At 66.4% G+C, this 56034-nt stretch carries 53 protein-coding genes, 1 tRNA gene and 1 other annotated feature (1 of these 55 running past the window's edge); of the genes, 33 read left to right on the plus strand and 21 right to left on the minus strand.

The window, feature by feature from the left end:
• Positions 1-32: 32 nt before the first annotated feature.
• Positions 33-1148, minus strand: coding sequence for a TDT family transporter (locus ACZ46S_RS05990; RefSeq protein ID WP_464063734.1), 1116 nt, complete (start codon positions 1146-1148; stop codon positions 33-35).
• Positions 1149-1246: 98 nt separating this feature from the next.
• Here ACZ46S_RS05990 and ACZ46S_RS05995 point away from each other — a divergent pair, with 98 nt between their 5' ends.
• Positions 1247-2143, plus strand: coding sequence for a LysR family transcriptional regulator (locus tag ACZ46S_RS05995; RefSeq protein WP_464063735.1), 897 nt, complete (start codon positions 1247-1249; stop codon positions 2141-2143).
• Here the strand turns inward: ACZ46S_RS05995 and ACZ46S_RS06000 are convergent.
• Both ACZ46S_RS06000 and ACZ46S_RS06005 read right to left on the minus strand, forming a co-directional pair.
• Complete coding sequence (locus ACZ46S_RS06000) at positions 2133-2465, minus strand: rhodanese-like domain-containing protein (protein ID WP_464063736.1); 333 nt, start codon at positions 2463-2465, stop codon at positions 2133-2135. The genes ACZ46S_RS05995 and ACZ46S_RS06000 overlap by 11 nt on opposite strands.
• Before the next feature lie 97 nt (positions 2466-2562).
• Positions 2563-2991, minus strand: a complete 429-nt coding sequence (locus ACZ46S_RS06005) for a cupin domain-containing protein (RefSeq protein WP_464063737.1) — start codon at positions 2989-2991, stop codon at positions 2563-2565.
• Positions 2992-3057: 66 nt separating this feature from the next.
• On the opposite strand from ACZ46S_RS06005, the gene ACZ46S_RS06010 reads away from it, so the two are divergent.
• The 5 genes from ACZ46S_RS06010 to ACZ46S_RS06030 all read left to right on the plus strand — a co-directional run bounded on the left by ACZ46S_RS06010 (position 3058) and on the right by ACZ46S_RS06030 (position 7906).
• Positions 3058-3615, plus strand: a complete 558-nt coding sequence (locus ACZ46S_RS06010) for a chromate transporter (protein ID WP_464063738.1) — start codon at positions 3058-3060, stop codon at positions 3613-3615.
• Complete coding sequence (locus ACZ46S_RS06015; RefSeq protein ID WP_464063739.1) at positions 3612-4133, plus strand: chromate transporter; 522 nt, start codon at positions 3612-3614, stop codon at positions 4131-4133. Before ACZ46S_RS06010 ends, ACZ46S_RS06015 begins: the two co-directional genes overlap by 4 nt.
• A 234-nt stretch (positions 4134-4367) precedes the next feature.
• Complete coding sequence (locus ACZ46S_RS06020) at positions 4368-5111, plus strand: FCD domain-containing protein (protein ID WP_464063740.1); 744 nt, start codon at positions 4368-4370, stop codon at positions 5109-5111.
• Positions 5108-6244 carry an FMN-dependent L-lactate dehydrogenase LldD gene (gene lldD, locus ACZ46S_RS06025; RefSeq protein ID WP_295742813.1) on the plus strand — a complete coding sequence of 379 codons (1137 nt, stop codon included), beginning with the start codon at positions 5108-5110 and terminating at the stop codon, positions 6242-6244. The genes ACZ46S_RS06020 and lldD overlap by 4 nt, the downstream gene beginning before the upstream one ends.
• 74 nt (positions 6245-6318) lie before the next feature.
• Positions 6319-6374, plus strand: a sequence feature (sul1 is cis-regulatory element that is thought to sense ions involved in sulfur or methionine metabolism; They are found in Alphaproteobacteria).
• 50 nt (positions 6375-6424) lie between these two features.
• Positions 6425-7906, plus strand: a complete 1482-nt coding sequence (locus tag ACZ46S_RS06030; RefSeq protein WP_464063741.1) for a SulP family inorganic anion transporter — start codon at positions 6425-6427, stop codon at positions 7904-7906.
• Between the two features lie 31 nt (positions 7907-7937).
• Here ACZ46S_RS06030 and ACZ46S_RS06035 read toward each other — a convergent pair whose 3' ends face one another.
• The 5 genes from ACZ46S_RS06035 to tsaD are packed head-to-tail and all read right to left on the minus strand — an operon-like array spanning position 7938 to position 14068.
• Positions 7938-9287: a glycosyltransferase family 39 protein gene (locus tag ACZ46S_RS06035; RefSeq protein WP_464063742.1), complete on the minus strand. Its 1350-nt coding sequence runs from the start codon at positions 9285-9287 to the stop codon at positions 7938-7940.
• A 51-nt stretch (positions 9288-9338) separates the two neighbouring features.
• Positions 9339-11273, minus strand: coding sequence for a tetratricopeptide repeat protein (locus ACZ46S_RS06040; protein WP_464063743.1), 1935 nt, complete (start codon positions 11271-11273; stop codon positions 9339-9341).
• On the minus strand, positions 11270-12223 hold the full coding sequence (locus ACZ46S_RS06045; protein WP_464063744.1) for an NAD(P)H-dependent glycerol-3-phosphate dehydrogenase: 954 nt from the start codon (positions 12221-12223) through the stop codon (positions 11270-11272). Before ACZ46S_RS06045 ends, ACZ46S_RS06040 begins: the two co-directional genes overlap by 4 nt.
• Positions 12216-13028 carry a 23S rRNA (adenine(2030)-N(6))-methyltransferase RlmJ gene (locus tag ACZ46S_RS06050; protein ID WP_464063745.1) on the minus strand — a complete coding sequence of 271 codons (813 nt, stop codon included), beginning with the start codon at positions 13026-13028 and terminating at the stop codon, positions 12216-12218. Before ACZ46S_RS06050 ends, ACZ46S_RS06045 begins: the two co-directional genes overlap by 8 nt.
• Entirely contained in the window at positions 13025-14068 is a 1044-nt protein-coding gene (gene tsaD / locus ACZ46S_RS06055; RefSeq protein WP_464063747.1) for a tRNA (adenosine(37)-N6)-threonylcarbamoyltransferase complex transferase subunit TsaD, read from the minus strand. The genes ACZ46S_RS06050 and tsaD overlap by 4 nt, the downstream gene beginning before the upstream one ends.
• Positions 14069-14091: 23 nt before the next feature.
• On the opposite strand from tsaD, the gene hemC reads away from it, so the two are divergent.
• The 4 genes from hemC to ACZ46S_RS06075 are packed head-to-tail and all read left to right on the plus strand — an operon-like array spanning position 14092 to position 17866.
• Positions 14092-15084, plus strand: a complete 993-nt coding sequence (hemC, locus tag ACZ46S_RS06060; protein ID WP_464063748.1) for a hydroxymethylbilane synthase — start codon at positions 14092-14094, stop codon at positions 15082-15084.
• On the plus strand, positions 15081-15749 hold the full coding sequence (locus ACZ46S_RS06065; protein WP_464063749.1) for a uroporphyrinogen-III synthase: 669 nt from the start codon (positions 15081-15083) through the stop codon (positions 15747-15749). The genes hemC and ACZ46S_RS06065 overlap by 4 nt, the downstream gene beginning before the upstream one ends.
• Positions 15746-16651 carry a hypothetical protein gene (locus ACZ46S_RS06070; RefSeq protein ID WP_464063750.1) on the plus strand — a complete coding sequence of 302 codons (906 nt, stop codon included), beginning with the start codon at positions 15746-15748 and terminating at the stop codon, positions 16649-16651. The genes ACZ46S_RS06065 and ACZ46S_RS06070 overlap by 4 nt, the downstream gene beginning before the upstream one ends.
• 3 nt (positions 16652-16654) lie before the next feature.
• Positions 16655-17866 carry a heme biosynthesis HemY N-terminal domain-containing protein gene (locus ACZ46S_RS06075; RefSeq protein WP_464063751.1) on the plus strand — a complete coding sequence of 404 codons (1212 nt, stop codon included), beginning with the start codon at positions 16655-16657 and terminating at the stop codon, positions 17864-17866.
• 203 nt (positions 17867-18069) lie between these two features.
• Here the strand turns inward: ACZ46S_RS06075 and ACZ46S_RS06080 are convergent, their stop codons facing one another.
• Both ACZ46S_RS06080 and ACZ46S_RS06085 read right to left on the minus strand, forming a co-directional pair.
• The gene (locus tag ACZ46S_RS06080) at positions 18070-19254 is read right to left on the minus strand and encodes a CaiB/BaiF CoA transferase family protein (protein ID WP_464063752.1); all 1185 of its coding nucleotides are present in this window, start codon (positions 19252-19254) and stop codon (positions 18070-18072) included.
• A complete protein-coding gene (locus ACZ46S_RS06085) occupies positions 19254-20432 on the minus strand; it encodes an acyl-CoA dehydrogenase (protein ID WP_464063753.1) in 1179 nt (392 codons plus the stop codon). Before ACZ46S_RS06085 ends, ACZ46S_RS06080 begins: the two co-directional genes overlap by 1 nt.
• A 102-nt stretch (positions 20433-20534) precedes the next feature.
• Between ACZ46S_RS06085 and ACZ46S_RS06090 the strand changes: the two genes are divergently transcribed.
• The 3 genes from ACZ46S_RS06090 to ACZ46S_RS06100 all read left to right on the plus strand — a co-directional run bounded on the left by ACZ46S_RS06090 (position 20535) and on the right by ACZ46S_RS06100 (position 23555).
• Positions 20535-21443 carry a LysR family transcriptional regulator gene (locus ACZ46S_RS06090; protein ID WP_464063755.1) on the plus strand — a complete coding sequence of 303 codons (909 nt, stop codon included), beginning with the start codon at positions 20535-20537 and terminating at the stop codon, positions 21441-21443.
• A gap of 92 nt (positions 21444-21535) precedes the next feature.
• Positions 21536-22717, plus strand: coding sequence for a BaiN/RdsA family NAD(P)/FAD-dependent oxidoreductase (locus ACZ46S_RS06095; RefSeq protein ID WP_464063756.1), 1182 nt, complete (start codon positions 21536-21538; stop codon positions 22715-22717).
• Entirely contained in the window at positions 22707-23555 is an 849-nt protein-coding gene (locus ACZ46S_RS06100) for a class I SAM-dependent methyltransferase (protein ID WP_464063757.1), read from the plus strand. Before ACZ46S_RS06095 ends, ACZ46S_RS06100 begins: the two co-directional genes overlap by 11 nt.
• 64 nt (positions 23556-23619) lie before the next feature.
• Here ACZ46S_RS06100 and ACZ46S_RS06105 read toward each other — a convergent pair whose 3' ends face one another.
• Positions 23620-23751, minus strand: coding sequence for a hypothetical protein (locus ACZ46S_RS06105; RefSeq protein WP_464063758.1), 132 nt, complete (start codon positions 23749-23751; stop codon positions 23620-23622).
• A gap of 20 nt (positions 23752-23771) precedes the next feature.
• Complete coding sequence (locus tag ACZ46S_RS06110; RefSeq protein ID WP_464063759.1) at positions 23772-24416, minus strand: glycosyltransferase family 2 protein; 645 nt, start codon at positions 24414-24416, stop codon at positions 23772-23774.
• Positions 24417-24563: 147 nt separating this feature from the next.
• On the opposite strand from ACZ46S_RS06110, the gene ettA reads away from it, so the two are divergent.
• From ettA to ACZ46S_RS06135, 5 genes are all read left to right on the plus strand, one after another.
• The gene (ettA, locus tag ACZ46S_RS06115) at positions 24564-26243 is read left to right on the plus strand and encodes an energy-dependent translational throttle protein EttA (RefSeq protein WP_295742865.1); all 1680 of its coding nucleotides are present in this window, start codon (positions 24564-24566) and stop codon (positions 26241-26243) included.
• A gap of 299 nt (positions 26244-26542) precedes the next feature.
• Entirely contained in the window at positions 26543-27067 is a 525-nt protein-coding gene (locus tag ACZ46S_RS06120; protein ID WP_295742868.1) for a GNAT family N-acetyltransferase, read from the plus strand.
• Between the two features lie 63 nt (positions 27068-27130).
• Positions 27131-27361 carry a hypothetical protein gene (locus tag ACZ46S_RS06125; protein WP_464063761.1) on the plus strand — a complete coding sequence of 77 codons (231 nt, stop codon included), beginning with the start codon at positions 27131-27133 and terminating at the stop codon, positions 27359-27361.
• Between the two features lie 50 nt (positions 27362-27411).
• Positions 27412-28614: a pyridoxal phosphate-dependent aminotransferase gene (locus tag ACZ46S_RS06130; RefSeq protein WP_464063762.1), complete on the plus strand. Its 1203-nt coding sequence runs from the start codon at positions 27412-27414 to the stop codon at positions 28612-28614.
• A 64-nt stretch (positions 28615-28678) separates the two neighbouring features.
• Positions 28679-29110, plus strand: a complete 432-nt coding sequence (locus ACZ46S_RS06135) for an organic hydroperoxide resistance protein (protein ID WP_008492028.1) — start codon at positions 28679-28681, stop codon at positions 29108-29110.
• 180 nt (positions 29111-29290) lie between these two features.
• Here ACZ46S_RS06135 and ACZ46S_RS06140 read toward each other — a convergent pair.
• Positions 29291-29366, minus strand: a tRNA-Ala gene (locus tag ACZ46S_RS06140).
• A 160-nt stretch (positions 29367-29526) separates the two neighbouring features.
• Between ACZ46S_RS06140 and gltX the strand changes: the two genes are divergently transcribed.
• The 6 genes from gltX to ACZ46S_RS06170 are packed head-to-tail and all read left to right on the plus strand — an operon-like array spanning position 29527 to position 35407.
• Positions 29527-30876 (plus strand): glutamate--tRNA ligase, encoded by a 1350-nt coding sequence (gene gltX, locus ACZ46S_RS06145; RefSeq protein ID WP_464063764.1) that lies wholly within the window; start codon positions 29527-29529, stop codon positions 30874-30876.
• A 28-nt stretch (positions 30877-30904) separates the two neighbouring features.
• Positions 30905-31570: a tetratricopeptide repeat protein gene (locus tag ACZ46S_RS06150; RefSeq protein ID WP_464063765.1), complete on the plus strand. Its 666-nt coding sequence runs from the start codon at positions 30905-30907 to the stop codon at positions 31568-31570.
• Entirely contained in the window at positions 31567-32886 is a 1320-nt protein-coding gene (locus ACZ46S_RS06155) for an outer membrane protein assembly factor BamB family protein (protein WP_464063767.1), read from the plus strand. The genes ACZ46S_RS06150 and ACZ46S_RS06155 overlap by 4 nt, the downstream gene beginning before the upstream one ends.
• The gene (der, locus tag ACZ46S_RS06160; RefSeq protein WP_295740699.1) at positions 32879-34225 is read left to right on the plus strand and encodes a ribosome biogenesis GTPase Der; all 1347 of its coding nucleotides are present in this window, start codon (positions 32879-32881) and stop codon (positions 34223-34225) included. Before ACZ46S_RS06155 ends, der begins: the two co-directional genes overlap by 8 nt.
• A 19-nt stretch (positions 34226-34244) precedes the next feature.
• The gene (locus tag ACZ46S_RS06165) at positions 34245-35126 is read left to right on the plus strand and encodes a glycosyltransferase family 2 protein (protein ID WP_464063769.1); all 882 of its coding nucleotides are present in this window, start codon (positions 34245-34247) and stop codon (positions 35124-35126) included.
• Positions 35117-35407, plus strand: a complete 291-nt coding sequence (locus tag ACZ46S_RS06170) for a hypothetical protein (protein WP_464063770.1) — start codon at positions 35117-35119, stop codon at positions 35405-35407. The genes ACZ46S_RS06165 and ACZ46S_RS06170 overlap by 10 nt, the downstream gene beginning before the upstream one ends.
• An 82-nt stretch (positions 35408-35489) precedes the next feature.
• Here ACZ46S_RS06170 and ACZ46S_RS06175 read toward each other — a convergent pair whose 3' ends face one another.
• The gene (locus ACZ46S_RS06175; RefSeq protein WP_464063771.1) at positions 35490-37286 is read right to left on the minus strand and encodes an ATP-binding cassette domain-containing protein; all 1797 of its coding nucleotides are present in this window, start codon (positions 37284-37286) and stop codon (positions 35490-35492) included.
• 233 nt (positions 37287-37519) lie between these two features.
• Here ACZ46S_RS06175 and ACZ46S_RS06180 point away from each other — a divergent pair, with 233 nt between their 5' ends.
• From ACZ46S_RS06180 to ACZ46S_RS06215, 8 genes are all read left to right on the plus strand, one after another.
• Positions 37520-37777 (plus strand): hypothetical protein, encoded by a 258-nt coding sequence (locus ACZ46S_RS06180; protein WP_464063772.1) that lies wholly within the window; start codon positions 37520-37522, stop codon positions 37775-37777.
• Positions 37778-38238: 461 nt separating this feature from the next.
• Positions 38239-38445, plus strand: coding sequence for a peptidylprolyl isomerase (locus tag ACZ46S_RS06185; RefSeq protein ID WP_295740691.1), 207 nt, complete (start codon positions 38239-38241; stop codon positions 38443-38445).
• Entirely contained in the window at positions 38442-39551 is a 1110-nt protein-coding gene (locus ACZ46S_RS06190; RefSeq protein ID WP_464063773.1) for an ABC transporter ATP-binding protein, read from the plus strand. The genes ACZ46S_RS06185 and ACZ46S_RS06190 overlap by 4 nt, the downstream gene beginning before the upstream one ends.
• A 22-nt stretch (positions 39552-39573) precedes the next feature.
• Positions 39574-40800, plus strand: coding sequence for a polyamine ABC transporter substrate-binding protein (locus ACZ46S_RS06195; RefSeq protein ID WP_295740687.1), 1227 nt, complete (start codon positions 39574-39576; stop codon positions 40798-40800).
• A gap of 12 nt (positions 40801-40812) precedes the next feature.
• Entirely contained in the window at positions 40813-41673 is an 861-nt protein-coding gene (locus ACZ46S_RS06200) for an ABC transporter permease (protein ID WP_464063774.1), read from the plus strand.
• Positions 41670-42497, plus strand: coding sequence for an ABC transporter permease (locus ACZ46S_RS06205; RefSeq protein WP_464063775.1), 828 nt, complete (start codon positions 41670-41672; stop codon positions 42495-42497). The genes ACZ46S_RS06200 and ACZ46S_RS06205 overlap by 4 nt, the downstream gene beginning before the upstream one ends.
• A gap of 262 nt (positions 42498-42759) precedes the next feature.
• Entirely contained in the window at positions 42760-44619 is a 1860-nt protein-coding gene (locus tag ACZ46S_RS06210; protein ID WP_464063776.1) for a sigma-54-dependent Fis family transcriptional regulator, read from the plus strand.
• 142 nt (positions 44620-44761) lie between these two features.
• Positions 44762-45463 (plus strand): CBS domain-containing protein, encoded by a 702-nt coding sequence (locus ACZ46S_RS06215; protein WP_464063777.1) that lies wholly within the window; start codon positions 44762-44764, stop codon positions 45461-45463.
• 176 nt (positions 45464-45639) lie between these two features.
• On the opposite strand, the gene ACZ46S_RS06220 is transcribed toward ACZ46S_RS06215, so the two are convergent.
• The 5 genes from ACZ46S_RS06220 to ACZ46S_RS06240 all read right to left on the minus strand — a co-directional run bounded on the left by ACZ46S_RS06220 (position 45640) and on the right by ACZ46S_RS06240 (position 50971).
• Positions 45640-46146 carry a ferritin-like domain-containing protein gene (locus ACZ46S_RS06220; protein WP_464063778.1) on the minus strand — a complete coding sequence of 169 codons (507 nt, stop codon included), beginning with the start codon at positions 46144-46146 and terminating at the stop codon, positions 45640-45642.
• Positions 46136-47503, minus strand: a complete 1368-nt coding sequence (gene hemN, locus ACZ46S_RS06225; protein WP_464063779.1) for an oxygen-independent coproporphyrinogen III oxidase — start codon at positions 47501-47503, stop codon at positions 46136-46138. The genes ACZ46S_RS06220 and hemN overlap by 11 nt, the downstream gene beginning before the upstream one ends.
• Positions 47504-47548: 45 nt before the next feature.
• On the minus strand, positions 47549-48463 hold the full coding sequence (gene cysK / locus ACZ46S_RS06230) for a cysteine synthase A (protein WP_464063780.1): 915 nt from the start codon (positions 48461-48463) through the stop codon (positions 47549-47551).
• 95 nt (positions 48464-48558) lie between these two features.
• Entirely contained in the window at positions 48559-48990 is a 432-nt protein-coding gene (locus ACZ46S_RS06235) for a DUF934 domain-containing protein (protein WP_464063781.1), read from the minus strand.
• The gene (locus tag ACZ46S_RS06240) at positions 48977-50971 is read right to left on the minus strand and encodes a DUF2849 domain-containing protein (protein ID WP_464063782.1); all 1995 of its coding nucleotides are present in this window, start codon (positions 50969-50971) and stop codon (positions 48977-48979) included. The genes ACZ46S_RS06235 and ACZ46S_RS06240 overlap by 14 nt, the downstream gene beginning before the upstream one ends.
• 289 nt (positions 50972-51260) lie before the next feature.
• Here ACZ46S_RS06240 and epsC point away from each other — a divergent pair, with 289 nt between their 5' ends.
• Positions 51261-52202 carry a serine O-acetyltransferase EpsC gene (gene epsC / locus ACZ46S_RS06245; RefSeq protein WP_295740667.1) on the plus strand — a complete coding sequence of 314 codons (942 nt, stop codon included), beginning with the start codon at positions 51261-51263 and terminating at the stop codon, positions 52200-52202.
• Between the two features lie 7 nt (positions 52203-52209).
• Here epsC and ACZ46S_RS06250 read toward each other — a convergent pair whose 3' ends face one another.
• On the minus strand, positions 52210-54426 hold the full coding sequence (locus ACZ46S_RS06250) for a GAF domain-containing hybrid sensor histidine kinase/response regulator (protein WP_464063783.1): 2217 nt from the start codon (positions 54424-54426) through the stop codon (positions 52210-52212).
• Positions 54427-54625: 199 nt separating this feature from the next.
• On the minus strand, positions 54626-56034 hold the 3' portion of the coding sequence (gene ilvD, locus ACZ46S_RS06255) for a dihydroxy-acid dehydratase (protein WP_464063784.1). It continues 436 nt past the right edge of the window; the window shows 1409 of its 1845 coding nt (coding positions 437-1845); its start codon lies off the right edge, out of view; the stop codon is at positions 54626-54628.

Below are 56034 nucleotides of genomic sequence, written 5' to 3' on the forward strand. Positions count from 1 at the left end.
CGTGGGGCCGGCATGCTGAAAACTTGGCGCGTTCAGGCCATGGGTTTGGGCGCGGCGGGGGGCATGTAGGGCGCGGCGAAGAGGGAGCCGTGATAGGCGCCGCGGGCGGTGCGCAGGGCGACGATGCTCCAGAGTGCGGTGAACATGCCGGTCAGCACATGCCCGGCCAGAACAAAGGCTGCCAGCCCCGTCTGCGCCCCCAGCGCGTTGGTCGCCAGAATGAACACGCCGAGCGGGAAGGTGAAGCCCCACCAGCCCATATTGAAGGGCAGACGATGCGGGCGCTGAACCAGCACCATCGCCACCGCCAGCGCCAGCCACCAGGCGCCATAGGCCCAGATCACCAGCCCGCCGATCACCCCCAGCCCCTGCGCCACCGGGCCGATAAAGGCCAGATGCCCGCCCGCGAATGCCCCCGGCGCCGCCTGGCCCAGCAACAGCAAGCCCAGCGCCCCCGTCCCCAGCGGCCCCAAAGCCAGCCAGGAAGAGACCGCCAGCTCCGGTGCCGGCAGCGAATGCAGCACCAGCCGCAGGAACAGGATGGTGAGAATGCCCAGCGCCAAAGGCACCGAAAGCGCCCACAACCCATATCCCGCCAGCACCAGATTGGCCGCCACGTCCTGCGGCAGATGCGGCGCCAGCAGCGCCCCGCTGGCCGCCGCCACCTCGCACGCCACGATCGGCAGCAGCCAGACGCCGGTCATCGATTCCAGCATATGTTTCTGCGTCACCACCATGGCGAGCGGCACGCCGAGCCCGGTGAGCACCGAGAGCACGGCATCCACCTCCCACAGCCGCAACGCCAGCTGCGGGTCATGCCCGAAAGCCAGCGTGCCGTTGGTGATGGTCGCCAACCCCATCGGGATCGCGCCCAGAAACATCGGCATCACCGGATGGCTGAAAATCTTCACCGCCTGGCGCGGATACAGCGCCCAATGCGCCAGATAGGCCAGGGAAAACACCGAAAACAGCACGATATTCGCCCGCCAGAGTTCGGCCGCCAGCCCCGGCAGCCAGGCCGGGCCGGGCAGCTGGTTCAGCAGCAGCGCGAACACGCCGGTGCCCATGGTGACGGTGAACCAGTTGGGCGTGAAATGGCGCACCAGCTCCAGCGGATGCGCGTGATGGGTGAAGGGTCGAGCGAACATTTATGACCTGCCTTTCGCCCGCTGATCTAGGCCGCGCGGAACAATCTTAAAAACTGATAGTTTTTGTTCGATTGACAAATTTGGTTTATGTATTTCGCATGACCCTCGAACAGCTCCGCATTTTCGCCGCCGTGGCCGAGCGCCAGCATATCACCCGCGCCGCCGCCGCCCTGAACCTCACCCAGGCGGCGGTCTCCGCCTCCATCGCCGCGCTGGAGACGCAGCATGATGTGAAATTGTTCGACCGGGTGGGGCGCAATATCGCGCTTACTGAAACCGGGCGGCTGTTTCTGGAGGAAGCCCGGGGTGTGCTGGCGCGGGCGGCGGCGGCGGAGACGGCGCTGCGCGACTATGCCGGACTGCGCCACGGCCAGCTTGCCGTGCATGCCAGCCAGACCATCGCCAGCTATTATCTGCCGCGGCTGATCACCGCCTTCAAAGCCCAGCATCCGGGCTTCACCATCAATCTCGCCATCGGCAACACCGCCCAGGTGGCGCGCGCGGTGACGCTGGGCACGGCGGAGCTGGGCTTCGTGGAGGGCCCGCTGGACGATCCGGGGCTGCTGGTGGAGCCGGTGGCGGCGGAGCGCATGGCCATCGTCACCCCGCCCGGCCATGACTGGGCCCGGGGCGGCGAACTCACCAACGCGGATCTGCGCCGCGCCGCCTGGGTGTTCCGGGAAGAGGGCTCGGGCACGCGGGAGGCGTTTCTGGCGCATCTGGCCGAACGCGGCATCGCGCTGGAGGCGCTGAACATCACCCTCACGCTGCCTTCCAACGAGGCGGTGCGCGAGGCGGTGGCGGAGGGGGCGGGGGTGGCCTGCCTCTCGCCTTTGGTCTGTGCCCGGGCGCTCAGCGCCGGGGCGCTGCGGCGGGCCAATCTGCTGTTGCCGCCCCGGCCCTTCCAGGCGGTGCGGCACCGGCAGCGTTACGTGCCGAAAGCCGCCGGCGCCTTTCTGGCGCTGGCGGCGAAAATGCCGCCTTTTATCCCCTGAGGACGGGCAAGCCCGCCTGCATCCAGGCGGAGAGGCCGCCTTCCAGATGCCCCGCCACCGGCATGCCGGCCTGCGCGCACAGATTCGCCGCCATGCGCGAGCGCTTGCCGACCCCGCACAACAGCACGACCTCGCCGGAGGGCAGCGCCGAGGGGTCGAAGCTCGAAAGCGGCAGGTTCATCGCCCCTTCGATTCGCGCCGCCTCGCATTCCTGCGGCTCACGCACATCGACGAGGATGATGCTGTTGGCCGCCAGCGCGTCTTTCAGCGCGAAGGGGTCATACAGGATGAAGGGGCGGGAGGCGGAGCCGGTGCTGGTCATAGGGGACGTGTCCTGTCACGGGATCGAGATTGCGGCGGGTTTAGGCGCGCTGGCGGGGGCCGCAAGCGCGGGCCGGTTACAACGCCTTAAGCCGCGGTCAGGGCGCCCAGCCGGGCGGCGCCATCTCGAACCCCGCGAACGCGAAGGCCGGGGCGACGACGCAGGAGACCAGGCTCCAGGCGCCCAGAGATTTTGCCGCCTGCCAGGCCTCCTTCGGCACCACCGCCTGCAACGCCTCGCCGGCGGCAAGGTCGGGGCCAAGCCGCAGCGTTTCCGTGCCGATGCCAAGTTCCAGCGCCGCGCCGCCCTGCCAGAGCCAGATCTCGGCGGCATCGACCCGGTGCCAGTGCGAGCGCTCGCCCGCTTCCAGCAAAAACAGGATGGAGCTCGCCGCCCCGCGCCCGCCATCGGCCGGGCTGTCGCGCCAGAGTTCGCGGTAATGCCCGCCTTCGGGGTGCGGGCGCAGGGCCAGGGCTGCTTTCACCGCGGCGACGGCAAGGGTGGGGTCACGCAGATCGATGCTCATCGCTCTGACCTACATTGCGCCGGCCCGCGTTGCCAGCGCGCGAGGGGGCTGGCTAAGCTGAGAAAAATGCCCCCTGCCCCGCCCGCGCCGCGTCCGCGCCTGACCCATGCCCAGCTGTTCAGCGGATTTTTCATGGCCGGGATCATGGGGTTCGGCGGCGTGCTGCCGATCATCCGGCGGATGATCGTCGATGAGCGCGGCTGGCTGAGCCAGCAGGAATTCAGCGAGCTGTTCTCGCTCTGCCAATCCCTCCCCGGCGCCAATGTGGTCAATCTCAGCTTCGCCTTCGGGGCGCGGGAGGCCGGGATGAGCGGCGCGGCGGCGGCGATGTGCGGGTTGCTGAGCGCGCCGGTTGCCATCGTGCTCGGGCTGGGCGGGCTTTATACGCGCTATGGCGGGCTGGCGCCGGTGCGCCACGCGCTGCTCGGGCTGGCGGCGACGGCGGCGGGGCTGGTGCTGGGAACGTCGCTGCGCATCGCGGTGCCGATCGTGAAAAGCCGGCGCAATGCGGCGCTGGCGCTGGCGGTGTTCGGGCTGGCGGTGGGGCTGCATCTCTCGCTGCCTTATATCGTGCTGATCGTGCTGCCGCTTTCGGTCTATCTCTCCTGGCGGGCGGTGACATGAACCTGCTCGGGCAGATCGCGCTGCTCTTCGGCAAGCTCTCGCTGCTGGCGGTGGGCGGGGCGAATTCCACCGTGCCGGAGCTGGCGCAGGTCGTCGTGAACCAGAAACATTGGCTCACCGCCTCGCAATTCGCGCAGCTTTACGCGATCGCCAACACCGCGCCGGGGCCGAATGTGATCCTGGTCACCGTCATCGGCGCGCATGTGGCCGGGGTGGTGGGCGGGCTGCTGGCGACGGCCTGCATGGTGCTGCCGGCGGGGATTGTCGCGGCGATGATCGCGGCCTTGTTCAACAAGCATCGCGCGGCGCGCTGGCGGCGGGTGGCGCAGGCCGCGCTGCTGCCGCTCACCGCCGGGCTGGTCCTCGCCACCTCCTACGTGCTGGTGCGCCAGTCCGACACGGGCTGGCTCACCGCCTTGCTCACCGCCGCCACCACGCTGCTGGCCTGGCGGACCAGGCTGCATCCGCTCTGGATGTTCGGGGCGGGGGCGCTGCTCGGGCTGATCTTCCTAAATTAGAGGCTGTTTCAAAAGTCGCTATGGTGAGTCGTCAAGTGGTGATTTGCGAGCACCGGAGCGCAGCGTACTTGAGGTACGTGAGCACCGGCGCGCAGCAAATCGCCGCTTGGCGGCCGCCAGAGTGGCTTTTCAAACAGTCTCTTAGATTTTTGGTCCGACCAATCGCCGCTTGCCTGGGCCGCCGCGCGGCGGCAAAGCTGGCGCCAGGTTGAAAACAGGAAACCGGTCCGGCCAATGGCAAATAGCGCGCTCTCCACCCGGCTTGAGGGGCTGATCCGCGAGGCCGGCCTGCGCCCTGGCGACAGGCTGCCGGCGGAGCGGGTGCTGGCGGCGCGGCTTGGCGTCTCGCGCGCCAGCCTGCGCGAGGCGCTGCAGGGGCTGGCGCAGGCCGGGCGGGTGCAGGCGCGGCCGGGCAGCGGGCATTATCTCTGCGCCCCGAAGCTGGACGAGATCGTCGCCCCGCTGGCCGGGCTGATGCGCCAGAACCCATCCTATTGGCGCGATGTGATGGAAATCCGCCGGGTGCTGGAGGCGCAGGCGGCCGAGCTGGCGGCGATGCGCGCCACCGAGGCGGACAAGGCCCGGCTGGCCGCGCAGATCGAGCGGCTGGAACAGATCCATGAGGCGGGCAGCGCGCATGAGGATGCGCAGGGCGATGCGGCCTTGCATCTGCTGATCGCCGAGGCCTCGCACAACCTCGTGCTGCTGCACATGATGCGCGGGCTGTTCGAGCTGCTGGCCGCCAGCATCTCCCACAGCCTGGAAAAACTCTATACCCGCCCGCAGACCTTCCGCATGCTGGCGCGCCAGCATCGCGCGCTGGCCAGCGCCATCACCGCCGGCCAGCCGGAGCAGGCGCGCCGGGCGGCATTGCTGCATCTCGATTTCGTCGCCGCGACGCTGCGGCGGATCGAGGATGACGAGGCCAGAAGGCTGCGCCTCTCCCCTTCCCTGCAACCAGCGAGCGATAGTGCATGATCATCTCCTCGACCACCGATTTCCGCGAAGCCGCCCGCCGGCGCCTGCCCCCCTTCCTGTTTCATTACGCCGATGGCGGCGCCTATGCGGAGCAGACGCTGCGGCGCAATGTCTCGGATCTGGCCGAGCTGGCGCTGCGCCAGCGTGTGTTGAAGAATGTCGCGGATGTCTCGCTCGCCACCACTGTGCTCGGGCAGGAGATGGCGATGCCGGTGGCCATCGCCCCGGTCGGGCTGGCGGGCATGTATGCCAGGCGCGGCGAGGTGCAGGCGGCGCGGGCCGCGGAGAAAGCCGGGATTCCCTTCACCCTGTCCACGGTCTCGGTCTGCCCGATCGAGGAGGTGCAGAACGCGCTCGCCAAGCCGATCTGGTTTCAGCTTTATGTGCTGAAGGATCGCGGCTTCATGCGCAATGCGCTGGAGCGGGCCTGGGCGGCGGGGATCACCACGCTGATCTTCACCGTGGATATGCCGGTGCCAGGGGCGCGCTACCGGGATCTGCATGCCGGCATGTCCGGCCCCAGCGGCCCCTGGCGGCGGGTGCTGCAGGCGATGACGCATCCCGGCTGGGCCTTCGATGTCGGGCTGAACGGGCGCCCGCATGATCTGGGCAATATCTCCGCCTATCGCGGCAAGCCGACCAAGCTGGAGGATTATATCGCCTGGCTGGGCAATAATTTCGACCCGGCGATCGCCTGGGACGATCTGCAATGGCTGCGGGAGTTCTGGAAGGGCAAGATCGTCATCAAGGGCATTCTCGACCCCGAGGATGCGCGCGAGGCGGTGAAATTCGGCGCGGATGGCATCATCGTCTCCAACCATGGCGGCCGCCAGCTCGATGGCGTGCTCTCAAGCGCCCGGGCGCTGCCGCGCATCGTCGAGGCGGTTAAGGGCGAGCTGACCATCTTCGCCGATGGCGGGGTGCGCTCGGGGCTGGATGTGGTGCGGATGCTGGCGCTGGGCGCGGATGCGGTGCTGCTGGGCCGGGCCTATGTGTATGCGCTGGCCACCGGCGGCGAGGCCGGGGTGAGCAAGCTGCTGGAGCTGATCGCCAAGGAGATGCGCGTGGCGATGGCGCTGACCGGGGTGACGCGGATTGCGCAGATCAACGGGGAGATACTGGACCGGGGGTGAGCGCCCGGACAGGGCAGCTTTCCATCCGTAACTGTTGCACCGCAACAGAAGCCTGACTATGTTGGGGTCATTCGTCAGGACCCGGTGAAAATCCGGGTGGCTCTTCCGGCCGCCGATCCGCCGGACAACGCGGGCACCGGGCTTCGCCCCGCCCCTCGCTGAAATCATTTTACAGATCCCATGACCAAACAATCCTCCTTTTACCGGGACTGGCTTGCCCAGCCTCGCGTCGATTTTCTGTCCGGCCTCGTTGTCGGGCTGGCGCTGATCCCCGAAGCGATAGGGTTTTCCGTGGTGGCCGGGGTGCCGCCGGAAGTCGGGCTTTATGCCTCTGTGGTCATCGCCACCATCATCGCCTTCACCGGCGGGCGGGTGGCGATGGTCTCCGCCGCCACCGCCTCCACCGCCGTGCTGATGGGGCCGATCGTGCATCGCCACGGGCTTGGCTATCTGCTCGCCGCCACCATTCTGATGGGGGTGTTTCAGATCCTCGCCGGCATCTTCAAGCTGGGGCGGCTGATGCGCTTCGTCTCGCAATCGGTGATGACCGGCTTCGTCAACGCGCTGGCGATTTTGATTTTCATGGCGCAGCTGCCGCAGCTGATCGGCGTGCCCTACGCGGTGTACGGGCTGATCGCGCTCGGGCTCTTGGTGATTTACGGCTTTCCTTACATCACCAAGGCCTTTCCCGCGCCTTTGGTGGCGATCATCGTCGTCACCTGTGTCAGCTATGTGCTGCATCTGCCGGTGAAGCATGTGGCGGAGCTGGGGGCGCTGCCCACCGGCCTGCCGCATTTCGGCATTCCGGACGTGCCGCTCACTCTCGGCACCTTCCAGCTGCTGGCGCCGCTGGCCCTGGCGCTGGCCGCGGTCGGGCTGCTGGAGACGATGCTGACCGCGCAGATCCTCGACGACATGACCGACACGCCCAGCAATAAAAGCCGGGAATGTATCGGCCAGGGCATCGCCAATATCGGCTCGGCTTTGTTCGGCGGGATGGGCGGCTGCGCGATGATCGGGCAGTCGGTCATCAATGTCACCTCCGGCGGGCGGGGGCGGCTCTCCACGCTGGTGGCGGGGATTTTCCTGCTGATCCTGCTGGTGCTGCTGCACGGGCTGCTGGCGATCGTGCCGGTGGCGGCGTTGACGGCGGTGATGATCATGGTGTCGATCAACACCTTCTCCTGGCGCTCGATCCCGCAGCTGCGCACCAATCCCTGGCCCTCCTCGATCGTGATGGTGGCGACGGTGCTGAGCGTGGTGTTCACCGGCGATCTCTCCAAGGGCGTTGCCGTCGGCGTGCTGCTCTCGGGCATTTTCTTCGCCGGCAAGGTCTCGCGGCTGGTGCGGGTGACCTCGCGCCTGTCCGAGGATGGCACGACCCGGCGCTATCTGGTCGAGGGGCAGGTGTTCTTCGCCTCCGCCGGGCTGCTGGGCGAGGCGGTGGATGTGCAGGAGACAGCGGTGAAGCGGCTGGAGATCGACGTCTCCCGGGCGCATTTCTGGGACATCTCGGCCGTCGGCGCGCTGGACCGGATCGTGATGAAGGCCAGGCGGCACGGGCTGGAGGTGGAGATCACCGGGCTCAACCAGGCGAGCGAGACGATGGTGGAGCGCTTCGCCGCGCACCGCAATGGCGAGGCGCTGCCCTCGGCGCATTGACCGAAAAACCCCGGGCTGGCCCCGGGGTTTTTTATGGGCCGCAGACCAGCGCCGCGCAGCCCAAGCCAGCGCTGACGGCGCGGCTGGCGTCATCGGCGCGGATGGCGACGCGCACGGCGCCGGGCGGTGCTACCTCACCGGGGCGCAGCAGGAGCAGCCGCATCGCATCCGGGGCGGCGGCGATGAAGGGGCCGGGCACGCCCACGCCGTCATTGCCAAAGGGCAGCGCGACAATCGCCCCCGGCCAGGCGGCGGCGAGATGCGCGGCGCGGCCCTGGGGCTGCATGGTCATCGGCGAGACCATCAGCCCAAAACTGGCCAGCGCCCCCGCCCCCAGCCACAGCGCCAGCAGCGCGCGCGGCAAGGCGGGCGCGACGGCGAGCGCCACCCAGGGCAGGGCAAAGGCCAGATAGCGGATCTCGATCGGGCTGTTATCGAAGACCAGCCCCAGCCCCAGCAAGCCGAGCGGGGCGGCGGCGGCGAAGGCCAGGAACAGCCGGCCATCGGGGCGCCGCGCGGCCAGGACGCAGCCGGCCAAAGCGAGCGCCGCCAGCAGCAGCGTGACCGCCAGCCGCAGCCCGCCGGCATAAAGCGGCAAGCCGCCGAACAAGGCGGCACCGCCATCGCGCGCCAGCGCCGCCAGGGCGGGCGACCAGGCGAAGGCCGCGAACTGCCCGCCGCGCGATCCGTGCTGGGCGAGGAAAAACCAGACACAGCCGGCGAGGAAGGGCAGCATCGCGGCAGCCAGCAAGGCGGCGCGGCGCGGCGCGCGGGCGGCCAGCCAGAGCAGCGCCGGGCCAGCCGTGAACACCGCCAGATAATCGCTGAAGGCGGCGGCGCCGAAACAAAGACCGGCCAGGATCGCCCCGCGCGCCCCGCCTTGCAGCAGCGCATAGACGGCCCAGATATCCAGCGCCTGCGCCAGCGCGAACGGCCGCGCCAGGATGCCGGTATAGAGAAACCCGTAGGAGAGCAGCGCCAGCATCAGCACCGGCGCCACCGCCGCGGCGCGCCGCCGGGCGAGGCGCGCCAGCCCCGCCAGCCCCGCCAGGGTGAAGCCGACGGAGAGCAACCGGGCGGTGAACCACCCCGCCCCGGCGACGCGGCGCCAGAGTTCCAGCAGCCAGAAATAAAGCGGCGGATGCACATCGCCCTGGCGCAGATCATGCGCGATCTGCGCCAAATTGCCGTGCGGGGCGTAGAGCCAGCGCACGCTGCCGGCGGTGAACACGCCTTGCGGCCAGGGCGGCCGGGCATGGCCGGCGGTCAGGAAGATCGAATAGGCCTCGTCATATTCCGGGCCGCGCAGCCAGGCCGCCAGGACGAGCAGGAGGCCCGCCAGCGGAAGAAGGATCAGCTCAGCGCGGCGGCAGCGTCGCACCGTTCAACCCGTGGCGCGGCTGGGTGCAAGGCGCGCCGGTCATGCCCGCCATCAGCTTCCGAACTCCTGCTCGATCTGCGGATCATATTGCCGCGCCAGCGCGAGATCCGCCTTGCTGGCCTCCTGATCGCCCTCTTCCTGCTCGGCCAGGCCGCGGCCATAGAGGGAGCTGGCCAGATGCGGGTCGAGTTTCAGCGCCTGGTCGTAGGCGGCGATGGCCCTCTTGGCGTCCTTCAGCTTCAGATAGACATAGCCGGTGGAATCCTGCGTCGCCGCGTCACTGGCATTCAGGCTCAGCGCCTGCTGGCAATCGCTCAGCGCCTCGCTGAGCTTGCCATCCAGCGCCAGGAACCAGCAGCGATTATTCAGATCCGGCGCGGAGTTCGGGCGCAGTTTCAGAAGCTGCCCCTCATCGGCGGCGGCCTCGGCATATTTATGCGCGTTGCCATAGGCGATGGCGCGGTCCTCATAAGCGGGCTGATAGCGGGGATCGAGGCTGATCGCCTTGCTGTCATCGGCGATCTCGGCACTGGTCTGGCCGCCCGCCTGCTCCAGCAGCGCCCGGGCGGCGTAGGCTTGCGGGGCCTTGGCGTCGAGGGCGATGGCGCGGGTGACGTCCTGCAAGGCCAGATCGGGCTTGTGCATCTGGCTATAGGTGCCGGCGCGCAGCAGCAGCACATGGTAGAGCAGCTTCGGGTCGCCGTCGGCCTTCTCCACCGCCTGGGAGAGATCCTTGATCTCGGCGTCCGGCTGCTTGAGCTGCTCCTCCACCCCGGCGCGCTGGAGGTAGAGCAGCGCATCACCCGGCGCGAAGGCGATGGCGCTGCCAAGATCCGCCAGCGCCGGTTGCGGCTGATGCGCGGCCAGCTCGATCAGCGCGCGTTTTTCATAGAATCTGGGATTAGAGGGGGAGAGGCTGATCGCATGGCTCTCATCCGCCAAGGCCGCCGTCAGCTCGTTCTTCTGCAAGGCGGCGCTGGCCCGCGCATCGAAGCCGACGGCGTTGCCAGGGTCCAGCGTCACCGCCTGGTTGGCGTCCGCCAGGGCGGCGTCCGGCCGTTCGAGCGCGGCTTCAGCCAGGGATTTGTCGGTGAAGGCGGCGGCGTCGCGCGGGTTGAGTTGCGCGGCCTTTTGCGCATCCGCCAGGGCGGCGGGGAAATCGCGCATCTGCAGCTCGGTGAAGGCGCGGTCCACATAGGGGCCGGACGCGGACGGGGTCAGGGCGATGGCGCGGCTGGCATCGGCCAGGGCGGCGGGGAACTGGCCCAGCCGCGCCTCCACCTCGGAGCGCGCCGCCAGCCCCAGCGCATCGTCGGGGCGGGCCTGCAGCAGCGCGTTATCCTCGCGCAGCGCCTCCTCGCTATGGCCGGCGGCGGCGGCGGCGATGCCGCGGATCAGATGCACGCGCGGATCGGCACTACCCAGGGACGCGGCCTGGTTGGCATCCGCCAGGGCGCTTGCCATGTCGCCGGTCGCCAGCTCGGCCATGGCGCGGTCGATCAGCGCGGCATCGTCATCGGGGGCGAGGGCGAGGGCGGCGTTCTGGTCGGCCAGGGCAGCGCGCCAATCATTGCCGGAGAGTTCGATCTCGCCGCGCAGCACCAGCGGCCCCGGGCTGTTGGGGATCAAGGCCCGCGCCTGGTTCACCGCCGCCAGCGCCGCGGGCAGCTGGTGCAAAGCCAGATAGGCGCGCGCCAGCGTGACATGGATGCCGCCATTCTCGGGGTTGAGGGCGATGCCGGCCAAGGCGTCCGCCAGCGCCGGCTGCGGCTGGCGCAGCGCCATCTCGGCCAGAGCGCGGTTATTATAGGCCTCGAAATCATAGGCCTCCATATCCTGCCCGGCATCGAGGACGGCGCCGCAGCCTTGCAGGGCGGCGGCGGGGTCATGGCTCTCGCAGGCCGCCAGGGCGGGCGGCGCATCGGCGAATGCCGGCGCGGCGGCAAGGAAGGCGAGGCTGGACAGGAGGCAGAGACGCCGCATCATTCATCCTTCAAGGCGCGGCCCATCAGCGCCGCCATGGTCTGCGTCACATTCATTTCACCGGACAGCAGATTTGTCACGGCCTGGGTGATCGGCATCTCAACCTTGGCGCGCGCGGCGCGGGCGAGCAAGGCCGGGGCGGTGAGCACGCCTTCCGTCACCGCCGCGCGCGCGCCCAAAATCTCCGCCAGGGCGCGCCCCTGCCCGAGCCCGAAGCCCAGCGAATAATTGCGGCTGCTGGCGCCGGTGCAGGTGAGCAGCAGATCGCCCAGCCCGGAGAGGCCGGCGATGGTCTCGGGCTTGCCGCCCAGCGCCTCGGCCAGCCGGGCGATTTCGGCCAGCCCCCTGGTGATCAGGGCGGCGCGGGCATTCTCGCCCAGCCCCGCCCCCATCACCACCCCGGCGGCGATGGCGATGACATTTTTCGCCGCCCCGCCCAGGGCCGCGCCGATCATGTCGGCCGCGCCATAGAGGCGAAAGCTCGGCGTGTGCAGGGACGCGATGAGATCGGCCCGCAAGCTCGCATCCGGAGTCGCCAAAACGGCGGCGGCGGGCAGTCGGGCGGCGATTTCATGGGCGAAATTCGGGCCGGTGAGGATGGCGCAGGGGCGCGGCGCGACGATCTCCGGCGGCAGCGCCAGGCTGCCCGTCTCCAGCCCCTTGCAGCACAGCACCAGAGGCGGGCCCGGCGGCAGGCTGGGCAGGATGGCGCGCAGATTCTGCATCGGCACCGCCAGCAGCAATATATCGGCGGTCGGCATCCGGGCGGTGACGCGCAGGCTCTCCGGAAAACGCGCCCCCGGCAGGCGGGGATTTTCCCGCGCCTCCCGCATCGCCTCCGCCTTGCGCGCATCGCGCGCCCATAGCGTGACATCCTTGCCGGTCTGGGCGAGCAGGATGGCCAGCGCCGTGCCCCAGGCCCCGGCGCCGATCACCGCGATGGATTTATTCATGGATGATACGCTCCAGCGCCAGGCTCGCCCCGGCCTCGCCGAACGCGTCGCGGCAGGCTTCGAGAATCGGCAGCGCCTCGGCCTCGAAGCCGAAAGGCGGGTTGATGATGGCCAGCCCGGCGCCGTTGAGGCGGGTGGGATCGGTATCGGGCCGGCGCAGCAGCTCGGCGGCGACGAGGTCCCTCACCCCCGCCAATCGCAGCGCTTCGAAAAACCCCCGCACCGGGGCGCGATGCTTGATCGGGTACCAGACGACATAGACGCCGCTGGGGAATTTCCGCCAGGCGGCGGCGAGGGTTTTGGCGAGATGGGAAAATTCGTCCGGCCGTTCGAAAGGCGGGTCGATCAGCACCAAAGCGCGCTTTTCCGGAGGCGGCAGGAAGGCGCCCAGCGCCTCATAGCCATCGCGCTCATGCGCGGCGGCGTTGGCGTAAGGGCGCAAGCTGCGGCGCAGGATCTGGGCGTCTTCCGGGTGCAGCTCGCAGGCGATCAGCCGGTCCGTGGATCGCAGCGCTGCGACGGCGAACAGAGGCGAGCCGGGATAGAGGCCGAGACGGCGGATGGTTGCGACATAATCCGCCAAGGCCGGCGGCGGGGCATCCAGCAGCCGGCCGATGCCGTCCCGCCATTCCCCGGTTTTCTCCGCCTGTTCGCTGGTGACATCATAGGCGCCGAGGCCGGCATGGGTGTCGAGCACCAGAAACGGCTTGGGCTTGCGTTGCAGCGCCGCCAGCAGGCGCAGCAACAGAGCGTGCTTCATCACGTCGGCGAAATTGCCGGCGTGGTAGATATGGCGGTAATTCATAGCGTATCCAGCGGCCAGCGGGGCTTGCAGGGTGTGTCGAGGGATGAGGTCTCGCCCTGGCGCAGGCGCTCGATGGCGGCCCAGGCGACCATCACCGCATTATCCGTGCACAGGCGCAAAGGCGGGGCGTTGAGCGGTTTGCCGGCCTGCGCCGCGACCTCGGCGAGGCGCGCGCGGATCGCCTGGTTGGCGGCCACCCCGCCGGCGAGGATGACGGCGCTGGCCTGCGGCAGCATGGCCAAAGCGTGGCGCAGCCGGTCGCCCAGAATATCGGTGATGCAGGCCTGGAAGCTGGCGGCGATGTCGGCGGCACGGGCGCGGGGCAGCGCGCCGGGCGGCTCCACAGCGAGCAACTGGGCGATGGCGGTTTTCAGGCCGGAGAAGGAGAAATCACAGCCTTCGCGGCCGAGCAGCGGGCGGGGCAGCTTCACCGCGCTGGCATCGCCCTCGCGGGCCAGCGCCTCCAGCGCCGGGCCGCCGGGATAAGGCAGGCCGAGCAGCTTGGCGGTTTTGTCGAAGGCTTCGCCCACCGCGTCATCCAGCGTGGCGCCGAGCAGGCGGTAGCGTCCCACGCCGTCCACCGCGACGCATTGGCTATGGCCGCCGGAGAGCAGCAGCAGCAGATACGGAAACGCCACCGGCGCGCTGGCCTGGCCGGGCAGCCGGGCGGTGAGGGCGTGTGCCTCCAGATGATTGATGGCCAGATACGGCACCCCGGCCGCCAGCGCCGCGCCCTTGGCATAGCCGCTGCCCACCAGCAGCCCGCCGATCAGCCCCGGCCCGGCGGTGGCGGCGATGCAGGCGAGGTCCGCGAAGCCCAGCCCGGTTTCGCGCAGAGCCTGGCGCACCATCGCGTCCAGAGCCGCCAGATGCGCCCGCGCGGCGATCTCCGGCACCACCCCGCCAAAGGCCGCGTGATCCTCGATCTGGCTCAGCACCAGCTCGGCGAGAATCCGGCCGTCAGGGGCCAGAATCGCCGCGGCGGTCTCGTCGCAGGAGCTTTCAATGCCCAAAATCGGCGCATCGTCTTTTCTTTCCATGCCCTACGATCTAGACCACGCGCGTGAAAACCGAAACGCCCCCCGCCCCCGCCGTGCAGCCGCATAAGCGCAACCTGCCTTTGAAGGTCGGCACCCGGGGCTCGCCGCTGGCGCGTCAGCAGACCGAACATTTCCTTGAGCGCATCAGCAGCTTCTGCCCGGTGCTGCGCGGGATGAGCGTGTTTGAGGAGCATATCATCGTCACCACCGGCGATGCGGTGCAGCACCGCCCGCTGGCGGAGATTGGCGGCAAGGGGCTGTTCGCCAAGGAAATCCATGAGCAGCTGCTGGCGGGCAGCATCGATTTCGCGGTGCATAGCCTGAAGGATCTGGAGACGACGCTGCCCGATGGCATCGCGCTGGCCTGCACGCTCAAGCGCGAGGATGCGCGCGATGCGCTGATTTTGCCGCCCGGCGCGGTGATCGATCCGGCGGACCCGTTTGGGGCGCTGAAGCAAGGGGCGCTGGTGGGCTCGGCCAGCGTGCGCCGGCAATCGCAGCTGAAATATGCGCGGCCGGATCTGAATTTCACCCTGCTGCGCGGCAATGTCGGCACCCGCCTGGGCAAGGTTGAGGGCGGCGAGCTGGATGCGACGCTGCTGGCCTATGCCGGGCTGCGCCGGCTGGGGCTGGCGGAGAAAGCCAGCGTGCTGTTGAGCCCGGAGCAGATGGTGCCCGCCGCCTGCCAAGGCATTGTCGGCATCACCGTGCGCAGCGCGGATGAGGAGCTGCTCTCGCTGCTGGCCGGGATCGAGGATGCCGAGGCGCGGGCGGTGAGCCGGGCGGAGCGGGCCTTGCTGGGGGCGCTGGATGGCTCCTGCCGCACGCCGATCGGCGGGTATGCGCGGCTGCTGGAGGATGGGTCTCTGCATCTGACCGGGCTGGTGGCGCGGGCGGATGGCTCCTTCCTGCTCAAGCGCAGCCTGACCGGCGCGGTGGCGGAGGCCGAGGCGCTGGGCGCGGAGCTGGGCGCCTCGCTGAAGGCGGACAGCCCTGAGGATATTTTCGCGCCGTGAGGCTGCTGGTCACCCGGCCTGAGCCCGGGGCCAGCGCCACCGTCCAGAGGCTGGCGGGACTGGGGCATGAGCCCACCGCCCTGCCCTGCCTTGCCATCACCCCCGTCCCCGCCCGGCTGCCGCCGCACCCGGCGGCGCTGATCGTCACCTCCGGCCAGGCGGTGCCTTCCTTGCCCGCACGGCTGCATGGCGTGCCGGTATTCTGTGTGGGCGATGCCACGGCGGCGAAGCTGCGCGAGGCAGGGTTTACCCGGGTGGAGAGCGCGCAGGGCGATGCCGAGGCGCTGACGAAGCTGGTGATCGCGCGCAACGTGCCGGGGCTGCATGTGCTCACGGTGGGCGAGCGGCACGGGCAGAAACTGGCGGCGGATCTGCGCGCGGCCGGATTTTCGGTGTTGCGGCGGCGGGTTTATACCGTCTCGCCGTTGCGGGTGATGCCGGATGAAATCCGGGACAGGCTGGCGGCACGAGATTTCGATGGCGTTTTGTTTTATTCCGCCGAGACGGCGCGGGCTTTCGCGCGTTTGCAGCCATTGGGCACGGCGGGGATGCGGGCCTATGCGCTGAGCCAAAACGTCGCCAAGGGGTTGCAGGGACTGCCCTGGGCCGCCATTCTGATAGCAAGAGCACCGACGGAGGCGGATTTAATGGCGTTGCTGGCATGAGCGAAACGGGACCGACCAGCCCTGAGACCGGCAAGGAGACGCCAGCCCCCCTGGCCCTGCCGGCGCCTGAGCCCGCGCCTGTGCCAGCCTCTACCGCCGTGCCGCCCGCCAAGCCCCGCCGCAGCGCCTGGCCGCTCTGGTTTAGCGCCGGGTTCGTGATTCTGGCGGCCGGCGAGGGCTATCTCTTCGCCCAGCAGCAGGCGCATCAGGCCGACAAGACCAATCTCGCCGTGCTGCAAAGCCAGGTCGCGGATATGCGCGCGGCGGCGGCGAAGACCTCGCCAGTGGCGGATCTGATCAATGCGCAGGCGCAGATCGCCCAGAAGCAGGCGGCTTTGGCGGCGCAGGTGAATGCGATGCAGGGCCAGATGTCCGCCGACCATGGCGCGCTGGCGGCCTTGCAGGCGAATGCGCAGGATCTCGGCAAGCTGACGGCGCGCATGGCGCAGCTGAATGATGTCGCCGCGGCGCGGATGGCGCTGGAGAGCGGTCAGCCGCTCGGCGTGGTGCGCAACGCCCCGCCGGCCCTGGGCGTGTTCGCGGATGCCGCCCCGCCGACCATGGCGCAGCTGCGCGAAAGCTTCCCCGCCGCCGCGCGCAATGCCGAGGCGGCGAGCCTGGCGAATAATGGCCAGGCAGGGTTCTGGGCGCAGGTGAAGCTGCGGCTGGAAGGGTTGATCACCATCTCCAACGGCGAGCATGTGATTTTCGGCCCGCCGGCGGCGGCGGCGCTGAACAAGGCCAAGGCGGCGCTGGCGAATGACGATCTGGCCCAGGCGGTGGCGGCGCTGGACCGGCTGAGCCCACCCACCCAGGCGGCGATGGCGAGCTGGCTGACCCCGGCACGCCAGCTTCTCGCTGCCCGGCAGGCGCTGGCGCAGATGGCCCAGCAGGGGCAATAGCGCATGTGGAAGGCGCTGAAATTCTGCATCGTCGCGGCGGTTATTCTGAGTTTCGCCTGGTGGGTGGCGAGCCTGCCGGGTGTGTTCAGCGCCGATATCGGCAGCTACCGGATCGACAGCTCCGCCCCGGTGGCGCTGCTGTTGCTGCTGGTGGTGGTGGCGGTTCTGGTGATTCTGGTGCGGGTGCTGGGCGGGCTGCGCCGGGCGCCGGGCCGGGTTGCCGGCTGGCGCGGGGCGCGGCGGCAGCGTGCGGGCGAATTGGCGCTGCAGCGCGGGCTGGTGGCGGTGGCCGCCGGCGATGGCAGCGGTGCGCGCGCGGCGGCGGTGAAGGCGCGCGCGGCCCTGGGCGATACCGGTTTCGTGCAATGGCTGAATGCCGAGGCGGCGCGGCTCTCCGGTCAGGATGAGCAGGCGCGGCTGGCCTATGAAAAGCTGACCCGCAGCGCCGAGATGAAGTTCCTCGGCCATCAGGGGCTGTTGCGGGACAGTTTGAAGGCCGGCCGGATTGAGGAAGCGGCCAGGCAGGCGCAAGAGGCCGAAGAGGCCTATCCGGGCGGGGCCTGGACGCGCGAGCAGCGTCTGGCCCTGGCGGTGCGCGAGCAGAATTATGCCGGGGCGCTGCGCCTGACCCAGAGCCCGCAGGCCCGCGCGGCGCTGGCGGTGGCGGCTTGCGAACAGGCACAGACGCCGAAGCTGGCGCTGGAATTCGCCAAACAGGCGGTGAAGGCGGACCCGGCCTCGCCGGTGGCGCTGGCCAGGCTGGCGGTTTGCCTGCGGGCTTTGGGCAAAGAGCGGGCGGCGCGCAAGACGCTGCAGAAAGGCTGGCAGGCGGCGCCGCATCGGCTGCTGGCGGCGGCTTGGCTGAGCCCTGAGGCGCCCCCCCTGGCCCGCGCGCAGGAAGCGGCGCAATTGGCTTCGTTTTATCCTGGGCACATGGAGTCCGAGCTGCTGCTGGGTGAAACCGCGTTGGCGGCGAAGCTGACCGGCGAGGCCAAGCGCCATGCCGAGGCCGCGCTGAAAGCCGGCAATGAGGATGGGCGCGCGGCGGGGATTTTGGCCGCGCTTGAGAACCGCCCTGCCCCGTCCGTACGGCCGGCCTGGCGCTGCACATCCTGCCAGACGCAAAGCGAGAGCTGGTATTGCGCTTGCCCGTCCTGCGGGCAGATTGGCAGTTTTGTGGATAATGCTTCGGGGAAAGCGGTGATTAAGCTCTGAGGGCGGGGCCGTCAGCATGCTTCGATTTTGGATTGTCTGCGTATTTTCCCTGTTCGGTAAAGGGCGCGTGCCTGCGGCGAGTGAACCCCTTGACCGAATAGGGAAAATACGAGGGGACTCGGGATCGAAGATATGGCTGGGTTTATGCTGAAGCGGGATCGTTAAGGAAAAAGCCCGGCGTATGGGAGCGCCGGGCTTTTTCTTTATGAGATGATCTTGTTGTCGCGCAGGGCGCTGCGTTCTGTTTCGGAAAGCTCCAGCACCGACGCCAGGACTTCGTCTGTGTCAGCCCCCAGGCGCGGCGGCGGGCGGTCATCCGCGACCTCCGAGCGCGAAAAGCGCATCGGGCTGGCGACACCGCGCAGGCCCGGTGCCAACGTTTTGAAAATGCCGCGCGCCTGCACCTGCGGGTCCGCGTCGATATCGGCAAATTCGTTGATCGGGCCACCGGGAATGCCGAAAGCTTCCAACGCTTCCGTCCAATCCTTGGTGGTGCGCGCGGCCAGCAGCGTCTCCAGCAGCGGTACCAAAATGGCGCGGTGTTTCACCCGCGCCGGGTTGGTGGCGAAGCGCTCATCCTGGGAAAGTTCAGGCGCCCCCGCCAATGTGACGAAGCGGGCGAACTGGTCGTCATTGCCGATGGCGAGGATCAGATGCCCATCCAGCGTCGGGAAGACCTGGTAGGGCACGATGGAAGGATGCGCATTGCCCAGCCGCGGCGGTTGCGCGCCGGAGACCAGGTAGGAGGAAATCTGGTTGGCCATGGTGGCGATCTGCACATCGAACAAGGCAAGATCGATATGCTGGCCCAGCCCTGAGCGTTCGCGTTCCAGCAAGGCCGCCATCACCGCGTTGCTGGCATAAAGCCCGGTGAAGACATCGACCACGGCGACGCCGGCCTTCATCGGCTCGCCATCCGGCGCGCCGGTGACACTCATCAGCCCGCCCATGCCCTGCATCAAAAAGTCGTAGCCGGCACGGTTGCGGTAGGGGCCGGTCTGGCCGAAGCCGGTGATCGAGCAATAGACCAGACGCGGGTTCAGCGTGAGCAAATCCTCAGGCCCCAGGCCCAATTTCGCCAAGCCGCCGAATTTGAAATTCTCCAGCACCACATCGGCTTTTGCCGCCAGCCGGCGGATCAGCGCCTGGCCTTCCGGTTTGGACATGTCGATCGCCACAGATTTCTTGCCGCGATTGGCGGCGCAGAAATAGGCGGAGATGCCGCTCTCCTCGACAAAAGGCGGGCCCCAGGCGCGGGTATCGTCACCCTTGCCGGGGCGCTCGATCTTGATCACCTCGGCGCCGAGATCCGCGAAGATCTGCGACGCCCAGGGGCCGGCGAGAACCCGGCTGAGATCGAGAATTTTATAGCCCGAAAGCGGGCCCATCAGAAGGCGGCGAGGCCGGTCTGGGCGCGCCCCAGGATCAGCGCGTGCACATCATGCGCGCCTTCATAGGTGTTCACCGTTTCCAGATTCACCATGTGGCGGATGACGTGATATTCGTCGGCGATGCCGTTGCCGCCCAGCATGTCGCGCGCCTGACGGGCGACATCCAGCGCCTTGCCGCAATTATTGCGCTTGAGCAGGGAGATCATCTCCGGCGCGGCCTCGCCCGCATCCATCAGCCGGCCCAACCGCAGCACCGCATGCAGGCCGATGGTGATTTCGGTTTGCATATCCGCGAGCTTCTTCTGGATGAGCTGGGTGGCGGCGAGCGGGCGGCCGAACATTTTGCGGTTCAGCGTATAATCCCGCGCCTGGTGCCAGCAGAATTCCGCGGCCCCCAGCGCGCCCCAGGCGATGCCGTAGCGGGCATTATTGAGGCAGGAGAACGGGCCGCGCAGGCCTTTCACGTTCAGCATGGCGTCGTCGGGGACGAAAACCTCATCCAGCATGATCATGCCGGTGATGGAGGCGCGCAAGCTGACCTTGCCTTCGATCTTCGGCGTGCTCAGCCCCTTGGCGCCGCGCTCGACGATGAAGCCGCGAATATCCCCGGCCTCATCCTTGGCCCAGACCACGCAAAGATCGGCGATCGGGGAATTGCTGATCCAGGTTTTCGAGCCGGAGAGCAGATAGCCGCCATCGACCTTTTTCGCGGTGGTGCGCATCGAGGCCGGGTCCGAGCCGGCATCGGGCTCGGTGAGGCCAAAGCAGCCGACCCATTCGCCGGTGCGCAGTTTCGGCAGATATTTATCCTTCTGCGCGTCCGAGCCGAACGCGTAGATTGGGTACATCACCAGCGAGGATTGCACCGAATAGGCGGAGCGATAGCCGCTATCCACCCGCTCGATCTCACGCGCGATCAGCCCGTAGGCGACATAGGAGACATCCGCGCAATCATGGCTGGAGAGGGTGGCGCCGAGCAGGCCGAGTTCGCCCAGCTCATTCATGATCTCGCGGTCGAAGCGCTCCTCGCGGAAGGCCATCAGCACGCGCGGCTGCAGCTTCTCCTGGGCGTAGGCATGGGCGGTGTCGCGGATCGCCCGCTCCTCCTCGCTCAGCTCCGCTTCCAGGCGCAGCGGGTCGGCCCAATCGAACGAAGCCATCTTGCCTTTGGCCATGGCGCTTTCTCCCTAATCTTGGCGTGGCGGGAGAGTGCCGCGCTGGCGCCGGACAGGCAAGCGCATTAAAGTGACGATTATGATGCGAAAATCGGATTAAAAATGGAATTGCGGGAATTGCGCTGTTTCGAGGTGCTGGCGGAGGAGCTGCATTTTGCCCGGGCGGCGGAACGGCTGGGGCTGGCGCAATCCGGCGTCTCGCGGCTGCTGGCCGGGCTGGAGACGGATCTGGGCGCGAAATTATTCAATCGCGGCAAGCGCAGCCAGGTGGCGCTGACCACGACGGGGGCTCTGTTTCTGCCCGAGGCGCGGGCGATTCTGCGCCAGGCGGCCCGGGGCGAGGCGCTGGGGCGCAGGGCGGCGCGCGGTGAGATCGGGCGGCTGGAGATCGGCTTCGTCGCCTCGGCAGCCTGGGATGGCACCGCCTCGGCGCTGGTAAGGCGCTATCATCAGGCGGCGCCGGGTGTGGAGATCCATCTGCATGAGATGGAAACGCCGCGCCAGCTGCAGGAGATCGCGGCCGGGCGGCTCGATATCGGGCTGCTGCGGGCCCGGGCGGATTATCCGCCGGAGGTGGCGGTGTTTCCGTTAAAGCATGATGTGCTGCTGCTGGCGCTGGCGGCGGGCAGCGCGCTGGCGCGGGCGGAGCGGCTGACGCCGGAGATGTTGAAGGGCGAGAAATTCATCCTGCCGCATTTTGGCGAGGAGGCGGGGTTTCTGGCCAGGCTGCGGGCGCTGGGGCAGGCTGGCGGGTTCACCCCGGAATTCCTCACCCCGGTGCGCGATTTCATCACCGTGCTCACCGCCGTGGCCGCCGGGCTGGCGCTGGGGCTGCTGCCGGAACCCGCGAAAAGCCTGGGCATGCCCGGCATCGCGCTGCGCGAGATCGACGGGTTGCGGCTGGATTCGACCCTGATGCTGGCCAGCCGCAGGAGCGAGCACTCCCCCGCCGTGCGGCAATTCCTGGCCCTGGCCAAGGCAAAGGGGGAGAGCAATCATCATCTGATCTGAACCGGAAGGTTCAGATCAGATAATTGAAATTGCTCGCAAAGAAAAAGCGAGAGTGTTTTTCATCTGATGAAAAACACTCTAGGAACCCCGCCATGCGAGATCTGTATGACGCGATCATCATCGGGGCCGGTGCGGCGGGGCTGTTTTGTGCCGGCAGCGCCGCCCAGGCCGGGCGGCGCGTGCTGGTGCTGGAGCACGGGCCGGAGCCGGGCCGAAAGATTTTAATCTCCGGCGGCGGGCGCTGCAATTTTACCAATCTCGATGTCAGCGCCAGGAATTTCCTCAGCGCCAATCCGCATTTCGCCAAATCCGCGCTGGCTGGCTTCACCCCGCGGGATTTCCTGGCGCTGGTGGAGGCGGCGGGCATCGCCTGGCATGAGAAAACGCTGGGGCAGCTTTTTTGCGACGGCTCGGCCCGGCAGATCGTGGCGCTGCTGCTGGCCCGGCTGCAGGGGGCAGAGCTGCGCACCGGCTGCGGCGTGGACGCGGTGACGCATGACGGCGTGTTTCATGTCGAGACCTCGCATGGCCGGGTCAGCGCCGCCAACCTCGTCATCGCCACCGGCGGGCTGTCGATCCCCAAACTCGGGGCGAGCGATTTCGCCTACCGGCTGGCGCGCCAGTTCGGACATGATGTGGTCGCCCCCCGCCCCGCTTTGGTGCCGCTGCTCTGCGACGAGCCTTGGATCGGCGCGCTGGCCGGGGTCTCCGCGCCGGTGCTGGCGCGGGCCGGCAAGGTGACGTTCCGGGAGAATCTGCTGTTCACCCATCGCGGCCTGTCCGGCCCGGCGGTGCTGCAGGCCTCCTCCTATCTGGCGCCGGAGGGGCGGCTGGAGGTGGATTTCGCGCCGGAGCAAAATCTGCAAGAGGCGCTGCCCGCCGCCAAGCGCAGCCGCGCCAAGGCGGGGCTGAAGGCGCTGCTGGGGGAGGTTTTGCCGGCACGGCTGGCGGCGCATCTGGCGGCGCCATATCCTGGCAATCTCGCCGATCTGCCCGACAAGACGCTGCGCGCGCTGGGGGCCCAGCTGCATCAATTCGCCTTTCAGCCCAGCGGCACCGAAGGCTTCGCCAAGGCGGAAGTGACCGCCGGCGGGGTGGCGACGAGCAGCTTGAACTCGCGCGATTGCGGCAGCAAGCTGGTGCCTGGGCTGTATTTTATCGGCGAGGCGGTGGACGTGACCGGCTGGCTCGGCGGCTATAATTTCCAATGGGCCTGGGCCAGCGGGCACGCCGCGGCCCAAGGCATAAGCAAGGGCGCGGCGCATGGCGAATGAGACACAGAAAACCTATTGGAACCAGGTGGGCGGCCCGAAATGGGTGAGTCTGGGCGGCGCGATGGAGGCGCGGCTGGCGCCGGTGAGTGCGGCGGTGATCGCGGCGGCGGCGCTGCGGCCGGGGGAGAGCGTGCTGGATATTGGCTGCGGCGCCGGGCTGACCAGCCTGGAGGCGGCACAGGCCGTCGGGACAGCGGGACGGGTGACCGGCATCGATATATCCGCGCCGATGATCGAGACCGCGCGGGGGCATGCTTTGGCGCGGCAGATCGAAAATGTCAGCTTCCGGCTCGGCGATGCGCAGACCGAGCGGTTCGACCCGGCGCCGGAGGTGCTGCTGTCGCGCTTCGGGGTGATGTTTTTCGATGATCCCGTCGCCGCCTTTGCGAATTTGCGGGCGGGGGCGGCGCCGGGGGCGCGGCTGGCCTGCGCCGCCTGGGCGCCGCTGGCGCGCAATGAACATTGGCGCAGGCCGCTTGAGCTGGTGGAGGCGCTGCTCGGCCCCGGCGCGCCACGCCAGCCGCATGCCAGCGGGCCGCTCGCCTTCGATGATGCTGATTATGTGACGGCGATTCTCACCCAGGCCGGATGGCGGGCCCCGAAGATCGAGGCGGTCGAGATCGCGCTGAACGGCGTCTCGCTGGAGGAGGAGGCGGCGATTGCCTGCTTCATGGGACCGAGCGGGGCATTGCTGGATGAAAAACAGGCTTCCGCCGCGCAGCGTGAGACGATCCGCGCCGCCATCCGCGCTTCCCTGCCGGCCTATACCAGCCCAGCGGCGGATGGCGGCGTGCGGGTGCCGGCGGTGATCCATATGATCACGGCGCGGGCAGCATGAAGGGGACGGGCTGACGGCCGCGATGGCGCGGCGCCGGCCTGAACGCATATTGTTCGATGGCGCTTCAGGGGACGGGCTGTTCGGTGAAAAGCGGGTTGATGTGGAGCTGGCTGAACAAGGGCAGCAGGCCGTCCACCCGCCCCAGCCCGGGGCCGTCGCGCATCATCTCGTTATAGGCGGCCTCTCCCTCTCTCATATGCACCAAAAGATGCCAGCCTAGACCTTTGAAGTCAGCCAAGGCCGCTTCGTCCTCCACATCGACGAAATGGCGCAGTTTTTCCTTGCTGGCCTTGATCTGTTCGTCCCAGGGCTTGTGATGGAAATGCACAAAGACCAAGGGCGTTTCCAGCAGCCCGTTGTCACGCCCGGATATGTCCTGGTGCGACCCGTGGCATAAGGTGCCGATGCTGCGGCCCGAAAAAACACTTTCTGATACGGCAACACCCAATAGCGACCGGGCTGCCCTAGAATATTCAGCAGGTTCTGCTTGATCTCAAACGTCTCTTGCCGGCCGATGCAGGAGGCCAGGCAGCGCAGAATCTCATCGCGCTGGCAGGTAAAGCTGCCATCCTCCCGGCGCATGGCCAGGAATTCATCGCAATCGATGGGCAGCAGAAAATCATATTCGTCCCGGGCATTCATCTCGCGCATCGCCGCGGTCATGAATTCACCTTGCAGGTGAAAATCCGCCTCCGCCGGCAGGCGGATGACCTTCACCCCCTCCAGCTCGTACCAGGACAGCGTGTTCAGCACCTTCGGGTGGGTCGAGCCGTGATCGATGACGCAGAGATTTTCCATGCCGAAAAGATGCGCGTGGTAGCGCAGCCAGGGCTCCAGCGCGTTGACCTCGTTGCGTTGCATCAGCACGCATCCCACCCGCATCAGCGCCCCCCGGTCCTTGTCATTTCAAATCTATCGCAGAGGCAGAGGGGCGCCAAGCCAGGGGCAGGTTGAAGCCGCCCCCGGCTGCAACTATACCCTGGGCAACCGCGTTTAGTAGGATCGCCGATGGCCGCTTATCAATATGTGTATGTGATGAAGGATCTCACGAAGGCCTATCCGGGCGGGCGTGAGGTGTTCAAGGGCATCACCCTCTCCTTCCTCCCGGGCGTGAAGATCGGCGTGCTGGGCGTCAATGGCGCCGGTAAATCGACCCTGCTGAAAATCATGGCGGGGATCGAGACCGAATATGGCGGCGAGGCCTGGGCGGCCGAGGGCGTGAAGGTGGGCTATCTGGCCCAGGAGCCGCAGCTCGATGCGAGCAAGACCGTCGGCGAGAACGTCGCCGAGGCGTTCCAGGAGGTCCGCGCGGCGCTGAAGCGCTTCAATGAGATCTCCGAAGCCTTCATGGAGCCGATGGACGACGACAAGATGAACGACCTGCTGGCCGAACAGGCCAAGCTGCAGGAAATCATCGACACCAAGGATGGCTGGGATCTGGACCGGCAGATCGAGATCGCGCTCGACGCGCTGCGCTGCCCGCCCTCCGACTCTCCCGTGGACAAGCTCTCCGGCGGTGAGAAGCGCCGCGTGGCGCTGTGCCGCCTGCTGCTGGAGAAGCCCGACATCCTGCTGCTCGATGAGCCGACCAACCATCTGGACGCGGAATCGGTGGCCTGGCTGGAGCGGACGCTGGAGAATTACACCGGCACCGTCATTCTGATCACCCATGATCGCTACTTCCTGGACAATGTCACCAACTGGATCCTGGAAATCGAGCGCGGCCGCGGCTACCCGTATGAGGGCAATTACTCCTCCTGGCTGGAGCAGAAGCAGAAGCGCCTGGCCCAGGAAGAGAAAGAGGAATCCTCCCGCCAGCGCGCTTTGGCCGAGGAGCGGGAATGGATCAACGCCTCCGCCAAGGCCCGCCAGACCAAATCCCGCGCGCGTATCCAGCGCTATGAGGAAATGCTGGCCAAGTCCCAGGAGCTGGCCGGCGGCGTCGCGGAAATCGTCATCCCCCCCGGCCCGCGCCTGGGCGGCACCGTCATCGAGGCGCAGGATCTCTGCAAGGGCTTCGGCGACCGCGAGCTGATCAACGGGCTGAATTTCAAGCTGCCGCCGGGCGGCATTGTCGGCGTCATCGGCCCCAACGGCGCTGGTAAATCGACCCTGTTCAAGATGATCACCGGCGCCGAAAAGCCGGATTCCGGGGCGCTGAAAATCGGCGAGACGGTGAAGCTCGGCTATGTCGACCAGTCCCGCGACAGCCTGGATGACAATAAGAATGTCTGGGAGGAAATCTCCGGCGGCACCGATGTGATCTATCTCGGCAAGCGCACCATCGCCTCGCGCGCCTATGTCGGCGCCTTCAACTTCAAGGGCGCGGACCAGCAGAAGAAGGTCGGCATCCTCTCCGGCGGTGAGCGCAACCGCGTGCATCTGGCGAAGATGCTGAAATCCGAAGCCAACGTCATCCTGCTCGACGAGCCGACCAACGATCTCGACGTCGATACGCTGCGCGCCCTGGAAGAGGCGCTGATGGAATTCGCCGGCTGCGCCGTGGTCATCTCCCATGACCGCTGGTTCCTCGACCGCCTGGCCACCCATATCCTCGCCTTCGAGGGCGACAGCCATGTCGAATGGTTCGAAGGCAACTTCCAGGCCTACGAAGAAGACAAGCGCCGCCGCCTGGGCCAGGACGCCGCCGAGCCGCACCGTATCAAATACCGGCCGCTGACGCGGTAGCGCCCGGGCGCCTTGCACGCGGTAAGGCCTGCCCAAGGGGGACGCTGTCCCCCTTGGATCCCCCTGCAAAGGGCCGGGAGGCCCTTTGATCCCATTCTATTCGGCATTTGGGGAGGGAGGGCGCGCGCCCTTGCTTCTCAAACGCCCGTGCCCGCGCGCGCCCTCCCTCCCCAAATGCCGGGTGGGTTCCAAGGGCCTTTCGGCCCTTGGCGGGGGGTGCGTCACGCCGAAGGCGTGCCTTCGGCACGACGGGGCGGAGCCCCCCTGCGTAAACCCTACCGCGTACAAAGTGCCCTGGCATGACCGTGACATCGGCCTGGTGCGTCGAGACGGCGCGGTTGCGGATGACGCCGGTGGGGTATTGGGATTTGCCGGATTTGATCCGGCTGAAGGGGGATCCGCGGGCTTATGCGTTGATGCTGGGCGGGGTGCGCTCGCGGCTACAGGTGGCGCAGGAGCTGGCGCAGGACATCCAGGATTGGGGCCGGCATGGGTATGGCATGTGGGCGGTGCGGGCGCGGCGCGGCAAGTTTGTGGGCATCACGGCGCTGATGCATCGGCCGGACGGGCGCGGCGTGGCGCTGCGCTTTGCCTTTTATCCGGAGGCGCGCGGGGTTGGGCTGGCGCGGGAGGCGGCGGCGGCGGCCTTGGTCTATGCGCATGATGTCGCCAGGCTGCCGGTGGTGATCGCGGTGGCGCGGGAGGATAATCATGGCTCGCGGCAGGTGTTGAATTCCATCGGCATGTCAAGATGCGGCGCGTTTCAGCGGGATGGACATTTAATGATTATATACCAATCAGTTAATACATCCGGGCCGGGGTGAATTCGGCGTAACGACGCGGATTTCCCCTTGCCCGCGCGGCGGGGTTTGAAGCTAAAACAGCGTGTGACACGGCAAGAGCATGAATCGATTTTGACCTTTCTGGAGGCGACGCTCCACCGCTCCTTGGAGCCGTTGGACGTGGAGGCGGATGCGATCATCCGGGCCTATTTCAAGCGCCATCCGGACGCCGCCTATCATGTCACCAAGCTGGCCATGGCCTTGTCGGCGCCGCTGCAGGTGGATGCGCCGAAGCGGCGCGGCTGGTTCTCTGCGCTGCGCGCCCGGCACGGTTGAAACGCCGGCGGCTTGCCCGCCGCGCCGCGCCGCCGCATAGATTTCGATTCATGACCGAATATGCCGCACGAATTGGCCGCACCGCGCTGGCCGCCACCTTTGCCATGGCCGCCCGGGCCCGCGCCTTGCGGGCGGAGGGCAAGGATGTGATCTCGCTCTCGCTCGGCGAGCCGGATTTTCCGACCCCCGCCTTTGTGGTCGAGGCCGCCCATGCGGCGGCGCGGCGCGGCGAGACCAAATATCCGCCGCTGGGCGGGATCGAGCCATTGCGCGCGGCGGTTGCGGAAAAATTCACCCGTGAGCATGGGCTGGCGGTGCGCGCGCAGGATGTGCTGGTCACCAATGGCGGCAAGCAGGGGATTTTCAACATCGTAATGGCGCTGATCGGCGCCGGGGATGAGGTGATCATCCCTGCCCCGGCCTGGGCGGGCTATGAGCAGACGGTGAAATTCGCCGGCGGCGTGCCGGTGTTCGTGCCCTGTCCGCAGGCGCAGGGCTTTGTGTTGCAGCCCGAGGCGCTGGCCCAGGCGATTACCGGGCGCACCAAGCTGCTGCTGCTGAATTATCCCAGCAACCCGTCCGGGGCGACGATTTCGCGCGAGGGGCTGGCGGCTTTGGCCGAGGTGCTGCGGCACTATCCGCATGTCTGGGTGCTCTCGGACGATATTTACGAGCATCTGCTGTTTGGCGGCGCCCAGCACCATACGCTGCTGGGGGTGGCGCCGGATCTGCGCGACCGGGTGGTGACCTTGTCCGGCGTTTCCAAGACCTATGCGATGACCGGCTGGCGGATTGGCTGGTGCATCGGCCCGGCGGAGATGATCAAGGCGGCGACCGTGGTGCAGGCGACGGCGACCTCCGGCGTGTCCTCCATCGGCCAGGCGGCGGCGCTGGCGGCGCTGACCGGGGACCAGGAATTTCTGGCCGAGCGCGCGGCGTCCTATGAGGAACGGCGGGATGCGGTGGTGGCAAGCCTCAACCAGATCCCCGGCCTCTCCTGCCATCGGCCGGAAGGGGCGTTTTATGTGTTCCCAAGCATCGCCGGGTGCCTGGGCAAGACCACGCCGGCGGGCCGGGTGATCGGCTCGGACGATGATTTCGCCATGGCCTTGCTGGAGGAGGCGCAGGTGGCGGTGGTGCAGGGCTCGGCCTTCGCGCTCAGCCCGCATATCCGCATTTCCACCGCCACCGCCCTGCCCCGGCTGCTGGAGGCCTGCCAGCGCATTTCGGGCTTCTGCAACGCGCTGCGCTGACGCCGGGGTTGCGCCACGGCGCGACGACGCCACATGCAGGGAACCCAAAAAAGAGGAGACCTGCATGAGCGTTAAGGAAGTTCTCTATAAGGCCCATGGCCACGCCACCGGCGGCCGCGCCGGCAAGGGCGCCACCGATGACAACAAGGTGAATGTCACGCTGAGCGTGCCCAAGGGGCTGGGCGGCGATGACGGGCCGGGCACCAATCCGGAGCAGCTTTTCTCCGTGGGCTATTCCGCCTGCTTCCTGGGGGCGCTGAAGGTCGTCGCCGGCAAGGAGAAGGTGAAGCTGCCGGAGGATACCAAGGTTTCCGCGGAAATCGGCATCGGCCCGCGTGAGGATGGCGAGGGGTTTGGCATCACCGCGGCGCTGACCATCTCCGCCAATGGGGTGGATAAGGCGCAGCTGGAGGATCTGGTGCAGAAGGCGCATATTGTCTGCCCCTACTCCAACGCCATTCATAAAAGCGTGGATGTGAAGCTCAGCGTCGCCTAGCGCATCAAGCTTTTAGCTTGATGCTCTAGATTTTGTTTTAGCGAGCAATTTCATGTGTTTATTTTGACGCTGGCGCGTCAACCTAAACACATATTGCTCTAAGGCTGAAACGGCGTCGCGGAGCCCTGGCTGCGCGGCGCCAAAAAACCGGAGCGTTAAAAAACAAAATGCGAAGGGGGATGGTGGAGCTAAGCGGAATCGAACCGCTGACCTTCTGCATGCCATGCAGACGCTCTACCAATTGAGCTATAGCCCCGTATTGTTTCCGGGAGAAGTTCACCCGGAGCGTTTGGTGGAGCGGCGTATAAACCGGACCGGCGGAGGCTGGCAAGTGGGCGGGAGAAGAAATTTTTCGCGGCTTGAGAACGAGCCGGTTTGCCTTCCCCTGAGGCCGAAAACGGGCTAACCCCCGGCTGATGGTCAAAGTTCGCTTCGCCCCCAGCCCCACCGGCTATCTGCATGTCGGCAATGCCCGCGCCGCCTTGGTGAATTTCATGTTTGCCCGGCGCGAGGGCGGACAATTTCTGCTCCGGCTCGACGACACCGATACCGAGCGCGGCCGGCCGGAATATGAGCAAGGGATTTATGAGGATCTGCGCTGGCTCGGCATCGAATGGGACGCGTTCGCCAAGCAGTCCGAGCGATCCGCGCGTTATGAGGACGTGGCCGAGGCGCTGAAGGCGTCCGGGCGGCTTTACCCCTGCTTCGAGAATGAGGATGAGCTGGCCGCCAAGCGCGCCGCGCTGATCAAGCGCAAGCTGCCGCCGGTTTATGACCGCCACGCGCTGAGCATGACGCCCGCCCAGCGCGCCACCGCCGAGGCCAATGGCAAGCGGCCTTACTGGCGCTTCAAACTCTCCGATGAGGCGGTGTCCTGGAACGATCTGGTGCTGGGCGCGCGCAACATCAAATTGCCGACCGTCTCCGACCCGGTGCTGATCCGCGCCGACGGCTCGCCGCTTTACACCTTCACCTCGGTGGTGGACGATTCGGATATGGGCATCACCCATATCATTCGCGGCGAGGATCATGTGTCCAACACCGCCGTGCAGATCGATCTGTTCCGCGCCATCGCCCGCAAGCCGGTGCCGCGCTTCGCGCATCTGCCACTGATCTCGGGCGGGGACGGGGAGAAGCTCTCCAAGCGCATCGGCTCGATTTCGCTGCGTTCGCTGCGCAAGGATGGCATCGAGCCGGCGGCGATCACCGCCTATCTGGCGCGGCTGGGAACCAGCAAGGATGCGGCGGCGCTGCCGCTTTCCGAGCTGATCGCGCAGTTTTCGCTGAATGATTTCTCCCGCTCGCCGCCGCGTTTCGATGCGGGGCAGATGCTGGGGCTGAACCGCAAGCTGCTGCATCATCTGCCCTTCGAGGCGGTAAAGGACCGGCTGCCCGAGGGCGCCGGGCCGGAATTCTGGGATGCCATTCGCGGCAATCTTGATCTGCTGACCGAATCCCGGCGCTGGTGGGCGGTGGTGGCGGGCGAGATCGTCACGCCGGAGCTGCCCGATGAGGCGATGCCGGTGATTGCGAAGGCGGCCGAGACCTTGCCGGGCGAGCTGAATGCCGCGGCCTGGAAGGGCTGGACGGCGGAGATCTCTGCCGCGACCGGTGCCAAGGGCAAGGCGCTTTACCAGCCGCTGCGCCTGGCCCTGACCGGCGAGGAGCACGGGCCGGAGATGGCGCCGCTGCTGGCGCTGATGGGCCGCGCGCGCGCCGCCAAGCGGCTTGGCGCCTGCGTTGCCGCGAACGTCCGCCCCGGCTAAGACAAACCGGCAAAGAGGAAAGAGCCGCGTGGTCGATATTTTTGATGAAGTCTCGGAAGATCTGCGCCAGGAACGCGCTTTGCGCCTGGCCAAGCGCTATGGCGGGCTGCTGATCCTCGCCGCCTTGCTGGTTCTGGGTGGCGTCGCCGGCCAGGAACTCTGGCAAAATCATCAGAAACACCAGGCTGAGGCGGCGGCGAGCAAATATCTCGCGCTGACCGCGCAGGTCGACCAGCCGGACGGGCGGCTGACCCAGGACCAGGCGACGAAGACCGCGCAGGCGCTGGTTGCCTTCGCCGACAGCGCGCCGGAAACCTACAAGACCCTGGCCCGGCTGCGCGCCGCCGGCCTCTATGCGAATATGAATGACGACAAGGACGCCGCGGCGCTCTGGACGCGGGTGGGCGCGGATGAAGCCGCCCCGACGCTGCTGCGCGACGCCGCCAACCTGCTCTGGGCGCAGCATGAGATCGGCACCGCCAGCGACAGCGATATTCTGGCGCGCATCCAGCCGATGGTGCAGGCGCAAAACCCCTATCACGGGCTGGCGCGCGAGGTGCAGGCGCTGGTTTATCTGCACCAGGGGAACGTGGCGATGGCCAAATCCCTGTTCGCCCAGGTTCAGGCCGATCCCGGCGCGTCGGAAGGTGCCCGTAACCGCGCCCAAGCCATGCTTGCCAAGTTGAACGGATGAAACAGCCCATGATTCGTCGCCGCACCGCCTCTGTCGGCCTGCTTGCCATGCTCGCCGCCTGCTCCTCGCCCAAGAAAACCCCGATCCTGGGGGTGCAGATCCCGGTTCTGCCGGATCAGTCCGGCATGGATGTGGCACCCGACGCCCCCGCCGTGACGCTGCCCGCCCCGGCGGCGCTGAAAGCCTGGCCGCAGCCTTTCGCCAATGCCAGCCACGCGCCGGGCAATGTCGCCGGGCCGGTGAATTTCGCCCAGCGCTGGCAGGTTGGAATCGGCGCGCCGGGCGGCTATCGCCAGCCGCTGATGGCCAGTCCGCTGGTCGCCGGCAGCAGCATTTTCGTGATGGATGCGAACGCGCATGTGCGCGCCCTTTCGCTCACCGACGGGGCGACGATCTGGCATGCGGATACCCGCCCGAAACATGTGACCACGCTGAATATCGGCGGTGGCATCGCTTATGATTCGGGGCGGATCTATGCCAGCACCGGCTATGGCGAGGCGCTGGCGCTGGATGCGGAATCGGGCAAGATATTGTGGCGCCAGAAGCTTGAATTCGCGGCGCGCTCGGCGCCGCTGGTGGCGGCCGGGCTGGTGGCGATCGTCACCCAGAACGACCAGCTGCTGACCTTCGAGGCCAAGTCCGGAACGCCGAGCTGGCGCTTCTCCGGGGTCGTCGGCACGCCGCCGCAGGCGGCGGCTGGGGTCACCGGCGCCCCTGCCTTCGCGGATGGCAATATCGTCGCGGGCTTCTCGACCGGGCTGCTGGCGGCGGTGGATGCCTCCTCCGGCACGCCGGTCTGGGAACAGAGCCTCGCCGCCGGCTTCGGCCAGGCCAGCACGCTGGATATGTCGGACATCGTGGCCACCCCGGTGATCGCCGGCGGCGTGGTTTATGCGCTGAATATGGATGGCAGCTTCATGGCGGTGGACCTGCATTCCGGCGCCAAGGTATGGACGCATCAGGCCTCCGGCAACCAGACCCCGGCCGCTTCCGGCGGGTTCATCTTCCTGCTCGATGCCAGCGAGACGCTGTTTGCCGTGCATGCCGATGACGGGCTGGTGAGCTGGGCGACCCAGCTGCAGCCCTTCAAGAACATGAAGAAGAAGAAAAACCCGATCAACTGGGCGGGCCCGGCGCTGATCAACGGCATGCTGGTCTGTGTCAGCGATCATGGCGAGGCCGCCATCGTGGACGCCACCAGCGGCAAGCAGATGCAGAGCGTGAAACTGGCCGGCCCGGCGGATCTTGCCCCCATCGCGGTGGGCGGGGTGATGCTGCAGCTGACCCGCGATGGGCGTTTGACCGCCTATGGCTGAGCTGCCGCGAATCGTCATTGCCGGGCGGCCGAATGTCGGCAAATCGACCTTGTTCAACCGTCTGGTCGGCAGCCGGCTGGCGCTGGTGGCCGACACCCCCGGCGTGACCCGCGACCGCAAGGAAGCGGTGTGCGAGTTGGATGGCCGCAAGGTGGTGATGGTGGATACGGCCGGGCTGGAGGAAGCGCCGCCGGACACGCTGCCGGGGCGCATGCGCGCCTCCACCTCCACCGCGGTGGATCAGGCCGATCTGGTGCTGTTCGTGTTCGACGCCAAGGCCGGGCTGATCCCCGAGGATCGGCATTTCGGCACCTGGCTGCGCCGCAAGGACCGGCCGGTGCTGGTGATCGCCAACAAGGCCGAGGGCAAGGGCGGCATTGCAAATGCGATGGAGGCCTATGAGCTGGGCTTTGGCGAGCCGGTGGCGGTTTCGGCCGAGCATAATGAGGGCATTTACGACCTGATGAGCGAGATCGCCGCGCGCCTGCCCGAGCCGCAGGCGCTGGGCGAGGATGGCGAGGAATTGCCGCTGCATCTGGCCATTGTCGGGCGCCCGAATGCCGGCAAATCGACGCTGCTGAATTATCTGCTCGGCGAGGAGCGGATGATCACCGGGCCGGAACCCGGCCTGACCCGCGATGCCGTCTCCGCCGATTTCGAGGGGCCGGATGGCAAGCTCTACCGGGTGGTGGACACGGCCGGCCTGCGCAAGCGCGCCAAGGTGGATGAGGGGTTGGAGAAAATGTCCACCTCCTCCTCGATTGAGGCGCTGAAGCGGGCCGAGATGGCGGTGCTGGCGATCGACGCGGTGCAGGGGGTGCAGGAGCAGGATCTGCAGATCGCCCGGCTGATCGAGCGCGAGGGACGCGCCTGCGTGATCGCGCTGACCAAATGGGACGCGGTGGAGGACCGGCCGGAGGCGAAGAAGGCGGCGTTGGACCGCATCTCGATCTCGCTGAGCCAGATGAAGGGCATCACCGTGGTGCCGCTCTCGGCGGAGACCGGCGAGGGGGTCAAGAAGCTCTTCCCCGCGATCCGCGACACCTACGAGAAATGGAACACGCGCTTTCCGACCAGCCAGCTCAATCGCTGGTTCGAATCGGCCCTGGAGCGGTTTCCGCCGCCGCTGGTGGATGGGCGCCGGCTGAAGCTGCGCTATATCACCCAGATCAAGGCGCGGCCGCCGACCTTCGCGCTGTTCGGCACCCGCGCCGAGCAGGTGCCGGAGACCTATCAGCGTTATCTTGTGAACAGCCTGCGCGAGGTGTTCGAGATGCCGGGCGTGCCGATCCGCATCTATCTGCGCGGCACCAAGAATCCGTTCGAGGGCAAGGACTGATTGCGACGATGAGGGCGTGATGACGGCGATGGACGCGGCCTTTCACACCCTCATCAGACGTCTTCGCTCGCCGGATTGGAGCGATGATGTGTTCGGGCCGCCGCAGCGTTTGGGGCCGGAATTCGATCCGCTGTCCTTGCAGCGTGGGCCTGCCGATTGGAGTGAGGCGCAAAAGCAGGCGGTGGCGGCGCTGCAGGCGATCAAGCCCCGGCGCAAATTGGCGGCGCTGCTCTCCACCAGCAATGATGCGCTGATTCTGCCGGAATGGATTGCCCATCATCTGGCTGTCGGTGTCGAGAAATTCTTTATCTACACCAATGATAATCACGACCGCACCGAGAGCCTGCTGCGCTGGTTCGCGCAGCACGCGCCGGTGACGCTGGCGATTTCTCATAAGGCGCCGGGCGTGGATGTGCAGGTGAGGAATTATCACCATGCGCTGTTTCTGCAGCCCGAATTGCGGCTCTATGAATGGATCGCGGTGCTGGACAGCGATGAATATCTGATGCCGGGGCCGCAATTCGGGCATCATATGACGCCGTTTCTGGAGGCAGTGCCGCAGGAGGCAGGGGCGGTGCTGTGGCCGTGGCATTGGCGGCTTTGGGAGCAGGATTTTACCCGCGCCCCCGGGCTTCTGGCGGAGCAATATCAGTATGCGACGCCGCACAGCCTGGTAAAATCCGTGACGCGGACGGGGCAAATTGCCTCGCTGCACCAGATTCATTTTCCGGAATTCGAGCCTGCCCGTCCGCTCTACGACACGGCCTTCGCCCCGATTGAGAAAGGCCATAACTGGCATTTGCAAGGCAAAACATATGCAGGCGGATGCGTGGAGCATTTCTGGGCGCGCTCCTTTGCCGAGTTCATGGTGAAGAAGCGCCGGGGGAGGCGTTGGAGCTGATCGGCACGCCGCATGCCCGGGCTTTGGAGACCTATTTTACCTGGAGCCAGGCGCCCTCACCTGAGACATGGCATCCATGGCCTGAGCAGGTTCTGGCCAAGACCAAGGCGCATCTGGCCCGCTTCCAGGCTGACCCGTATTTTGCAGCGCTGGAACGCGATATTCAGAAAGATTTTGAAGACTATACCGCGCGGTTGCGCCAGGACAGCGCGCTCTGTGCGGCATTTGAGGAACGGACCGGGCGCAGCGCCTGGGCGCCCGCTAGAGCCTTCAGCTTTTAGCTGAACGCTCTAGCTTTCGTTTTGACGAGCAATTTCATGTGTTTATCTTGACGATACCGCGTCAACCTAAACACATATTGCTCTAGCCCTCCTTGAGCATCTCCAGCTCCAGCCAACGTTCTTCTGCTGTTTCCAGTTTCGCATGCAGATCCGCCAAGGCGGCGCTGGCGGTGGCGAAGGTTTTCGGGTCTTTGATGTAGAGGTCCGGCTTGGCCAAGGTTTCGTTGACCTTGACCATTTGCGCCTGCAGCTTGGCGATGTCGGCGGTGAGCTGCTTCAGCTCATGCTGCTCCTTGAAGGAGATTTTCGACTTCGCGGGGGCGGGGGCGGCGGGGGCCGGTTTGGCGGCTTGTTTCTTTTCCAGCTTTTCGGCCTTGGCGGCTTCCACGCCGGCACCGCGCTGGGCCAGCATATCCGCATAGCCGCCGGCATATTCCAGCCAGCGCCCCTGCCCTTCGGACATCAGCACCGAGGTGCAGACGCGGTCGAGGAAATCACGGTCATGCGAGACGACGATGACGGTGCCGGGATATTCGCCCAGCATCTCCTGCAGCAGATCGAGCGTTTCCAGGTCGAGATCGTTGGTCGGCTCGTCCAGCACCAGCAGGTTGGAGGGCTTGGTCAGCGCCAGCGCCAGCAGCAGCCGCCCGCGCTCACCGCCCGAGAGCGTGCCGACGGGGGTGCGGGCCTGTTCGGGCTTGAACAGGAAATCCTTCATATAGCCGATCACGTGCCGGGCCTGGCCGCCGACCACCACCTGGTCGCTATTGCCGCCGGTCAGCGTATCGGCCAGCGAGGCGTTGGGGTTCAGCGTCGCGCGCTGCTGGTCGAGGGTCACCACCTCCAGCGCCGTGCCCAGCTTCACCGCCCCGTCATCAGGTGCCAGCTGGCCCAGAATGAGCTTGAGCAGGGTCGATTTGCCGGCCCCGTTCGGCCCGACAATGCCGAGCCGGTCGCCGCGCAGGACGCGGAAGGTGAGATCGCGCACGATCTGGCGCGCGCCGAAGCTTTTGGAGATCGCATCGGCATCGACGACGATCTTGCCCGAGGTCGCGGCATCCAGGCTCGCCAGCTTCGCGGTGCCGAGCTTATGGGTGAAATTGCGCCGCTCGGCGCGCAGGCTGTGCAGCCCGGCGAGGCGCTTGACATTGCGCTTGCGCCGCGCGGTGACGCCGTAGCGCAGCCAATCTTCCTCCCGCGCGATCTTGCGGCCGAGCTTGTGGAATTCCTGCTCCTCCTGCTCCAGCACCTCGTCGCGCCAGGCCTCGAAATGGGCGAAGCCGCGATCCAGCCGCCGGGTCTGGCCGCGATCCAGCCAGACCATCGAACGCGAGAGATTTTCCAGGAAGCGCCGGTCATGCGAGATCAGCACCAGCCCGCTGGAGAGGGATTTCAGCTCGCCCTCCAGCCATTCGATCGCCGGCAGATCGAGATGGTTGGTCGGCTCGTCGAGCAGCAGCAGATCCGGCGCGGGGGCCAGGGTGCGGGCCAGCGCGGCGCGGCGGGCCTCGCCGCCGGAGAGGCGCGCCGGCGCCTCATCGCCGCTGAGCCCGAGTTCGCCCAGCAGATAGCGGACGCGATATTCATCGTCATTCGGGCCCAGCCCGGCCAGGACATAATCCATGACGGTCTGATACGCCGAGAGGTCCGGCTCCTGGGGGAGATAGCGCATGGTTGTCCCCGGCTGCAGAAAGCGCGTGCCGGAATCGAGCGCCACCTCGCCGGAGGCGATTTTCAGCAACGTGGATTTGCCGGAGCCGTTGCGCCCGACCAGGCAGATGCGCTCCCCGGCGCCAACGGACAGGCCCGCCCCCTGCAAAAGCGGCACGGAGCCGAGGGTGATGGAAATATCGGTGAGCAGAAGCAAGGGAGGCGCCATGCGCGCTGTTTGGCGCATGCGCTGCCCAGGTTCAAGCCGGGCTCAAGGCGAGAGCGGTTTCGCCGGGCCGGAGGAGGTGTACCCGGCCGTGGGCGGCAGCGGCGGAATCGGCGCCAAGGCGGGCGCGGTTTGCGTCGGGGGCAGGTTACAGAGCTTGGCTGCGGCGGCTGAGCCTGTGCCTGATCCTCCGCGGGGGCCGGGGCCGGCGGCAGACCGGCAGTGAGATCCGCCGCTTGATCCGGCTGGTCCGGCTGGTCCGGCTGGTCCGGCTGGGCGGCCGCGGACGCAGGCTGGGGTTGCGGGTGTTTTCGTTCATAGCGCCGGCCCGCCTCGAACCCTTCATCATAGGCGGCCTGCTTGACATGCGCCACCTCGGACGGCGTCATGGTGATGGTGTCCATCGCCGGGGAAGGCTGCGCCTGCCGCTCGGGCTTCACCGCGCAGCCGGACAGCATTCCCACGAGACAAACGCCGAGCACCAGGTCGCGTAATCTGAAAGCAGGCATCATCATTACAAGCTGAATAGCCCAGAGCCATCTTGCCGTCACCTGATCGCCCCGTTCGTTCCGCCTGCGCAGCGCGCGCTAGAGCAATATGTGTTTAGGTTGACGCGTCCGCGTAAAAATAAACACATGAAATTGCTCGCTAAAACAAAACTTTGAGCATCAAGCTAAAAGCTTGATGTTCAAAGATGCGCGCTGGGCTGGCGCCTGTGCTCCACGGTCAAATGCGCGCCGATCGAAGCTGACTAGAGTGCGATGCCTCGCTTGGCCCGCGCCTTGCTTAACAATCTGAAGGAGCTGTTATGACGAGGCAGGGCTTGAAGCGCTTGAATGTGATCCGGATGGCAGGGCTAACAAACGCCTTAAAGGCGCGGCATTGATTGTAAAAGGCGAGAAATTGTGAAACCATTCAATGCAATAGCCAAAAATCCAGCGAAAGGGTTGCCGGTTTGAAGCGTAATCGACGAGGCCGCTTTACAGGTCTGGCTGAAAGCCTTGCCGCTGACGGCGGAATGCTCGGCTGGGCGCCGCCCGCCGCGATGTCCCGAGACCTAGAAAAGCGCCTGTTTTTTCAGCGCTCCGGCATCTCCCAGCCGCTTAATCCATCAGGCGATGTGTCGCCCATCACCGCCCCCCTCGCCGGAGCCTTCGCATGATCCCCGCGCCATCGACCCGCCATGATGTCAGGCTGGAAAATGTCATCAAGCAATTTGGCGGCTGGACGGCTGTCGATAATATCTCCCTGACCATCGAAGGGGGCGAGTTTTTCTCGCTTCTGGGGCCGTCGGGCTGCGGCAAATCGACGACCTTGTCGATGATCGGCGGTTTTGAGACGCCGAGCGCCGGAGCCATCTATCTCGATGGCGAGGATGTCAGCCGGCAGCCCTCTTATAAGCGCGACGTGAACACCGTGTTCCAATCCTATGCGCTGTTCCCGCATCTGACGATTTTCGAGAATGTCGCCTTCGGGCTGCGCCGCAAGGGGGTGAAGAGCGACGAGGTGACACGGCGCACCAGCGAAATGCTGGAGCTGGTCGATCTCGCCGGCTTCGCCAAGCGCAAACCCGGCCAGCTTTCCGGCGGCCAGGCGCAACGCGTTGCCCTGGCCCGCGCGCTGGTCAACAAGCCGAAACTGCTGCTGCTGGACGAGCCGCTCGGCGCGCTGGATCTGAAGCTGCGCAAACAGATGCAGATCGAGCTCAAGCGCATCCAGAGCGAGGTGGGCATCACCTTCCTGTTCGTCACCCATGACCAGGAAGAGGCGATGGCGATGTCCGACCGGCTGGCGGTGATGTCCAAGGGGCGGATCGAACAGGTCGGCACGCCGGCCGATGTCTATGACCATCCCGCGACGGAATTCGTCGCCTCCTTCCTCGGCGCCTCCAATCTGCTGCCCGGCAGCATCACCGCCCAGAACGGGGCGCAGGCGCAGGTGACGCTGGAGGATGGCGCGATCATCACCGTGCCGCGCGCGGTGCTGGCGCGGATCGAGGGGGACAAGGTGAAAATCGGCGTCAGGCCGGAGAAATTCCATGTTCTGCAGCCCGGCGAGCCGCGCCCCGACGGGTGGAACGAGATCGAGGCGATTGCCGGCGTTTCGGTCTATCTCGGGGTCAGCCGGCAATATGAAATGGAGAGCAAGACCGGGCGGGCGCTCAGCGTCTATGCCCAGAATTCCGGCCGCCAGGAGGATATCCCCCCCGGCAGCGCCGTCCGTCTGACCTGGAATCCGGCCCACACATTCGCGGTCACCGGCACTTAAATCCAACCTGAAGGAGAGTAGCATGAGCCAAGACGATCAAAGCGGCGATCAATCGATGCAGGCCTTCTATCGCGGCATGACGCAGCCGCGGCTGAGCCGGCAGAATTTCATGCGTGGCGCCGGTGCGGCGATGATGGCGGCCCTGGCCCCGCAGCTCGCCCGCGCCGAGACGGTGAAGGACTGGAAAGCCTGGTGGGCCAGCCAGAAACCGACCAAGGAGTTCGTCTTCGCCAACTGGCCGCTCTATATCGACACCTCGACCGACGGCAAGGATCGCCCCTCGATCGACGCGTTCGAGAAGCAGACCGGGATCAATGTCACTTATAAAGAGGTGATCCAGGAGGATGCGCCGTTCTACGCGCAGATCGCCCCGGTGCTGAAATCCGGCCAGCCGAGCGGGTACGACATGATCGTGATGACCGATGGCTGGTACCTCACCGAACTGCTGATGCAGAAATTCCTGGTGCCGATCTGGCGCGAGAAAGTGCCGAATTTCGATAAATACGCAGCCCCCAGCGTGAAGAACCCGCCTTACGATCCGGGCAACAAACATACGATGGTGTGGCAGTCCGGCCTGACCGGCATCGCCTATAACCCGAAAATGACCAAGCGCGAGATCACCAGCTATGAGGATCTCTGGGATCCGGCCTTCGCCGGGCATGTCGGCATGTTCTCTGACGTGCAGGAGCTGGGCTGTGCCGGCCTGCTGAAGCTGGGCATCAACCCGACCACCTCGACCCCGGCGGAATGGGAAAAGGCGGCGGCGACGCTGAAGGCGCAGAAGGCCAAGGGGCTGGTGCGCCAATATTACGACCAGAGCTACATCAACGCGCTGGAAAATGGCGATATCTGGATCACCATGGCCTGGTCCGGCGATATCTATCAGGCCAATTCCAAGGGCTATAAGGATCTGAAATTCGTCGTGCCGAAGCAGGGCGCGGTGATCTGGCACGATAATATGTGCATCCCGGTCGGTGCCAAGAACCCGCTCTCGGCGCTGGAATGGATGAACTATTACTACACGCCGGAAGTGGCCGGCATGGTCGAGGATTATGTGAACTATATCTGCCCGGTGCCGGCGGCGAAGGATTACATCCTGAACGTCATCAAGGACCCGGCGGTGGCGAATTCGCCGCTGGTGTTCCCGCCGCAATCGGAGCTGGCGCGCGTGCATGAATATTACGCGTTCAAGAATTATGCCGACTACATGAAGTGGAACAACATCTTCAACCCGATCGTCCAGAGCTGAACGGAGAGACCCATGCGGCAGGCGCGCGGATTTTTGGCACCTTATCTCCTCAGCCTGCCGAGCTGGGTCTATCTGCTGGCGTTTTTTCTGATCCCGCTCGCCTCGATGTTGGGCATGGCGCTGGCCGTCGGCGATCCGATTTCCGGCTACACCATGTCCGACAATTATCAGGAGGTGATCGGCGCCTTCACCGGCTATGAAAGCTCCTTCATCAGGTCGTTCTGGTACGGCACCGCCTCGACCGTGATCACCCTGGCGATCTCCTATCCGGTCGCCTACTGGATCGCCTTCTATGCCGGGCGGCATAAGAGCACCTACCTGTTCATCATCATGCTGCCCTTCTTCGTCTCCTTCGTGATCCGCGTGCTGGCCTGGGAGTTCATTCTGTCGGACCAGGGCTTCCTGCTCGGGCCGTTGAAGGCGCTGGGCGTTCTGCCGGAGAGCTTTCGCATTCTCTCGACCAAATGGGCGGTGATCGGCGGGCTGGTTTATAACAGCTTCGCCTATTACGTGCTACCGCTTTATGTCGTGCTGGAAAAGATCGACCGGCGGCTGGTGCGCGCCGCCAATGATCTCTACGCGGCACCGGCGACCGCCTTCATCAAGATCATCCTGCCGCTCTCGGCGCCGGGCATTTTCGCCGGCTTCCTGCTGGTCTTCGTCACCAATGTCGGCGACTATGTGAATGCCGCGCTGCTCGGCGGCCCGGGCACCTACATGGTCGGCAACGTGATCCAGGATGCCTTCTTCCAGAGCCAGGATTATCCGCTGGCGGCCTCGCTCTCCTCGATCCTGATGCTGATGCTGATGATCGCCATTCTGCTCTACTCAAAAGCCTTCGGCACCGACGCGATCCAGGAGTATGCGGCGTGAGCACGACAACAGCCCGGATGCCCTCCGCCCACAAACCCAGCCGCCTCGGCGAGCGCATCCTCGCCTGCTTCACCTGGGCGATGATCATCTACACCATGCTGCCGATCGTGGTGATGGTGGTGTTCAGCTTCAATTTCGCGCCGGGCGGGCGCATCGCGCTGAACTGGCAGCATTTCACGCTGGCCAATTACGGCGATGCCTTCGCCATTCAGGACCTGACCGGGGCGCTGCTGCATTCGCTGGAAGTGGCGATCGGCAGCGCGCTGATCTCGGCGATTCTGGGCACGCCGCTGGCGCTGGCGCTGGCGCGGCATAAATTCTGGGGCAAGACGGCGACGGATATCGTCATCTTCGCCGATATCGCAGCACCGGCGGTGGTGGTCGGCGCCTCGCTGCTGTCGCTGTTCCTGGCGCTCAACCTGCCGCGCGGCTTGCTGACGATTCTCATCGCGCATGTCGCCTTCAACCTGGCCTTCGCCGTGGTGGTGATCCGCGCCCGCGTCTCCGGGCTGGACCGCGCCCTGGACCGTGCCGCCGCGGATCTGGGGGCCACACCTTGGGTGGCGTTCTGGACGGTGACCTTTCCGCTGATCCTGCCCGGGATCGTCGGCGCCTGCATGCTCTGCTTCATGCTGTCCATCGACGATCTGATCATCACCACCTTCGTCGCCGGACAGACCCTCACCTTCCCGCTCTGGGTCTATGGCGCGGTGAAGGTCGGCATTCCGCCGCAGGTCTTTGTCCTGTCCACCTTCATCTTCGCTGGCGGGGTGGTGCTGGCGATCATCAACTCCGCCATCGCGCATCGCAAATCGACGGCGTAGATCGCCTTCGCCATAGGGTTTTCCCGGTCGTTTGGACACATAAACTGCCGTAAACCGCGCCCCCTGGACGTTCCGGGTGGGCGCATTTTTCACTTGCAAACCTGTCTGCCCGCTTTTACCACACAAGATGGAGAGAAGGGCTGAAGCCCGAAAGGTGCAAAAGTACCTAATAATAAGATCAGACGGGATAGGAACGCGACCCCATCATGCAACCTTTTCGCCTCGCGTCGAGTGAGAAGCCCCCTCCCCCACCGCCACGGGATTGGGGGTTGATCCGGGAGATATCAGCCGCTCCTGGCAGCGTTGCCGAACCGCCGGGCTGACCCCGGAGCAGAACCGGACCGATTTTCCACATCTCTCATCCTCGGAACGGCGGATCGCCTCCGAACGTCATGCCGCGTTGATCACCCAGGCGCGGCCGGTGATGGATTATTTTTTCAGCCAGATCAAAGATTCCGGCTGTATCATGCTGCTCTCCGACGAAACCGGCTATGTGCTGGAATCCGCCGGGGATCTCGATTTCTGCACCCGCGCCTCGAAAGTGGCGCTCACCCAGGGGGCGTGCTGGGCGGAGGATGCGCGCGGCACCAACGCCATCGGCACCGCGCTGATCGAAGGCAAGCCGATTGTCGTCAATGGCACCGAACATTATCTGCGCCATAACAGCTTTCTGGCCTGTGCCGCCGCGCCGCTGACCGAGCCGGGCGGCAATCTGCTCGGGGTGATCGATATTTCCTGCGATTCCCGGCGCTATCATCCGCATACGTTCGGGCTGGTCCGGGCGGCGGCGCAGATGATCGAAAACCGGATTTTCGAGATCTCCTTCATCAACCATACCAAGCTGCGCTTCCATTATTCCTCCGAATGCCTCGGCAGCATGATGGAAGGGGCGATCGCCATCGACGAGGAAGGGGTCATTCTCGGCGCCAACCGCTCCGGCTTCGCGCTGCTGGGATTGCGCCCGGAGGATATCGGCACCCAGGATTTCAGCCGCTATCTCGGCCTGACCCTGCGCGACCTCATTCAGCTGGACCGGCGCACCCATGGCGGACCGCTGATGGTGCATCCGCGCCGGGGCGAGACGCTGTTTCTCGCCGTCGATCAGATGCGCGCCCCGCTGATCCGCCGGCCTGCCGCGACCCACCAGCCGGAACCCCCGAAGACCGACGCGCTGGATGCGCTGGATACCGGCGATGCCCGCGTCAGCAAGGCGATCAGCCAGTTGCGGCGGGTGCTGGGGCGCAAGGTGCCGGTGCTGCTGCAGGGTGAAACCGGGGCCGGCAAGGATTATTTCGCCCGCGCCATCCATGAGGCGGGACCGCGCGCCAGCGGCCCCTTCGTGGCGGTGAACTGCGCGGCGTTGCCGGAAACCTTGATCGAGGCCGAGCTGTTCGGCCATGCGCCGGGCGCCTTCACCGGGGCGCGCAAGGAAGGCGCGCCGGGGCGCATCCGCGAGGCGCATGGCGGCACGCTGTTCCTGGATGAAATCGGCGACATGCCGCTTTCCATGCAGACGCGGCTGTTGCGGGTGCTGGAAGAAGGCGTCGTCACCCCGATCGGCGGCAAGCCGGTGGCGGTGGATTTCCTGCTGGTCAGCGCCACCCATGCGGATTTCTCGACCCGGATCGCCGAGAAGAGCTTCCGCGAGGATCTCTATTACCGGCTCAACGGGTTGGCGATTTCGCTGCCGCCCTTGCGCGAGCGGACGGATCTGCCGACCCTGATCGCGCGGATCCTGGAGCGGGAATCGCAGGGACGGCGCGGCGGCGCCCCTGCCCTGGCGCCGGAACTGGCGGCGGCCTTCGCGCGTTATCGCTGGCCGGGCAATCTGCGCCAGCTTGCCGGCATGCTGCGCACGGCCTGCCTGATGCTCGACGAAGACGAGACCGAGATGACGCTGAATCATCTGAGCGAGGAGGCGATGCTGGAACTGACCAGCCAGCATCCTGGCACGCCGAGCCCCGGGGCGGAGCCGCAGAACGGCACGCTGCGGGCCCAGTCCGATGCGGTGATTGCCGGTGCCGTGGCGGAGGCGGGCGGCAATATCGCCGCGGCCGCGCGGGCTCTGGGGATCAGCCGCAATACGCTCTACCGGCGCCTGGCGGCGATGCGCCCGCACTGAACGTAATCGCCGGGCGTACTCAGTGTGCGCCCGGGGCCCGGCGGCGGGCAATGCTGGCTTCGGCTTGGCTGGTTTGACACGAATCAAGGGCTGAAGCGCCGCCAGGAGGATATCCTGGCGGCGTTTTACATGAGAGGCCCCAATGATCGTCGCGGATGTCATGACCAGGGATGTTGTCGCCATCGATCCCCAAACCAGCCTTGCCACCGCCGCCGGGTGGATGGTGAGCCATCAAATCAGCGGGCTGCCTGTCCTGGACCGGGCCGGGCGGCTGGTCGGGATATTGAGCGAAGGCGATCTGCTGCACCGGCCGGAGCTTGGCACCTGCGGCAAGCCGGCCGGCTGGATGCGCGGCATCATGCGGGTGGAAACGCTGGCCGCGGATTATGCCCATACCCATGGAAGGCAGGTGGGGGATGTGATGACGCGCAACCCGAGCTTCGTGCGCCCGGACCTGAAGCTGGCCAAGGCCGCCGATCTGATGCGGCAGAAACAGGTGAAGCGCCTGCCGGTGCTGCAGGGCGAAACGCTGGTCGGGATGCTGTGCCGGTTCGATATTCTGCGCGCCCTGGCGCCGTTGCTGGATGAAGCGCCGCAAGAGGCGGCGGATGAGGAGATCCGCGCCGCGATCGAGCAGGCGATGGCGCTGGAGCCCTGGGCCCCGCGGCAGGGGATTTCGCTTGCGGTGCGCAACGGCACGGTGCGCCTTGCCGGCCTTGTCGGCTCCCCGCAGGAAGCCCGGGCGCTGTGCATTCTGGCGGCCAATATCGGCGGGGTGGTCAGTGTCGAGGATCAGTTGCAGGTATCGCGGAGCGTGCTGAATTTCGCTGCTGAGCCCGAATAAAATGAGGGCTTGATCTGGATCAAGGACGTTACGCGCGCAACCGCGCATAAGATCTTTATCCCAAAGCGGATACACTCCCCAAACTTGGCCCTGTCATGAAGCTCATGGCAGGGTCTTTTCTTTCCGATCATCGGCAGGGGGATATTGGGGATGTTTCACCCGCGCAAAACCAGGCCTCAGCGCCGCACCACCAGGCTGCGCATGGCGGCGATATGCGCCTCTTCCTCTTCCAGGATCAGCCGCAGCAAGGCGGCGCTGCCTTTGTCGCGCGGGGCCAGGAAGCGGATCGCGGCGCGGTAGAGTTTCACCATGTCCCGCTTGGCCAGAAGACTGCTGACGACGACCGGCAAGGTATCGCCGGCCTCGCGGGCGATGAGTTCGCCGGCGGGCGGCGGGCTGCCGCCCAGGGCCTGCAGCCGCTGGGCCAGCTGGGCGGCGTGCCGGCGCTCCATCGCCTCGCGCCGGGAGAGGGTTTCGCGCAGAATATCGGAGGGGATCTGGTCCGGGTGGGCCAGCAGCAGCTCATAGCGCCGCGCCGCCAGCAATTCGACCTGATGCAGCAGCTTCAGCAGGGCGATGCCGGTCTCGGCGGGGATCGGGCGGATGCGGATCAACCGCCCCGCCTCCTCGCGCAAGGCGGCGATCTGTGCTGCGAATGAGAGCTGCGGCGCCTCAGACAGCACGGGCGTGGCGGGGCTGCGGCTGGCTGGCATCGCGGGTCAGGTAACGGTCGAACAAGGCGGCGACATTGCGCACGAACAGGCGGCCCGGTTCCGTCACCCGCAGAGCCCGGCCATTCCATTCGACCAGACCATCGGCGGCGAAGCCAGACAGAGGCTGCGCGTCCGCCAGCAGCGGCGCCGGGTCCGCCCCGAAGCGGGCCGCGATTTCCGGCAGATCCACCGCCAGATCGCACATGATGCGCTCGATCACGGCGCGGCGCAGCCGGTCATCGGGCTGCAGCGCGAACCCGCGCACGATCGGCAGGCGGCCGTTGAATACGGCCTCCTCATAAGCGGGAATGCGCGGCTGGGTCTGCACATAGCCCCCAGGTAGCGCACCAATGGCGCTGGCGCCAAGCCCGAGCAGGATTGGCGCGGCATCGACCATATATCCCTGGAAGCCGCGCTGCAGTGCCCCTGCCCGCAAGGCCTTGGCCATCCCGTCCTCGGGCCGGGCGTAATGGTCGAGCCCGATGGGCAGCAGCCCGCCTTCCTGTTCGAGCACCTGCCGGATCGCGCTTTCCTGGTGCCAGCGGGCGGTCGCGTCCGGCAAGGCGGCCTCGGGGATCAGCGCCTGGTGCTTTTTCATCCAGGGCACATGCGCATAGCCGAATACCGCGACGCGGTCCGGCGACAGGTCCAGCGCCAGGCGGGCGGTGCGCGCCACCGAGGCTTCGGTTTGCAGCGGCAGACCGTAGATCAGATCGAGATTGAGGGAGGTGACGCCGAGGGCGCGCAGCCCCTGCGCGGCGTCCTGCGTTTGCGCGAAGCTTTGCGGCCGGCCGATCGCTTCCTGCACCGCCTCGTCGAAATCCTGCACCCCGAGGCTGGCGCGGTTGATCCCCATCTTGCCCAGCGTGGCGAGCTTGTCCGGCGACAGCACCACGGGGTCGATCTCGATGGCGATTTCGGCGTCCCCGGCGACCTCGAAACGCGTGCGCAGCAGCGCCATCAGGCTGGTCAGGCAGTCATCCGGCAAGGCGGTCGGCGTGCCGCCGCCCCAATGGATCTGGCTGACCCGCGCCCGCCGCCCCAGACGGTCGGCCAGCAGGCCGATCTCGCGCGCCAGCGCCTGCGCATAGATGCGTTTCGGGCGTTCATGCTGGGCGACGCTGGTATGGCAGCCGCAATAGAGGCAGAGCCGGTCGCAGAAGGGCACGTGCAGATAGAGCGAGAGCGGCGCGGCTTGCGGCAGGGCGGCCAGCCAGCGCTCATAATGCGCCGCGCCAATCTCCGCGGAGAAATGCGGGGCGGTGGGATAGCTGGTATAGCGCGGCACGCGGCAATCATAGCGGGCGATCAGATCGGCATGGGTCATGGCCGGAGCCATGACATGCTGGCCCCCCGCCCGCCTTGAGGAAGGTCAATCCGGCAGGAAATCCGCAACCGAGAGATAACGCTCGCCGGTATCGTAATTGAAGCCGAGAATCCGCGCGCCTTCCGGCAGCGCGGGGAGCTTTTGGGCGATGGCCGCCAGCGTGGCGCCGGAGGAGATGCCGACCAGCAGCCCCTCCTTGGTCGCGGACTGGCGGGCATAGTCCTTGGCGTCGTCGCCCTGAACGGTGATGACGCCGTCGATGGCGCCGGCATGGAAATTCTCCGGCACGAAACCGGCGCCAATGCCCTGGATCGGGTGCGGCGCGGGCGAACCGCCGGAGAGCACCGGCGAGGCCGCCGGCTCCACCGCGAAGACTTTCAGTTGCGGCCAATGCTGTTTCAGCGTCTCGGCAACGCCGGTGATATGGCCGCCCGTGCCGACGCCGGTGATGATCACATCCAGCCCCTCAGGGAAATCGGCCAGGATTTCCCGCGCGGTGGTGCGAGTGTGAATCTCGATATTCGCGGGATTTTCGAATTGCTGGGGGATGAAGGCGTCGGGATGCTCGGCCTTCAGCTCCAGAGCCCGGGCGATGGCGCCCTTCATGCCCTTTTCCTTCGGCGTGAGATCGAAGCTGGCGCCATAGGCGCGCATCAGCCGGCGGCGCTCCAGCGACATGCTCTCCGGCATCACCAGGATCAGCCGGTAGCCCTTCACCGCCGCGACCAGGGCCAGCCCGACCCCGGTATTGCCGGAGGTCGGCTCGATGATCAGCCCGCCCGGCTTGAGCAGGCCGTCACGCTCGGCGGCTTCGATCATCGCCAGGGCGATGCGGTCCTTGATCGACCCGCCCGGATTGGCGCGTTCGGATTTCACCCAGACCTGTGCGCTGGGAAACAGGCGCGACAGGCGGATATGCGGGGTTTTGCCAATGGTCTCCAGAACGGATTGAACAGGCATCTGGCGGTCTCCGGGTTATGGCCAGCAACGCCCTGCATGGCCTTTGGTTTTGCCGAAGCTGGCGATGAAGTCGCCAACATGCAAGAGCGGATGGGTCAGACCGGCTCCAGCGCGCGGCCCAGGGCCCGGCGCAGCAATTGCCCGGGCTGATGCGGCGCCTTCAACGCTTCGGCGAACTGCGCCGGGCCATGGGTTGCCGGCGTCTCGAAGCTGGTGAAGCCACAGGAAATCAGGAAGCCGAACTGTTCCGGCAGGAAATGCCCGACGGCGCGGATATCCCCGGTATAGCCGTAATGCTGGCGCAGCGCCCGGGCGATGGTGAAGCCGCGCCCGTCCCGGAATTTCGGGAAGCTGATCGCCACCACGGCCAAGGACGGCAGATGCGGCGCGAGCTGCGCCAAATCCGCATCCGGCGAGAGGATGACGCCCGACGGCCCGGAGAAGGCGGCGGGAAGGTCCGCGGCGGGATAGAGGGTCAGGCCCTGCGGGTCGGCGAACGCAGCCGCCTTGCTGTCAATGAGTGGCATAGATGGCGTCCTTGAAAGGCGCGGCGCCCAGGCGCCGGTAGGTGTCGATGAAGCGTTCGCCAGGCGCGCGGACGGCGAGATAGGCGTCCATCAGCGCCGCGATGGCGTCGGGCACATTCGCGGTGGGCACGGCGGGGCCGATGATCTTGCCGATGGCCGCCTTTTCGTCGGCGGCGCCGCCGAGGGTGATCTGATAGACCTCCTCGCCATTCTTATCGACGCCGAGCAGCCCGATATGGCCGACATGGTGATGGCCGCAGGCATTGATGCAGCCGGAAATATTCACATGCAGCGTGCCGATTTCATGCTGGCGGGGCGCCAGACGCTCGGCGATGCGCTGGGCGACGGGAATCGAACGCGCCGTGGCCAGGGCGCAGTAATCCATGCCCGGGCAGGCGATGATGTCGGTGACCAGGCCGATATTGTCCTCGGCCAGGCCGGCCGCGACCAGATCCTTGAACAGAGCCGGCACGTCGTCCTTGGCGACATGCGGCAGCACCAGGTTCTGCACATGCGAAACACGGATCTCGCCCAGCGAGTATTTGTCCGCCAGATCGGCGACGATATCCATTTCATCCGCGCTGGCATCGCCGGCGATGCCGCCGACCGGTTTCAGCGAGATCACCGCCGAGACATAGCCGGGGGCCTTGTGCGGGTGGGTGTTCTGCTTGACCCAGCGTGCCAGCGCGCGATCATCCAGCAACGCCGCCTTCAGCACACCGCCATCCTGTCGGGGGAACTCAGGGGCGGGGAAGCGCGCCGCCACCGCCTGCACCAGCTCGTCGGTGAGCAGGCAGTAATCGGCCGGCAAGGCGGCGTACTCGTCCTCGACCATCTTGATGAAAGCGTCCGGCTTCATCTCGCGGATCAGGATCTTGATGCGCGCCTTGTAAATATTGTCGCGCCGGCCAAGGGCGTTATAGACGCGCAGGATCGCCTCGCAATAGCGCAGCAATTCCGGCACCGGCAGATCCTCGCGCAGCTTCACCGCGACATAAGGGGTCCGGCCCAGCCCGCCACCGGCGAAGATGCGGAACACCGGCGCGCCGGCTTCATTGCGATAGGCCTCGATGCCGATATCATGCACCCGCACCGCCGCGCGGTCATGCCCGGCGCCGACGATGGCGATTTTGAATTTCCGTGGCAGGTAGGTGAATTCCGGATGGTCGGTGGACCATTGGCGGATGATCTCCGCGTAGAGGCGCGGATCGACGATTTCATCCGCCGCGGCACCGGCGAATTCGTCGGTCGTGGTGTTGCGGATGCAGTTGCCGCTGGTCTGGATGCCGTGAATATCGGCCTCGGCCAGCGCCGCCAGGGCGGCCGGCACATCCTCCAGCCGCAGCCAGTTGAACTGGATGTTCTGGCGGGTGGTGAAATGGCCATAGCCGCGGTCATAATGCCGGGCCACGTAAGCCAGCTGGCGCAGCTGGGTGGCGCTGAGCACGCCGTAGGGGATGGCGATGCGCAGCATATAAGCGTGCAGCTGCAGATAGACGCCGTTCATCAGCCGCAGCGGCTTGAATTCCTCTTCCGACAGCTCGCCCTTGCGCCGGCGCTCGACCATGGCGCCGAATTCGCGGGCGCGCTGGCGCAGGAAGTCGCGGTCATATTCGTCGTAGCGATACACCCCCGCGAAGGGCGAAGAGGAATGCGCGGTGGGCAGCGGCGGCAAGGGCGCGGCCGGGTCACGCCAGACGCCGGCCGGGAGATCGGCGCGCACCGAGGGGCCACGGGCGCGGATCTGTTCGCGGTGGGCGACGGGCATCAGCGCGCCATTCTCCCGCACCACCTCGACGGGGCGAATATCCACCACCTCAAGCTCGGCATCCGGCGGCATCGCCTGGGCCAGAGCCGCCTCGATCTCCGGCGCGGCATAGGCGCTGGCCTGCTCGACATGTTCCGCCCAGCCTTCAGCACCCGCAAACCAAACGGAAACGCCATCCGCCAACCGGTTCCCCGTGATCACTTGCAACGCCATATCCGAACCCGCTTCTCATCCACAACTGCGCGCCAGAGCACTCGAACGCGACGGCGGCGCAACCCATCGCAAGAAAAATATTTCTAACACACCCGAGAATGAATGAAAAATCAGAGACGGATTTGCCATAACAGGCCAAATGGCCGCGAAACCCTCCTGCGGCAAGCCGGAAGCCTGAAACATCCTCCCGATTCGGCCGGAAGTCAGCGCCTCCGGGCGGGCGCGGTTTACAGGCCCGTGCCAGGGTTCTAGCATCCCCCGCCACAGCCAATTGCACCGGGGCCTGCCAATGGGCATCGACGACCAGACGCCAAACATCACCAGCGCGGCGCAGACCAACGCTTCAAATCTCGCGGCCATCGTCGCCGGGCTGCGGCATTCGCGGGAGGTGACGCATAAAATCCGCTATCGCGGCCATGTGCGTGAGCTGCCCTCCCGCGAGGCCTTGACCCGGATCCGCGACGGGTTGTTCGCGGCCTTGTTCCCGAGCCATTATGGCTGCCCGGACCTGACCGACGAGACCATCGATTACTTCGTCGGCCTGACCCTGACCCGGACCCTGGCGGCGCTGACCGAGCAGGTAAGGCGCGGCCTGCTGTTTCTGGCGCCGGAGAACAAGGCGCGGTTCGAGGAGGCGGAGTGCGCGGCCTGTGACATTGTCCGCGACTTCGCCGCGCAATTGCCGGGCCTCCGCTCGGCGCTGGTCGGGGATCTGCAGGCGGCCTATGCCGGCGATCCGGCGGCGACCTCGCTGGCGGAGATCCTGCTCTGCTATCCGGGCATCCGCGCGGTCATCCATCATCGCCTCGCCCACGCTCTCTACCGGCTGGGGGCCCCGCTGGTGCCGCGCCTGCTGGCCAGCATTTCGCAGACCGAAACCGCCATCGACATCCATCCCGAGGCGCAGATCGGCCAGCATTTTTTCATCGATCACGGCATCGGCGTGGTCATCGGCCAGACGGCGGTGATCGGCGAGAATGTCCGGCTGTACCAGCATGTCACGCTGGGCGCGAAGAGTTTTACCGAGGACGAGAGCGGCGCGCTGGTGAAAGGCGAGCCGCGCCATCCGGTGATCGAGGATGATGTGGTGATCTATGCCGGGGCGACGATTCTGGGCCGCGTGGTGGTCGGCAAGGGCTCGGTGATCGGCGGCAATGTCTGGCTCACCCGCTCAGTGCCGCCCGGCAGCTTCGTCTCCCAGGCGCAGAACCGCCTCGCCGACGGCGCGTGAAGGGCGCTCAGGCGCTGATCCTGGCCGCCGCGCTTGGTGGCGCGCGCAGCATGTCGGCCACCTGCGCAGCGAGGCTGGACATGGCAAAGGGCTTTGCGAACAGGGCCATGCCCTCTTCCAGCCCGCTCGTCCCGAGCGCCGCCTGCTCGGCATAGCCGGTGATGAACAGGATTTTCAGACCAGGCATGATCTGGCGCGCCGCATCCGCGACCTGGCGGCCGTTCAACCCGCCGGGCAGGCCGACATCGGTGATCAATAATTGCAGCTGCGGGGTGTTGCGCAACAGGTTCAGGCCGCTCGCCCCATCCTCGGCCTCGACCACCTTATAGCCGGCCTCCTGCAGCATCGCGACGATCGGGGCACGGACCACCGCTTCATCGTCAATGACCAGGACACGCGCCCCCTTCCCCGCCTCCAGCACCGGATCCGCGATGCTGGCGGGCTCGGCGATATCCTCGCCCTGATGGCACGGCAGATAGAGCAGCACCATGGTGCCCAGCCCCGACGTGGAGTGGATTTCCACATGCCCGCCCGACTGGCGGACGAAGCCATGCACCATCGAAAGCCCCAGCCCGGTGCCCTGGCCGATCGGCTTGGTGGTGAAAAACGGATCGAAGACCCGGCCGAGCAGCTCTTTCGGAATGCCGCTGCCGGTATCCGACACGCAGATCGCCAGATAGTCGCCGGAGGCGATCTCGGCGCCGCGGGTATTTTTGCCATCGAGCCAGCGTGTGGTGACCTCGATGGTCAGGCGCCCGCCATCCGGCATCGCATCGCGCCCATTGATGGCGAGGTTGAGCAGGGCGCTTTCCAGCTGCGCCTTGTCCACGGTGGCGCGCAGCTTGGTTGCCGGGGTCAGCACCTCAAGCCGGATCGACGGGCCGACAGCGCGCTGGATCAGATCGGCGAGGCCCGCGACCAGCTGGCCGACATCGACCGGGCGCGGATCCAAGGTCTGGCGACGCGAGAAGGCGAGCAGCCGTTGCGTCAGGGAAGCCGCGCGTTGCGCCGCCCCCTGCGCGCCGTGCAGAAACCGTTCCAGCCCGCTCGTCCGCCCTTGCGCCAAACGGCGTTCGAGCATTTCCAGGCTGCCGCTGATGCCTTGCAGAAGATTATTGAAATCATGCGCGATGCCGCCGGTGAGCTGGCCGACCGCTTCCATCTTCTGGGCCTGCCGCAGCGCCTCGTGCGCTTCCATCAATTCCCGCGTCCGTTCGGCGACGCGCTGCTCCAGCGTCTCATTCGCGTCGCTGACACGCTGGATCAGGCGGGCATTCTCAATCGCGATCGCGGCCTGGCCGGCAAGGCCGCGCGTCAGCGCCTCGTGCCGGGCGCTGAACCGGGCGCGCTGTGGATGACCGAGCAGGATCGTGCCGATCGCCCCACCCTCGCGCGAGGCGACCGGCACCGCCATATAGCTTGCAACCGGCAGATGCCCGCGCGGCATGCCGCTATGCGGGGCATTATGGCCATAGCGGGGATCGGCGGCGATATCGTCGATCCGGATGATCTCGGTGCTCTCGAATGTCGCGGTCAGCAGGGCCGTGCGGCGCGGCATGGGAAAATGCGAAAAAGCTTCGCGCGGCGCGCCGGAGAGGGTGTAGAGCATCATCCGCTCCCCGGCTTCATTGGTGATATGGTAGAAAAACGCGCCAAACGCCGCGCCCGTCAGCTCCACCCCCGCATCCGTGACCAGTTGCACGATGGTTTCGGGATTTTTCTCAACAATCGTCGCCGCGGCAATCCGGCTTAGAATATCCAGGGCGTGGCGCTCATCCTCCAGGGCCTGGGCGCTGAATTCCTGGCCCTGCTCAAAGATGCCCGCCACGCCGCCGCACTCGTCATGGAGGGGGGAGAGACGATATTGCCACAGCGCGCTCTGCCCCCGCCCTCCCGGCAGCTCATGCAGCTGCTCGAAATCGACATGCTCCTGCTGGTCCAGCTTCAGCACATGGCTTTGGATCCGTCCCCAGCCCTCGCCCCAGACCATGGCGGCGGGCAAGCCTTGCAGGCTGTCACGATCAACATTGTGGAGGGCCGCCCATTTATCGTTGAACAGCATCAGCTGGGCCGGGCCCCAGTAAATGGCCGTCGGCAAGGGGGACGAGAAACATTGCCGCGCGGCCAGGCGCAGCCCGTATGGCCAGGCCGCCTGCGGCCCCAAAGGCGGGCCGAGCTGGCTTTGCGCGGCCCGCAAGGCTTCGCTCTGGTCCAAACGGCTCAAGCGTCCCCCGAAAATTTCCACATTTTTTCACCCCATCACGTAGGCTGGCATCGCGGTGCCAGCCTCGTTCCCCATGAAATTGTTAAGGCGTTTCCGGAAATGAGCGCAATTTAATTTTTATCTTGACACGATCTGACGCGGACAAAAACAAAAAAAGCGCCAATAAAGGCGCTTTTTCAGAGCATTATGCCGAGGATTGTTAGCGTTCGACCTGGCTGACATCCCTGACGGCGCCCCGGGAGGCGTTTGTCGTCATCGCGGCATAGGCGCGCAGGGCCGGGGAGATATGACGCTTGCGCGCCTCCGCCGGCTTCCAGCCCTTTTCATCCTGGGCGGCGCGGCGGGCGGCGAGCACCTCATCCGGCACGTCCAGCGTGATGCCGCGATTGGGAATGTCGATCAGGATGCGATCGCCGGTTTCCACCAGCCCGATCAGCCCGCCTTCCGCCGCTTCCGGCGAGACATGGCCGATGGAGAGGCCCGAGGTGCCGCCGGAGAAACGGCCATCGGTGATCAAAGCGCAGGCCTTGCCCAGCCCCTTCGATTTCAGATAGCTGGTCGGGTAGAGCATTTCCTGCATGCCGGGGCCGCCCTTCGGGCCCTCATAGCGGATTACCACCACCTCGCCTTCCTTCACCACGCCCGAGAGAATGGCGGAGACCGAGGCATCCTGGCTCTCGAACACCCGCGCCGTGCCGGTGAAGGTGAGGATGCTCTCATCCACCCCGGCGGTTTTCACGATGCAGCCTTCCGGCGCCAGATTGCCGAACAGCACCGCCAGCCCGCCATCCTTGGAGAAAGGATGTTCGGCGCTGCGGATCACGCCGGTCTGACGATCCGTGTCCAGATCATCCCAACGGGCGGACTGGCTGAAGGCGACCTGGGTCGGCACGCCGCCCGGCGCGGCCTTGAAGAAGGTTTTCACCTCCTCGGAATTGGTGCGGGTGATGTCCCAGCGGTTCAACGCCTCGCCCAGGGTCCTGGCATGCACGGTCGGCAGCGAGGCGTCGATCAGCCCGGCTTTTTCCAGCTCGCCCAGGATGGACATGATGCCGCCGGCGCGGTGGACATCTTCCATATGCACGTCGCTCTTCGCCGGGGCGACCTTGCACAGGCAGGGGACGCGGCGGGAGAGACGGTCGATATCGGCCATGGTGAAATCCACCTCGCCCTCCTGCGCGGCGGCGAGCAGATGCAGCACCGTGTTGGTGGAGCCGCCCATGGCGATGTCCAGGCTCATCGCGTTCTCGAAGGCCTTGAAGCTGGCGATGCCGCGCGGCAGCGCGGTGGCGTCGTCCTGCTCATACCAGCGCTTGGCCAGATCGACGATCAGATGCCCGGCCTCGCGGAACAGCTTCTCACGGTCGGCATGGGTGGCCAGGGTGGAGCCGTTGCCGGGCAGGGACAGGCCCAGCGCCTCGGTCAGGCAGTTCATCGAATTGGCGGTGAACATGCCCGAGCAGGAGCCGCAGGTCGGGCAGGCGGAGCGCTCGATCGTCTTCACCTCCTCGTCCGAATAATTGTCATCGGCGGCGACGACCATCGCATCGACCAGATCCAGCGCGCGCTCCTTGCCCTTCACGACGACCTTGCCGGCTTCCATCGGCC

The organism is Acidocella aluminiidurans (genome assembly GCF_055383125.1).

Coding starts and splice junctions, on each gene's coding strand:
- ACZ46S_RS06175 (WP_464063771.1), bottom strand. CDS start 37,286: ATGGCGCCTCCCTTGCTTCTGCTCACCGATATTTCCATCACCCTCGGC.
- ACZ46S_RS06155 (WP_464063767.1), top strand. CDS start 31,567: ATGAAACAGCCCATGATTCGTCGCCGCACCGCCTCTGTCGGCCTGCTT.
- ACZ46S_RS06080 (WP_464063752.1), bottom strand. CDS start 19,254: ATGGGCCCGCTTTCGGGCTATAAAATTCTCGATCTCAGCCGGGTTCTC.
- epsC (WP_295740667.1), top strand. CDS start 51,261: ATGGGCATCGACGACCAGACGCCAAACATCACCAGCGCGGCGCAGACC.
- ettA (WP_295742865.1), top strand. CDS start 24,564: ATGGCCGCTTATCAATATGTGTATGTGATGAAGGATCTCACGAAGGCC.
- cysK (WP_464063780.1), bottom strand. CDS start 48,463: ATGCCTGTTCAATCCGTTCTGGAGACCATTGGCAAAACCCCGCATATC.
- ACZ46S_RS06240 (WP_464063782.1), bottom strand. CDS start 50,971: ATGGCGTTGCAAGTGATCACGGGGAACCGGTTGGCGGATGGCGTTTCC.
- tsaD (WP_464063747.1), bottom strand. CDS start 14,068: ATGGAAAGAAAAGACGATGCGCCGATTTTGGGCATTGAAAGCTCCTGC.
- ACZ46S_RS06070 (WP_464063750.1), top strand. CDS start 15,746: ATGAGCGAAACGGGACCGACCAGCCCTGAGACCGGCAAGGAGACGCCA.
- ACZ46S_RS06085 (WP_464063753.1), bottom strand. CDS start 20,432: ATGGCCAAAGGCAAGATGGCTTCGTTCGATTGGGCCGACCCGCTGCGC.
- ACZ46S_RS06005 (WP_464063737.1), bottom strand. CDS start 2,991: ATGAGCATCGATCTGCGTGACCCCACCCTTGCCGTCGCCGCGGTGAAA.
- ACZ46S_RS06045 (WP_464063744.1), bottom strand. CDS start 12,223: ATGAATAAATCCATCGCGGTGATCGGCGCCGGGGCCTGGGGCACGGCG.
- ACZ46S_RS05995 (WP_464063735.1), top strand. CDS start 1,247: ATGACCCTCGAACAGCTCCGCATTTTCGCCGCCGTGGCCGAGCGCCAG.
- ACZ46S_RS06190 (WP_464063773.1), top strand. CDS start 38,442: ATGATCCCCGCGCCATCGACCCGCCATGATGTCAGGCTGGAAAATGTC.
- ACZ46S_RS06015 (WP_464063739.1), top strand. CDS start 3,612: ATGAACCTGCTCGGGCAGATCGCGCTGCTCTTCGGCAAGCTCTCGCTG.
- ACZ46S_RS06135 (WP_008492028.1), top strand. CDS start 28,679: ATGAGCGTTAAGGAAGTTCTCTATAAGGCCCATGGCCACGCCACCGGC.
- hemN (WP_464063779.1), bottom strand. CDS start 47,503: ATGACCCATGCCGATCTGATCGCCCGCTATGATTGCCGCGTGCCGCGC.
- der (WP_295740699.1), top strand. CDS start 32,879: ATGGCTGAGCTGCCGCGAATCGTCATTGCCGGGCGGCCGAATGTCGGC.
- ACZ46S_RS06120 (WP_295742868.1), top strand. CDS start 26,543: ATGACCGTGACATCGGCCTGGTGCGTCGAGACGGCGCGGTTGCGGATG.
- ACZ46S_RS06195 (WP_295740687.1), top strand. CDS start 39,574: ATGAGCCAAGACGATCAAAGCGGCGATCAATCGATGCAGGCCTTCTAT.
- lldD (WP_295742813.1), top strand. CDS start 5,108: ATGATCATCTCCTCGACCACCGATTTCCGCGAAGCCGCCCGCCGGCGC.
- ACZ46S_RS06110 (WP_464063759.1), bottom strand. CDS start 24,416: ATGCAACGCAACGAGGTCAACGCGCTGGAGCCCTGGCTGCGCTACCAC.
- ACZ46S_RS06040 (WP_464063743.1), bottom strand. CDS start 11,273: ATGATGCGGCGTCTCTGCCTCCTGTCCAGCCTCGCCTTCCTTGCCGCC.
- ACZ46S_RS06090 (WP_464063755.1), top strand. CDS start 20,535: ATGGAATTGCGGGAATTGCGCTGTTTCGAGGTGCTGGCGGAGGAGCTG.
- ACZ46S_RS06200 (WP_464063774.1), top strand. CDS start 40,813: ATGCGGCAGGCGCGCGGATTTTTGGCACCTTATCTCCTCAGCCTGCCG.
- ACZ46S_RS06235 (WP_464063781.1), bottom strand. CDS start 48,990: ATGCCACTCATTGACAGCAAGGCGGCTGCGTTCGCCGACCCGCAGGGC.
- ACZ46S_RS06105 (WP_464063758.1), bottom strand. CDS start 23,751: ATGAGAGAGGGAGAGGCCGCCTATAACGAGATGATGCGCGACGGCCCC.
- ACZ46S_RS06000 (WP_464063736.1), bottom strand. CDS start 2,465: ATGACCAGCACCGGCTCCGCCTCCCGCCCCTTCATCCTGTATGACCCC.
- ACZ46S_RS06215 (WP_464063777.1), top strand. CDS start 44,762: ATGATCGTCGCGGATGTCATGACCAGGGATGTTGTCGCCATCGATCCC.
- ACZ46S_RS06030 (WP_464063741.1), top strand. CDS start 6,425: ATGACCAAACAATCCTCCTTTTACCGGGACTGGCTTGCCCAGCCTCGC.
- ACZ46S_RS06095 (WP_464063756.1), top strand. CDS start 21,536: ATGCGAGATCTGTATGACGCGATCATCATCGGGGCCGGTGCGGCGGGG.
- ACZ46S_RS06050 (WP_464063745.1), bottom strand. CDS start 13,028: ATGAATTACCGCCATATCTACCACGCCGGCAATTTCGCCGACGTGATG.
- gltX (WP_464063764.1), top strand. CDS start 29,527: ATGGTCAAAGTTCGCTTCGCCCCCAGCCCCACCGGCTATCTGCATGTC.
- ACZ46S_RS06165 (WP_464063769.1), top strand. CDS start 34,245: ATGACGGCGATGGACGCGGCCTTTCACACCCTCATCAGACGTCTTCGC.
- ACZ46S_RS05990 (WP_464063734.1), bottom strand. CDS start 1,148: ATGTTCGCTCGACCCTTCACCCATCACGCGCATCCGCTGGAGCTGGTG.
- ACZ46S_RS06100 (WP_464063757.1), top strand. CDS start 22,707: ATGGCGAATGAGACACAGAAAACCTATTGGAACCAGGTGGGCGGCCCG.
- ACZ46S_RS06020 (WP_464063740.1), top strand. CDS start 4,368: ATGGCAAATAGCGCGCTCTCCACCCGGCTTGAGGGGCTGATCCGCGAG.
- ACZ46S_RS06130 (WP_464063762.1), top strand. CDS start 27,412: ATGACCGAATATGCCGCACGAATTGGCCGCACCGCGCTGGCCGCCACC.
- ACZ46S_RS06075 (WP_464063751.1), top strand. CDS start 16,655: ATGTGGAAGGCGCTGAAATTCTGCATCGTCGCGGCGGTTATTCTGAGT.
- ACZ46S_RS06010 (WP_464063738.1), top strand. CDS start 3,058: ATGCCCCCTGCCCCGCCCGCGCCGCGTCCGCGCCTGACCCATGCCCAG.